A 57671-nucleotide genomic window follows, 5' to 3' on the forward strand; every position below is an offset into this window, starting at 1 on the left:
AAGGGGGAATGACGTCCATTATCATTGTACCGAAGCGGCATGCCCCCTTTGGCGGCCTTTCTTGGTTCTTCTCTGGCCGCGCAAAGAAGAACTTCCACTTTGCCAAGTGGTTCTTGGTAAACATAAGAATACCGCTGCGCTGCAGCGAAACAACAACCCTTTAGAAGAACCGTATAAACAAAGCCAAGACACCGCCATGCGGCATATCAGGACAAACTGAAAGGCCGCCCGGCAAACGCCGGGCGGCCTTTTTACAAATGCTTGTTACATGCCCAAGATCATCAGTTTCAGCCGCAGAAGGTCCAAGACGTTGATACGGCCGTTCTGGTCCATATCCGCGCTCAGAGCCTGTATCGGGGTGAACTCCGTTTTGCCCAGGATCTGATTTTTCAGCAGGAGCAGATCGATGACACCCAGATTCTCACTGACGCCGAGATCTCCGAGGACCGACAGCGCATATTCCTTGACGGCTTTTCCGCCGTAAAGGATCTGCGCCTTCATGCCGCTGCGGACATCGGAAACGGCATCCACTGCATTGCCCGCTTCATCCACGATGCGAATGGCGGCGGTTTCGTCGTCACAGAAGAGTCCGGCGAGAGTATCTTCGATCGTGGTTCCAAAGCTGATGCCGGAGATGATGCGCTGTTCCTCATCGACGGTGTAGCGTTCGGAGGTGATCGAAAGCTCCGGCGCTTCGGCCGGTGTGCCGTAGATCTGGAATTCGTAGATCGAGGAACCCCACTTGGTCGCGGCCTTGATGCTCTGCATCCGCAGGTAGCGGCCTTTGGCCGAGATGGTCCAGGTGTGGTTCAGTCCATCGTAGCTCCGGCCGAGCACGTCGACATTCGTGAAATGCTCGTTGTCATCCGAAACCTGCAGGACATATTCGCTGGCATATGCGGTTTCCCAATGGATGACCGCGCTGTTGATGTCGTAGACTGCGCCGAGATCGACGGTCAGCCAGGCATCGTCGACATCGCCTTCCTGCCAGTGGCTGCACCAACGGGAGGACATATTGCCGTCCACGGCCCATTCGGGCAGCAGATCAAGGTAGGAGCTGGCATAAACCGGTCTGTTCAGCGCAAGGTTAATCTTTTCAGGACTGACCTTCAGGGTATATGGAATCACACTGGTGACCGGGTTGCCGCCGAATTCCGCCGCATCCATGACAACCAGCAGATTGTAGGTGCCGCGTGTGCCGGCTGCGGGCGTGCCGGAGATGGTCATGCCGGTGGTGTCGCTGGTAAGCGTAAGGCCTGCCGGGAGCGGATCGCTCATCGGCGAAAGCGCGAAGCTGTATTCGCTGCTGTAGCCGCCGGATGCGGTGAAGCGCTGGTTAAAGTTCTTCTGCTCCTCCGCGCCCAGCACGCTGTAGGCTGCGGGTTGCGGGGTGAGCTGTCCGGCGATGTAGAGCTGATAAGCCTTGGAGCAGGTGCTGCCCGCTTCATCCTCAGCCTTGACGACGATGCGGTAGACGCCTGAAACCGTCAGCGTCGGGGTGCCGGAGAGCGTGCCGTCTTCGCTGAGTGTCAGGCCGGCAGGCAGGACGTCGCTGTCCGCGTCGAGCGAATAGCTGACACGGCCCGCAGCGCCGCGGGCTGTGAACTTCGGCGCTTCATAGGTGGTGCCGACCTTGCCCTGCGGCAGGCTGCCGGTGGTGATCATGAAGGCGGTTTCATCCGGGCTGCCGACCTTGAGGGTCAGCGTTTTGACGTCGCTGTCGCCGATTCCATCGGTCAGGGTGACGCGAATGTCGTAGATGCCCTCGGCGGATTTCGGCACGGAGCCTTCGATAAACTTGCCGCCGCTCAGGACGCCGCTTCGAATGGCCGTTCCATCGAAGACAAAGCCTTCCGGCAGGGCGTCCACGGTCCAGCTGTACGGCTGCACACCGCCCGCGGCGGCCAGGGACTGGCTGTAGAAGCTGCCGATGGATGCATCCGTAAGCGATTCTGTTGTGATTGTCACGGCGTTTGCAATCGCGTCGAGCGTGAAATCGGCGCTGCCGGTCTTGGCGCCGTCCTTTGAGACGACGGAAACGGTGATCGGGAAGCTGCCGGAACCGATGTCGGTGCATGTTCCGCTGAGTGTGCCGTCTTCCGAAAGGGTGAGGCCCGCAGGCAGTTTGCTGGAGGTGGTGAACACGGCGTCCACTGTATTGCAGCCCGCGTCGACTGCGGTGAGCTTCTGTTCATAGGGCTGGTTGAGCTTGACAATCGCCAGCTTCTGCGGCTGGATGCTCAGCTCGCCCTTGACGGTCAGCGTCAGCTGCTTTGCGGCCGACGCGCCGGTATTGTCGATGACTTCAAATTTCAGGCTGTAGCTGCCCTCGGTGCCGGATGCCGGCTTGCCCGAAAGGGTTCCGTTCGGCAGCAGGGTGATGCCTTCCGGCAGCTGCGACGGCGAATCGCCGGCCAGCCTGAAGGAATACGAGGTGCCCTTGCCGCCCGATGCGATCAGCGGATTGCGTTTGCTCTCGGCGTAGTCATAGCCGATCCGCGCTTCGGGCAGGGTGGTGGACAGGATTGAAAGGTTATCGGCGAATCTGTGCTTTCCAGGCATGGAGGAGAGCACGCTCTGATTCAGCGTATGAAGGAAGTCGTAGGCGCTGCGCTGCATCTGCGCACGGGTCAAATCGCCGTTTGCAAGGCTTTCGCGGTACTGGTCGCTGATGCGGTGGCGTCCGTGGTAGCCCGGCATGTTCATGTCGTTGCCGGCGGCCAGTGCCTGGCCCTCGTGCGCGATGACGTCGAAATCGCCCCAGTCGGTCACGACGAAGCCGTCAAAGCCCCATTCGCCGCGCAGGATGTCGGTCAGAAGCTCCGAGCTGGATGCGCAGTACTGTCCGTTGACCTTGTTGAAGGCGGACATCACGTTCATGACCTTGCCGGTCTTGACCGCCATTTCAAACGGCTTCAGCGTGATTTCGCGCAGTGCGCGCTCGGAGGAGATCACGTTGATCGCATCCCGGCTGGTGCCGTTCTTTTCAGTCGTATCATTGATGACGCCGCGCCGATAGTACTCCTGGTCATTGCCGGCAAAGTGCTTCAGGCAGACCGTCACGCCGCTCTCTGCGACGCCTTCGGCCACGACCGAAGCGGTGATGCCCGACAGAATCGGGTCCTCGGAGTAGTATTCGTTGTTGCGTCCGTTGAGCGGGTTGCGGTGCAGGTTGATGCTCGGCGCAAGCCAGATATCGACGTTGATGTCGACCATCGCCTTGCCCATCTCAACCGCATATTCCCGGATCAGGTCCTTGTTCCAGATGCAGGCGACGCTGGCGGCCCTCGGCCATCCGATGTTCTTGTCGCGCACGCCGGAGATGGCGTTGTAGCCGATACCTGCGGAGCCGTCCGCATAGGTCAGGGACGGAATCGAGAAGCGCTGGATGTTGCGCGAGAGCCCCGCGCCGGAGATGCCGCCGTTCTTGGTGCCGTAGTTGTTCGGGATCGCGGTGTCGTCCGTGTAGCAGGAGGTGCCGTCGGTACGGCCCGCGCTGCCTGCCAGCAGCGTGATCAGCTCGTCGTCGGTCATCTGGGAGACGAAGTCCTCCAGCGAGATGTCGCCGGACTGAACCTCGGAGAATTTATGAACCGGTTCGTCAGCCGGGAGCTGCCGGAAGCTGCGTTCGGTGACGGCCGGCGCTGCCAGGCTGACCTCGACGTTCTGAGCCGTCACGATGAACGCGTTTTCGGAAGCGTTCTTCATCTCTTCGGCTTCGCCGGCATAGGTGATCGGGGCGGCGTCCTTGTTGCTGAGCGCTTCCTTTTCGAACAGCGCCTTCGCGTCGTCGGACAGGGTGAGCCGGTTGGTCAGCTGTTCGACCAGAATGGTGTCTTCAATCTCGAACGCGCCCGCGATGTGGGTGTCGCGCGACGAGGAACCGACACGCAGATAGTAGGTGCCCGGCTCCAGAATGTATGCCGCGCGCTCCTCATCGTAGGAGGCCAGGTCCTTGAGCGGGATGTCGATGCTCATGCGCTGGCTTTCGCCGGCGGAGAGCACATCGGATTTCTGGTAGTCCACAAGCTTCTGGTAAGGCTGTTCGAGCTTGCCGTTCGGGATGCTCGCATAGACCTCCATGACCTCTTTGCCCGGCACGACGGAGGCGTCCTGGGTCACGTTCTCGAGCGTCGCGCTGACCGTGATGCTTTTGTCCTGCGCGTTCAGCGCAACGGACAGGTCGTTGAAGTTGAAATCGGAATAGGACAGGCCGCTTCCGAACGGGTACAGGACATCCTTGCCGAAGGTGTCGAAGTAGCGGTAGCCCTCATAGATGTTTTCAAGATAGGTAGACACCGGGTCGTCGTCGCCGAACGCGGCATTGTTTTTGCTGCCGGTAAGGCCCATGTCCGCATAGGTCACATAGCCGAAGGTGTCGGCGGTCGGATGCTCCTCATAGGTTTCGGTGATGGTGTCGGCCAGCTTACCGCTCGGGTTCTGCAGGCCGAATACAAGATCCGCCATCGCGTAGCCGTTCTGCGAACCGCTTGCGTAGGAGATCAGCACCGAGTCAATGCCGTATTCCCGCACCCAGGACATGTCGATCGGGCCGTTGACGCTGAGGATGGCGACCACCTTGTCAAATTTATCGGTGACCTGCTGGAGCAGCACCTTTTCGGACGGGTCGAGATACCAGTCGCCCGGCTGCTTGATGCGGTCCATCTCCTCCGCGCCGGTTGTGCGGGTGATGTAGACGATGGCGACGTCGCTTTCCTGGGCGGCTCTCGCGACAATGCCGTCGTCGAGGATTTTTCCGCCGTCCAGCTTGACGTCCGGGGTGTTGACGCCGGCGGACTGCGACCAGCTTGTGCCGGAGTAGACCGGGCTGCCCCATTCGCCGGGGTAATCCGTGCCCGTATTCCAGCCGTGGTCGATGTCGGTTTTGGAATGCACGCGTTCCTGATAGTAGTCTAAAAGCTCCTGGCAGGGACGGATGTCCAGTTCGGTCAGGCCGTCGATAAAGGTGGAGGTGTACGAGCCGTTGACCGCGCCGGAACCGCCGCCGCCCGTGGTCGGGGCAAGCTGTCCGCGGCCGAATACCGCGACCCTGGTATCGGTGGAAAGCGGCAGGACGCCGTCGTTCTGCGCGAGCACGATGCTTTCGGTCTCCATCTGCCTTGCGAGCGCCTGTTCCTTCGAGACGACCTCGCCCGGAATCTCAGGCAGGCTCGCGTCCTTGCCGACGACGATGTAGTCGATGTTGGCCGCCTCGCTCGGCACGATTTTGATCTCCGCGCCGGCTGGGATGTCGATGCGGCCCGCCGCAAAGGTGGCCTTGTTCATCGTCCATGCGCCGGTGCTGGTGAAAGGAAGCTGGCGGGCCTTGCGGGAACCGTTGAGGTAGATGTCGAAGGTGCCGCTGTTGTAGGACGAATAGCGGATGGAAATCGACAGCTTGTCCTCGCCGCTGGTGTTCTGCAGGACCAGGCCCTTGCGTTCGCCGGAATCAAAGTGGTCGTAGTAAGCGCCGCCGCTGGCGTTCGGGTCGTCGGTAGCGGGCTTCTGGTCGAGCTTCTCCCCATACCGGTTGACGAGATAGCCGGACTCCGCTTCGATCTGGAAGAAGTCTCCTTCAAAGGCGATCGGCGGCAGATCGGTCTCATCGCCGAGCACAATGTAGTCGATGTTGGCGGGATCGCTCGGCACAATTCTGATGTCCGCGCCGGCCGGAATATCGATACAGCCGGAGACCGTGGTGCCCTTGTCCATGTACCAGCCCTTGGTGTTGGTGAAGCCGAGCTTGTAAGCCTGCTTGGCCCCGTTCAGATAGATGTCAAAGGTACCATTGTAGCCGCTGGTGGCATACTTGATGGCAATGGAGGTCTTTTTTGTGTCGGTGACATTTTCCAGGACAAGCCCTCTGCGCTGTCCGACGTCAAAATTTCCGTAATAAGCGCCGCCGCTGGCATTTTTATCGTCTGTAGAAGGCTTCCGATCCAGACGGTTGCCGTCCCGGTCAACCATGTAGCCGGTTTCCGCTTCAATCTTGACGGAGCCGTCTATGGCGCTGGCGGAGAGGCCAGCCGGAATGGTGGTGACCAGCATGGCAACGGCGCAAATCGTACTCACAAGTTTTTTCCATTTGTTCATAGTGTGATCCTTTCTCTTTTAAAACAGTATTCTCTTTTCTGAATCGCTTTGTTCTCCTTTCCGGCAGCCATTCTGGTTTTATAGGCGATATGCTGTGTACAACAGAACAGCTTGCCAAATTGTCAATACAATGAAAAGATAAATTGTCTATTTTATAATACCATTTCGGAATTACAGAATCAATATGTCTGAAACGAGAAAAATGGAATCGTTTTTTGTGCACAGTTGCCAGAAGCTGTTGTGGAGTTTCATGCGGCATCATATCGGGTTCTGTGTATATAACCGGTATCAGCCCGGAAATGGCGGGCGGATGGCTGATATTGACGTTAGAAGACAAAGAACCAATGGGATATGTTTTAAATCAGGCTGAGAGGTGTTTTGTAAAAATCTCTCATGATGTCTTAAAAAGAATGGTTCACATGGTGATGTCTCCTGTAAATATTCTGAAGATTGTGGACGGACCGGCGGTCTACTGCATATCCGATCAAACGTACACGGAAGCTGCCGTAAACAGAAACAACCGGAGCGTTGTCTGGCGCCCCGGTTGTTTCTGTTTCATAATTATATCTGGAATGTCTGCGGTCCGTCGGCAAAGCTGAAGGTCTCAATCTCTTCAGCATCGATGTAGAAAATCCGGAACGCCGGGTTCTGCGCGCTGCCATAAATGCTTTTGATACCGGGATTCTCATCCAGCGCGCGGGCTTTGAGTTCCATATCGTCCACAAAGACCGCCTTCCCGTTTACGGACAGCACCGGAGAGAAGTCCGGCGCATAGGTACAGAACGAACAGCAGGGATTGTCCTGCAGCTGCCGGTAAACGGCTTTCTCACTGCTCGTGCAGAAATACACCTTGTTTCCGTCGCCAAACAGATATTGAAAGACGCGGGTTTTGGCCTTTGTGTTTTCCACTGTGGCCAGAACGCCGTTGGGATATTTTGCGAGGATCGACTGATAATCCAACATATTCATTTCTCCTTTCGGGACAGCGTGCGCTGTTTTATGGATGGCATCTTCTATCCTCATCATAGAGCATCACAGTCCATTTGTAAAGCGTGTCTGCTGAAACAGATGTCCTGACAGGACAATTGTTTTTAAAAAGACGGCGCCGCTCCGTCTTATGTTTCGAAAAGCGGCGTTTATTGTTTAACCGCAGCCGGTTTTCAGGCGGAGATCTGCGGCTTTCCCGAAACGACCTCCCATGCAGATTTGATAAGGATTGATGACAATACAATAGCTGACATTCTTTCAGAATTGAGGAAGAATGTCAACACAATAGCCGCCGTCCTTTCTGTACGGAGAAAGGATGGCGGCCAAGCGGAAGCCTCGCTAATGTTCCCGGACCTTTTGCGGCCGCGTCTCATCGGCGAAAAACATGTTGGGATACACCTTTTCCATAAAGTCGTCGGAATACTGCCGGTCTAAAAAAGAACTGACGGGATTGGTGGCCGGAACACCGTGATGGCGCTGGGTCATGCGTCCGACAGCCAGCGCGGAAACGGTTATATTCACCACCATGAAGACAACCAGAACCCAGGTTGCAGGAACGCCGACGCGTGCCGGGATGCGTTCGATCAGGCGGGACAGCCGCGGATAGCACCATTTGATCCACCAGACGCCGAGGACGCCCCACAGGATGGAAACCGACAGGTGGGTACGGCCGTTGATGTTGAACGGCACCTCGCTGTATTCCCACGAGACCGTTCCGAACACATATTCCTGTACAACGCTGCACAGATATTCGAACGCGCCGCCTACAACGGCGCTTGCAAGGAAGATCCAGTACCAGCGTTTATCCATAAAACGGTGAAGCACCAAGGTCAGAGCGACCGCTCCAAAGCCGTAAACCGGGTTGAACGGGCCCCATACCAGGGCGGTGCGGTTTTCAATTTGATAGGTTTTGAGAAACTGCCAGAAAATTTCGATGTATACGCCCAGAATACAGCCGATCAGAAAGATCCAGAACAGCTTGTAAAAGCTGAGTCCGGATGCAAACGGCCGATGCGGGCAGGATGTCTTTTCAGATTTTAAATGCAAGAGTTCTATTTCCTTTCTCTTCTTGTAAGAATGTCAAAAGCAAGGGAAAAGCGGCTGTGTGATGCCTGCTTTTATCTTTCAGCCGGGAACATCCAGTCCAGCGCGCGCTGGATATAGGTGTCCCAGAATTCCCAGTTGTGCATGCCGGGGCCTTCTTCATAGGTATAGGGGATGCCCAGATCGTTGAGGCATGAAAGCATCCGCTGGTTCATGGGATAACACAGCCGGTCCAATGTTCCGCAGGCAAAATAGGCTCGGGGAAGCTTCTGAGCGGATTGTTTGGCCTGTCCGGCGATGGTCGTCAGATCATCCGGACCGCCGCGCGCCGCTTCTGGATCACCGAAGACGCTTTCAAACATCCTTTGTTCCGCGCCGCTTGCGATATAATCCGCGATGCCGCCGATATCCAGTGCGCCGGACAGGGATGCGAACGCCGCATATAAATCCGGGCGTTTGAAGGCGGCCTTGCAGGCGCCGTATCCGCCCATGGACAGCCCGGCGATACAGGTGTCCTCCCGTTTCTGGGAGAGCGGGAACACCGAGCCGACGAATGCCGGAAGCTCCTCGGTCAGATAGGTGAAGTAATCGGGGCCGCAGCGCATATTGGTATAGTAGCTGTTCTGCACCGACGGAAACACCACGGCGACCTGTTTGGCCGCGGCATACCGTTCAATGTTGCTTTTGCGCACCCAGATGGTTTCATCCTCGTACATGCCGTGCAGCAGATAGAGCGTTTTGAGCGCGGGCTGTTTGGGATAAAGCGTTCCCCAGTCAAGGCTGACCGCATCCGAATGGTTGCCATATGGGAGCAGTACCTGGACATTGGTGCAGAAGCCGAGCGACGCGGCATAGAAGTTGCAGGTTATCAATGCCATCGAATCCCTTCCTTCTCTGTATAGAATGATGCCGGAATAAAAATTTCCCATTTCACATATGTACTATACTATCCGCAAACAGGAGGGAGTTCAACTTAATTTTGTAAACTTGGCGTGAAGGCCGATGCGGATACCCGTTTGCCAGGCCGAGCGCCTGCATAGAAAGATGCGGCATCCCAAGAGGAATCTTCCTTATTATAATAAAGTGCCTGCCATACGCCGCAGCCCGCAGACAGTATGCGGGAGCTTTGAGGTATTGACAGAAAAGAGAAGGCCACAGCAGCAGCTGTGGCCTTCTCCCATCTTTTATAAAATCCTATGAATCGGGTAACCGTAGTACGCAACGTATGATGCCGTTTGAAGATGGTCTTCGTGGGAGGTATCCACTGCGTTTAGAAGCCGATGTTTTCCCTGGAAATCATGCGCGGGCCGTACGCTGTTACGAGAACTTCTCCTCGACATTCTGCTTGGTCACGCCGGTGTTCTCCTCAACCGTGATCTGGGACGCCCATTCGGCAATCTGTTCCTCAAAGCGTTCGCGGGCCATCCTGGTCTGCAGGTCGTCCCTGCAGGAGTCAAAGGCGACCGTATCGCCGTTCAGGTCCAGACGTTCATAGGCGATGTTGAACAGGTTGCCGCTGTCGTCATAGGTATACAGCTTGCCGTATTCCTTGTCGAACAGCCCGTCCAGAAAAGCGGCAGGATAACCGCTCTGGCCGCGTGCCACCAGCGAAGCGTATGCATCCTGGGAACGGAACTTGACCGAGCCGGTTTCGCTGGTCTTTGAGGTGCTCGCTCCGGCCATGATCAGCTCGTCCTCCAAAAGAAGCTCGTCGATGATCGTATCGAAATCCGCGCCGCCTTTGAGCCTGCTCAGATATCCGTCAAAAGCCGCTTTATAGCCGGTGTCTTCCGTTTCCGGATTACCGGCGTCTTCCATCTCTGGATTACCGGCGTCCTCGCCGCTTTCCGCGCTGTCATAGGGGATCGCAATGAATTTGATCAGGGCGTAATGGCTTTGGTAGTATTCCCGCTGCTGATCGTCGGTGAGTTCTGCGACCAGTTCCGCCTTCATATCCGCGAAGATCTGGTCCCGTTTATAGTCATTCAGCGACGCAGCCCGGAAGGATTCCTCATCCACGCCCAGTGTCTCATAGTTGCGGGAATAGCCCGCCGCTTTCCAATACTGGCTGACGGTGGTTTCCACCAGCTCATCTCCGTCATCTCCGACCGAGAGACCGCGTTCATCAAATTTCTGTTCGATTGCCAGATGCTCTTTGCAGAGCTCGACCGCCTTGTCCTGTATCCAGGCGGAAGCATCCTTTTCCTCAAGCTGTGCCGTGAACAGCCCTTCCTTGCCGCCGTTCAGCTCGCAGGCCGCGTTGTAGGCCTGGACCAGATACCAATTGTAAAGGCCGCTGGAGATCGTCTGTCCGGATGCGGTCAGCGCCGTCGAGCCTGACCGGCAGGCGCCAAGCGGGAGAAGCGTCAGGATGCACAGCAGGACAGCCGCTGTTTGTTTAAGATGTTTCATCGGGTTCCTCCTTAGAAAATCTGGAAAGCAGAGTGGGGAGCGGCATCCGCCGTTCTTCAGAGCGTTTTGTCACAATCAACAAAATGCTTCGTTATCATCCTTTTCCTGATGACAATATTACCATATTTGTCGTGAAAACGCAAGCCGGATGGCGTAAACAGCATGGGAACAGCGCGAATAGCCGGCGGGTCTGTAAGGATAACAGAGGACGCTTTTCCGATTACAGGATTCACGCATGGTGTCCCGATCTTTCGGCTAGCCGTAAATTGCCGATAATTTACCAGATTACACATTTTTTCGCGGCGGTCGGCTGTTTTATTGAGGGCATTTAACGGACGTCTTTTGTAAATGCCCTGAAATTCATTGCGGTGCTGATGGATTCGGAGATATGACAGTCAGGGGCAAACAAATCGGATGGTCATTCATCTGATTCAAGAATCTTGAATCAGCGCAAAAAGGGGTTTTTTAGGGGATTACCAGCTTGAGAACGGGCGGCACTTTAAGTGCCGCCCGTTCTGCATAAAGATCGAAAAGAAGGGTATCGATCCGTTGACTGTGTGATTGCTGCCGTTCTATCCGCTTATCTGCAAACAGAATCGGAGCTTGGTGATCAGACTGCGGGGTTAACGGTCCGCTTTGCGTTTGGTTGCGAACAGGACCGCGCCGCCTGCGCTGACCAACAGGAACATGCCGAGTCCGGCTGCCGCGGAGCTGTTCAGCGGGGAACCGGTGCCCGGGTTCTTCTTACTGGAGGTGGAGCCTGATGCGTTGCCGGAGCTTGTGGAGGAGGTATCCTTATCCGGTCCGAAGCCGGCATACTTGAGGGTACGCTCGTCCTTGATCTGTCCGGACCAGTTCAGGCCGAACGCAAAGTCATAGACGTTACCGTTTTCATCCTTGTAGCAGTCCATATCCTGGCCGACGTCCTCATACTGCTTCTCAACGGTTTCCATGTCCTTCGGCTGCTGCATCGGCAGGAGACCGGAAGGCTCAGTTTTACCGGAGATGATGTCGAGCGCGGCCTGATCCTGGATGTCGTAGCCGACTAAGATCGCGTCGGACAGCGGCTCCACTTCGGAGAAGACCATCGGGTTGGTTGCTTTGACATAGGTGATGACCGGCTTGCCGCCCATCGCTTCCTTGGCATCCTGCAGCTTTTTGAGTTCATCAAGGTTTTCCTGAATTTCTACCGTTTTGCCCTTATAGGAGCGGTTTTCTTCCTTATCAAAGGAAAGCAGCGGGTAGGATGCAATGGATTTTTCACGGGCGGTGTCCGCCGTGTAGCTGCTGTACTGCAGCGTGACCGGGAAGTATCCGTTGCCGCCCTTTGCGAGGTCGGCGCTGTCATAGCCCTGTCCGCCCTGCGGCGCGTTCATCGCGACAATGGCAAAGTCCGCTTTGTCGGGATCTTCGGTTACATCGTAGTACTTGGAGACGAGCTTGTCTTCCATGCCGACGACATATGCGGTTTTCTTTTTGTCCTTGGACTGTTCGACGATCGCGCCGTCGGAATTCTTGATCATGACGACCGATTTGAGCTGTGCGTCATAGCCTTCGGTCATATAGTCGGAGTTGCCGACCTCCTTCTCCGATTCGTCCGGATCGAGGTATGGATTCTCAAAGAGCCCGGCGTTGAAGATGTTGGTCAGCAGTCTTCTTGCGGATTCCTGGAAACGGAAGTCCGCGTCTGTCTGTCCCATCTCTTCGACCATCATGTCGTAGGCGTCCATAACCGGAGCTTTATCGTTGTTTCCGCCGAACTGGTCGACGCCCGCCATCAGGATTTTGTAATGGCGCTCGGAAACGGTCAGGTTCTCGGTGCCCCAGCACTTGCCTTCAAAGAAGATGTCGCCCTGGGTTGCGTCCGCGGTGACCAGCCAGTCGGTGCAGACGACGCCGTCATAGTTGTATTCGCCGCGCAGCAGGTCGCCTATGATATATTTGCTGTAGCTGTTGCCGACGTTTTCGCCGTATTTGGTGTCCTGATTGTAGGAGATCGTGTAGTACGGCATCACCGCGGAGGCCATGCCGGTTCCGCCGTTCAGCTTAAACGCGCCTTCGGTGAAGGTTTTCAGATGTTCATCGAAGTTTTCTCCCGGATACACCGTGAACTTGCCGTAGCCGTAGTGTCCGTCGCGGCCGCCCTCTTCCGGTCCGCCGCTCGGCCAGTGCTTGATCATGGCGTTGACGCTCTTGCCGCCCCAGCCGGTATCTGAGCCTTCGGTTGTCTGGAAGCCGTCGACATAGGCCCTTGCCATGTCGGTCGCGAGCTTGGTGTTCTCTCCGAAGGTGCCGTTGAAGCGGTTCCATCTCGGCTCGGTTGCGAGGTCGATCTGCGGGGACAGCGCGGTCGCGATGCCCAGTGCGCGGTATTCCTTCGAAGCGATATCGCCGAACTTTTCGACAAGCTCCGGATCGAAGGTGGCCGCCATGCCGATCGAGGAAGGCCACAGGGAGATCTTGCCGCCCTGTCCCGCCACATATTCCACATCGTTCGCGCCGCTTGCGCCGTGGCGCGGGTCGGAGGAGTTGTTCGCCGGGATGCCGTAGCCCAGACCCTCAACAAAGGCTTGTACGTTGTTGCTCCACTTTGCCGCAACTTCCGGGCTTTCCACGCTGGTGATCAGCACATGGCGCAGGTTGTCGCGGTCTAAGAAGGTCTTCTGCATATCGGAAAGATCCCACGCGTTCGCGCCGCTGTCCGCATACGGAAGGCCGCCGGTATATACGCCTTCACCATTCTTTTCTCCGCCATAGGTGTCGCCGCCGTACATCGATCCGCCCGGGATCGTCTGATGCACGCTGTAGAGCATCAGTCCGGCGATCGTCTCAATGCCGGATCGGCCGTCCTTCACGAGCTGTGCGGCGAGGTCGGTTGCCCGGGTCTTGGTGTCCAGCCGCCAGTCCTCATAGACGTCCAGCTCGCCGTTCTGGTTCAGATCCTTGAACGCGTAACCGTCCTGTTCAAGGATCTGGACACCGGAATCGGGGGAGTAGCCGAGCGTTTTGCCGCCCTGGTTCTCCACAAGCATATAGCCTTTACCGGAGTCCTTGATGGTGTACTTCGGCGTATCGTCCGCAATCGCCGAAAGTCCCATGCTGGATGCGACGAAGGTCACGGCCAAAGCAAGCGCTAAGCCTTTTTTCGTATTCTGTTTCAAATGAAATACCTCCTTCTCTTTTGAGGATGCTTCTGTTTCATGGATGATCCCTGTAAACCCTCTTTTCTCCCTCACTTTAACACGAAGCTTCTGGGAATTCAAGCGTCATGGCGCAACTGGCAATTACATGGCGCGAATAGCGAAATGAAACAAAATCATTTCGTATAAAACGCGCTTTTTCATGAATTTTTGATAAGAAATGTTCTGCGGCCTGTAAAATAGCGGGATGATTCATCTTGACTTTATGTGCAATATCTCCTATACTTATAATAAAGTAAAAAATTTGAAGGAGGTTCCCGGATGCCGGTATTCAAAGTAGCGGTCTGCGGCGGCGAGAAGCTGACACTCGAGTCGATTGCCCAAAAAACACAGGCGCAGTTTCAGCAGCACGAGTGCGAAACGGTCATCGACCGGTATGATAATCCGCTCAGGCTGCGCGAGAAAATCTTCTCAGGCTACAGCTACGACGCGCTGTTTCTGGATATCGACATGCCGCGGCTGAACGGGCTGCAGCTTGCAAAGGACCTGCGCAGGCTCGACAAACAGGTGTTCCTGCTGCTTGTTTCCGGCAGGGAGGAATATGTCTTCGAATCCCTGCAGGCGAAGCCGTTCCGGTTCATCCGCAAGGCAAGCTTCGACGCCGATCTCAATGAGGCGGTCGAGCAGCTTGCCGGGGAGATGCTTGAGAGCCGGGAGGACAGCCACATCACCGTACAGAGCGGCACAGTCAGCCTGCGGCTGAACGCGAGCCGGATCATCTATGTCGAGTCGCTCGACAAATATCTGAACATGGTGGCACAGAGCAGGAATTTTTCCATCCGCTATAAACTCTCTGATATGGAAAAGCTGCTCATGCCCTATGGATTCATCCGTATTCACAAGAGCTATCTGGTGAACTACCGGTTTATCTTCAGCATCGAATCCCGAAATGTGGTGCTGGATTCCGGGCAGAAGCTGCCGCTGAGCAGGTATCGGGAAAGGGAGGTTCAGCAGAAATTCCAGGAGCTGACCGAATAGATCCGTCCCGTCTTGGCGGTTCCTGCCAATACATATGGTGCCGATGGCATAAAGCCGGGCTTGAGAATGGTGCGGTGCCCGGCTCATCCTGAGAGAGAAGAGCCGGAGCTGACCTCAAACGGTTGTGCGGCATGGCGATGGGATATGTGCTTTAAGATGGAGGACGGGTATTTTAAGGCTGGCATTCTGCTGAAAGACAAGTGACGTATATGATAAGATATTAAAAAACCTTGCAAACGACATCCATTGAACATGACAGGAGTGAGAGCAGACAACACAACAAGAATTGAGGGATGAAAGATGATTATGACCCTGCCAACAGAAGACGAGATGGCTTTTCATCAGAGGATGGAGCCGGAGGAATTCAAGCTGCAGAGCTGGCCGAAACGGATCTACCAGCTTACCGACCTGCCGGAAATCTATCTGCCGTATCTGCAGGACTGGCTTCAGAAAGGGATGCCGGTCAAACACCTGACCTACATCCCGCGGGAGGAAGCGCTCAGCGGTCAGCCGGAGTATGTGCTGTGCTGGCTTCAGGATGAGGTGATGCTGCTGAAGACCGATTTCATTGGCCGCAAGGTCAAGCAGGTAATTTTGTCGCCGGACAGGATTATCCGCGTCGACTATTCGGTATCGCTGCTCAACTGCCAGGTGACGCTGACCTACAAAGAGGGGGATGAGGTGCTGCAGGAGCAGTTCCAGTACAACAAGGTCAAGGAGGAGCACATTGTGCCGATCCTGAACATCCTGCTGAAAAACCAGCCGTTTTATGAGATGAACGTCTACACGAATGAAAACAGCACCTGCCAGTATCTGAGCGCATACAGCTATGCGATGTTCAATTCCAGCAAGCTGGCATACCGGCTGGATTCCAACATGGAGTGCTACTACTGGGACAAAAAGCAGATGAAATACATCCATCAGACCAGCGCGAAGCGCAAAGCAGTGCCGGAATACTTCATCGGTGCAATGGATAAGGGAATCGCCTTGATCTTTTCAGGCGTTTACGACGTCAAGACCATCTATCTGCTTTGGAAGAACATCCGGGATATTGAGATTGAACGGGAGAAATCCGCGCAGATTCGCATTGAAACCGTACAGGGGGATCATTACACCATCCCGGTGAACGCATCGCGCTATACGCTGGCCGAAGCGTTTGTACAGCGCATCCGGAACAAGCTGCAGAGACAGCAGCTTGTGTGAATATAAAAGAGGAAGTCCTCCTTCTGATAGCTTGAACAGCCCCAGTAAAAACGGTCATTGACGAAATCCCCCTGATGTGGAAAGGTCACTACATCAGGGGGATTGTTAAGGAAAAGAGGAGATACACGCATACAAAAATTGATGCGATGATGGCAATGGACAAAAAGCCGCAAAGAAATCGAGATTCTCTTTAATCTGGAAAATCACTGGTTGACAAGTTTCACTTGGCGGGAGGTGGTTGCTGTGCCGCTGCGGCACAGCGTCGATGCGGAAACCAGCGTCATCTCCGGCATCAGCTTTGGAACCACGGCGGAAGATACTTTGGACGGACTCCTTTGTGACAACGCAGCCGCCCCATCCGCGTGGTGGATGAAACGGGCGACGCGGCGGATGCCGCATCCCATGTTCGCAGCGGCATGAAGGCACAGATCCTCTACGGCGGGAACATCGTCAAGGAATACGCGCCGTCCGTCCTCGGCGATCTCGGCGTCAACGAGAATCCGGGCGTCGTCGATCTGCTTCTGATGAAAAATCAGATTCTGGGCAAAACGGGATTCACCCCGATGCAGGCTCTGAGCGCGGATATTACCAGAACGGCCGTATCAATGTCTTGGACCTCCTGCGGTTGAAGCTGACAATCCTGGGTATGCAGCATTTCAAGCTGAAACCGCCCGGCCAAACGGCCGGGCGGTTTGTTGTTGGAAAATCGTCCAGATTATCCGGATTTTTACGCAGACCCTCCGGCAAAATTTTCAAATTGTTCACGAAACATTATTATTACCGTGTCTATTTTTTGTAATCGTGTGCTATATTGTTAACAGAATATGTACTCAGGTTTTTGTGTGCACCGTTTCTTATATATTTATTTAACAGAAGGGAGGAACCGTTTTCCATTTTGCCAAACCATTCATACCATTAGAAAAAGGAGAAAAAAATGAGGAAGAATTTGAAACGCACCGTATCTATCCTGCTTTCGGCAGCTATGGCGTTTTCCCTTGCCACACCCGCTTTTGCGGAAAAAGAAATCGTTGCCGGCGGATATGAGATCGACATGGCGGACCTGCCGAAGATCCATCTCCCGGCGCATCCCGAATGGGAGGACCTTTACAACGCAACCTGGAACATCCACAAGAACAACATCCGGAAGATGCCCGCTTGCACCAATCCGGAGGCCCCCTACTATGTGGACGAGAACTTCACGTCCAAGATCTTCGTCTGGGACACCATGTTCATGATGATGTTCGACAAGTACGGCATCAACCAATTCCCAACCCTTCCGTCCATCGACAACTTCTACTACAACCAGGAGGACGGCGGACCGGGCGACGGCTACATCTGCCGCGAGATCATCGAGGACACCGGCGAGCACTACTGGTCCCATTACGACGACATCAACGGAACCAACCCGCCGCTGTTTGCCTGGGCGGAATGGGAGCAGTTCCTGGTGCACGGCGACAAGGAGCGCTTCAACAAGGACATCAACGGCAAGACCATCTATGAACGCCTTGTCTCCCACTACAACTTTATCGAACGGGAGAAGAAGCATCCAAACGGCCTGTACGGTAAAACGAACGGCTATGGAAACGGTTTGGACGACACCCCGAATCAGGACGGCGGATGGCTGATCATGGATTCCAATGTCGGCGGCAAGCAGACCTACAACGACCTGAGTATCCAGCAGGCGCAGGTCGCCCACTATCTGTCCCTGATCGCAAACGAGCTGGGCAAGACCGAGGACGCGGCTTTCTTTGAGAGCGAGCATCAGCGCATCTCCGGTCTCATCAACGAGCTTCTCTGGAATGAAGAGGATTCGTTCTACTACAACCTGGACGAGCAGGGCGTCAACCAGACCTGCATCGCGACGCCGACCGGTCTCTGGGCGCTGGCAGGACGGGTTGCGCCCCCTGAGCGCGCCGAGGCGATGGTCCGCAAAAACGCGCTGAACTCCGAACGGATGTTCCGTCCCAGCGGACTTTCGACCGTCACCTACGACTGGGGTTCCTTCACCCCGGCCGGCGGATACTGGAACGGCTCCGTTTGGGCGCCGACCGCCTACCAGTACATCAAGGGCCTGCACGAGTACGGCATGGACGACATCGCGTTTGAAGAGGCTGTCCGCCACGTCACCGCGGTGAACGACGTCTTTCAGAAGACCGGAACGCTGTGGGAGAACTACGCGCCGGACTATCCTTCCAACGGCAACACCAGCCGCCCGAACTTTGTCGGCTGGACCGGCGCGCTGTCCGTCGGCCTGCTCATCGAGAACATCGTGGGCGTCCGCATGAAGGCTTCGGAGGATGTCATCGACTGGAACATCCACCTCGACGAGGAGCACGGCGTCTCCGATCTGTGGATGGGCGGCGGCAGCGAGCGTGAACCGAATCGCGTATCCCTGCTGGCCAAGGACCGTCCAAGCGCAAAAGCCCCGGTAGAAATCACGGTAGAATGTGTCCGTCCCTTCACCCTGAACGTCACCAACGGAGACGTCAAGGAAACCCTCCGGGTGGAAGCCGGCACGCACAGCTATACCATCGGCGGCGAGGAAGGAAACGAACCGTATCTGGACTCCGCGGTACACATCTTCCGTTCCAATGACCTGTCCCTTGCAAAAGACACGGTCAGCGCAAACGCCGTGGACTTTGTCACCTTTACGAATCAGTATGACGAGACCATCACCGACGGCTTGCAGAACCGTACCGGAAACGGCACAATCTACAACGTGAACACCATCGGCCACCGCAACGCAAGGACCCAGGGCAGCCCGATCATGGAATCGCTCGGCTACACCGGCGCACAGGAGGTTGTCAAGACCGCCCACGACGGCCCGGAAGGCTTCACGATCATGGCCCCGGCGGACAACCGCATGCGCACCTTGAAGCTGATCGTCGGCGTGCGGGACACGGACGCCACCGTGAACACCGCCCTTTCCGACGCCTCCCAGCCGCGCTCGATCAAAAAGCTGAGCAGCGGCGGCGGTGAACAGATCTACACCGTCACCATCCCCTATCAGGCCGCATCGGACAACAGATATCTGCTGGCGAAGTTCACCGCCGACACCACCTCTGGCGAAATCAGCCTGAAGGGCATCATCCTGGAAGACGGCGGCGAGCAGATCATGAAGGCGCCGGAAAGCTTCACCGTCACGCCCGGCGACGGACAGGCTGTCGTAAACGCGCAGAATCCTGAAGGATACGATTACTCCTCCTACCGCGTATACGTTGGCGAAAGTAAATTCGACATGCAGTGTTATGAAACCGAAACGCTCCCGTTCACCATCCCGAATCTGGAGAACTTCAAATCGTACTACGTTTCCATTTCCGGCATGCAGAACGGCACAGAGAGCACGATGAGCGAACATCTGCAGGTGATTCCGGAGCCGGCAGGCTATGACGACAACGCCCGCGCACAGAAGGATCTCGAGCTAGCGCTGGACGACATCCTCAACGGCAACACCGGCTTCGACGCCATCACCGGCCCGATGAGCTTCAGCCTGACCGGCGAAGTCTACGGCAGCAGCATTACCGTCAGCGCTTCCACCGACAGCCAGAGCTACGGCATCATGAACGACGGCGGCGTTGTCCGCCCGGTCGCGCCGATGGGGAACAAGGCAGCCGTCTTGACCATCCGTTCCTCTTACGATACCGGCGAAGCGACTCTGGAACAGGATGCCGTGGTCACCGCCATCGATCCCGCGCAGGACGCCTATGTACAGGGCAGCGCTTACGGCGCGCCGTACTTCACGGTGGACCTGAGCGGCCTTGGCAGCAAGGACTGGATGCAGTTCCAATCCCCGTATGACTACGAATACGCCAGAAAGAACAGCGGCAGCAGCTTCTCGAACTTCCGCCGTTTCCACAGCGCTTCGGAAGAAATGTCGTGGGAGGCCCCGTTGTCTTACACCTGGTCCGACGCGGGCGACATCGCACCGGCCAGCTCGACCGCCATCATCGCCAAGGGCCTGAACAGCGGCTTCGACTTCCAGGTGCCGTACAGCGAGAACACGCAGGTCCTCAAGCTCATCGGCGGCGTGCAGAACGCAAGAGGCCAGCTGGACTTCATCGTAAACGGCAAGGTCGTCACTCCATGTCCCTGGAGGATCAGGGCGGCAGATCCTGGAGAACCTTTGATCTCAAGTATCAGCTTGCCAGCCCCGACGACGTGGCGACCGTCCGGTACATCACCACCGATTCGTACGGCGACGGCAGCCTGCTGCTGAGCGCGGTCATGCTCAGCGAAACCGATTATAACATCTTCCAGAATGTTTCCGCCATCAAGCCCACCCGCTTTGAAGCGGAGAACTTCACCCGCATGAGCTCCGCTCCCGCCCCTGAGGCGTGCGGCGAGGGCGGCTACAACATCGGCACCCTGAACGCAGGGGAGTGGCTGACCTATCAGGTCAACATTCCGGAAAGCGGCGTCTATGACCTCGTCCTGCGCTATGCGGCGGCAGGCGAAGTGGATGCCTCCATCGACGTCCTGGTCGATGACCAGAAGGCCGGCGCCGTGGAAAACATGACCCTGTTCACCGGCGGATGGCAGACCTGGGACAACAGTCCGGCCGTCAAGCTGAATCTTCCGGCGGGACGCCATACGCTGAAGCTGCAATACAATGCCGGCGGCAGCAACCTGAACTGGTTTGAGCTGCATCCGACCGGTCTCAGCGAAGTCGGCATTACAGAGGTCACCGATCCGGCCGGCCAGATTGCAGTTCTCGGCACACCGTTCGAGTCGCTGAATCTGCCGGAAACGGTCGGCGTGAAGCTCGAAACCGGCGACACGATCAGCGTACCGGTCACCTGGCAGCCGGGCAATTACAACGGCGACGTTCGCGGTGTGTACCGCCTGGACGGCATTCTGCAGCCCTCCAAGCCCATCGTCAATGAGCTTGAACTGACGGCATCCCTGCAGATGACCGTTTCGAAGCTTGTCCCAGTCGCCGCAGAGGGCGTTTCCAAGGTCAAAGCGGCCGAGTGGACCACCGCCAACGGCGCTTCCATCGAAAACTGTCTGGATGAGGACGGCGGACAAAACGTCTTCGGCCTGCAGGCGGGCAGCTGGATGACCTACCACATCGACGCCGCACAGGCCGGCTACTACGACTTCACAGCGCGTGTCGCCGGCGCGGACCAGGGAATTTCCTTTGACATCCTGCTGGATGGAGAAGCTGCCGGCAGCTTCCGCCAGGACAGCGCCACCGGCGGCGCGCAGAGCTGGGAAACCGCCGCGCCGGTCAGCGTCAAGGTCCCGGCGGGACTGCATGAGCTGAAAATCCTCGTCACAGACGGCGGCATGAACATCAACTGGTTCGGCTTTGAGATGACCCAGGCCATCCACAACATCGCCGCGGTGGAGCCGGTACAGCTGGGCTATGTGGGATACGGCACACCGTTCGATCAACTGCTGCTTCCGGAAAGTGCTTCGGTCCAGCTGGACAACGGCGATACCGCCGAGGTTCCGGTCATCTGGAACGAAGCGGAGTATGACAGCTTTGCATATGGCGGCCAGACCATCTCCGGACAGTTTGTCCTCGGCGATGCCTTCACCAATCCCAACGGACTGACCGTTTCGGCCAGTATGGAAGTCATCAGCGCGCACAACATCGATCCGCTGCAGTTCACAAGGATGGAGGCGGAAAACTGGTCTTACACCAGCGACTGGGTCCAGACCGAGGACTGCACCGACGAAGGCGGCGGCCTGAACACCAGCTGGACCAACGCAGGCGAGTGGATCACCTACCACATCAATGTCAGCGAAGCGGGCAACTATCTGCTGAACGCCCGTGTCGCTGCGCAAAACCCGGGCAACGCCATGGATATCTCTGTCGACGGCGTTCCGATGGGCACCATCACGCATGCGGACGGCACCGGCACCTGGCAGACCTGGGACACCACGGGCGCTATCGAAATCTACCTGCCCGCCGGTGTCCATGAGCTGCGGCTGGATATCACCGAAGGCGGCATGAACATCAACTGGCTGGGCTTTGAACGGGTGCTTCCGAATCTCAGCATCCAGTCCGACCGCTACCCGGTCGATGAGGAAAACAGCATCGTTTCGGGCATCTCCGCCGGCACAGCCGCTGCGGACATCCTTTCCTCCCTGCGCTGTGCAGAGGAAGGCGCCGTCCTGCAGATCGCGGATGCCGACGGAAATCAGCTGTCTGGCGATGCCGTGGTGAAAACCGGCATGAAGGTGCAGGTTCTCTTTGAAGGCAAGGTCGGCAAAGAGTACGGCTTGTCGGTCCTCGGCGACCTGGGCGTCTCTGAACAGCCGGGCGTTAAGGATCTGCTCATGATAAAGAGCCACATTCTTGGACGCGAATCCCTGTCCCAGTTGCAGACCGCAAGCGCGGATCTCAACGCGGACGGCCGCATCAACATCTTTGACCTGGTCGAACTGAAATTCATGATTTTAAGAGGATAACCGCATCATCTAAAAAGGACGCCGATTCGGCGTCCTTTTTTCTGTTCCGGCCTCACTTTCCGACTTCAAACCGGGTTTTACAGGCATAGCTATCTGAAGATCGCTCACTTTCTTTTTCTATTTCGATCTTAACCGGCGGCATGCGCCTGATGATTCCTTCTCTTTTTTATTCCAGTATCAACTGGCAGCGGCAACGGATTCCCGGCCGTTACCGCTTTGAAGCACCCCCGCATATGGGCCGAATCTTTCCCTGCACCCCGGATGCCCATCCTGTTGCAGGCGATCTGTGTGCAAATTTACAGAACTTCGATGCAGGCCACACCGTTATCTTACAGGGACGATACCGGAACGCCGTTTCCAGGCCGCGGTGAAGCTTCTATAATAGATGTTGGAAAGTCCACCCAACACAACACACAGATATCGAGAAAAGAGGTTTCGTATGAGATTTAAAAAAGTGATCTGCACCGCGCTGTCGGCCGCACAGGTCCTGGCCATGCTCGGCGCCGGCTCCATTGCCTTCGCAGAGGATACCGGCAGAAGCCTGAGCGCCAAAATGACCGACAGCATGCCCGTCATTGACGGCGATCTGAGCGACAGCATCTGGAATATGGACACCAGAATGGAACAGACCGCCGAGGGCACACCCGCACACCGCGCCAATTTCGGCGTCACATGGGATTACAGCTATCTGTATCTCGCCGTGGATATCCAAAACGACGGTGAACTCATCCCCGGGAAGTCCTGGCAGAACGGCGACATCGTCAGCCTGTTTCTGGACAGCACGATGCACAAAAGCGCGCCCTATCAGGACGGCGACTGGCAGATCGGCTTCGGCTTCAACCCGGACGACAGCTATCAGCCGGCTATCCTGTTTGGCGGCGGCGTGACCGCCTCCGAGGAGCAGAGGGAGCTGGTTAAAAGGAACATCCTGTCCTGCGCCAAACAGACCGAAACCGGCTGGGCGCTGGAAGCCGCTGTTTCCTGGGATGCGCTCGGCATCGACCCGTTCCTGACAGAAGAGATCGGCTTCAACGTCAGCGCGGACAACAAGCTGGGCAGCCACGCCGTCAACACGCTGGACGCGCTGATCTGGTGCAAGGACGGCGCCGAAAGCTTCTGGAACGACACGACCGGCTTCGGCGTGCTGAAGCTCTCCGATGAGACGGTACACAACACCGACAGCAGAGTGATCTACGAGGAGAACTTCGACAGCTATGAGAACGACACACTGCCCGCCGACGTTTCGGCAAACGGCGACGGCTGGAGCGTGCAGGACGGCAGGCTCGTCGGCGATTTCAGCAATACCGCCTCGATCGAGCAGCGTCTGGCGCTTCCGGCGCTCGGCAGGAACTTCGCCTATTCGGCGGACATCACGTTTGAAGATGCCGTCAACACCGGCCGCTGGACCTCGATCACCTATCGCGCGCCGTCGGACAACGGGCTCGGATACTACCACTTCACGAACCGTCTGAACGGCGCGGGTGAGATTTCGATGAAATCCACCGACAACCAGTGGCCGACCGCCTTTGTGAACACCAACGGCACCGCCGAAGCGAAGATGCTCGAAAAGGGCAAGAGCTACCATCTGAACGCGGCGGCGTTTGCGCAGAACTTCCATCACGTCCGTACCGGCACCGCCGCCGAAGAGGGCTTCGACCATGCGGTCACCGCCTATGACAGGCTGGGAACCTCCCGGCCCGCCACGATGCTTTCCGATTTACAGCAGGCCGGCCGTTTCGGCGTACAGGTCGACCGCGCCAAAGTCGCCTTTGACAACATCCGGATTGAGAAGCTCGAAGCGACAAGCCTCACCGTGACCGGCGTTCCGGATTCCGCCGCCTCCCTGGACAACCTGCCGGACTTCTCGATCACCGCCGACTTCTCGGACGGCAGCACCGGCCATCCCATCGACATCCGGGACGCGAAGCTCTACTCCAGCGACAGCGGCGTGCTGCACATCACGCAGGATGGAGAGGTACGCGCCCTGCGGCCTGGAACCGCCACATTCACGGTGATCGTCGAGAACAAGCTCTGGCAGAAGGAAATCACTGTGACCGATTCCGGCAGGGAACCGGCCATCACCTCGATCTCCCTGCAAAACAGGGAACAGTACCAGTCGGTTCTTGCCGGAACCGGCATCCCGATCAGCGAAATCCATTTTTCCGCGGTCAACGAGGCCTTTGAAGCGCTGGTCATCCAGGGCGACAAGGAGGGCATGATCTTCACCTCATCCGACGAATCGGTCGTATCGGTCAAGGACGGCAGGATCACCGCCGTGGGCAAAGGCACCGCGACCGTGACCGCCGCGATCGGCGGCGCTTTGGACAGCGTCGAGGTCTGGGTCCGGGCCGATGAAAACGACAACCTGTATCTTGACGAGGATTTCGAAGACGGCATGCCGGAAAACTGGAGCAAAATCGGGACCTCCGGCTCCTATGAGATTGTCAGCGACGGCAGCGGCAACCATGCCCTGCAGTTAAGCCCGTACACCCGCGTGCTGATCCCGATGCCCGAAGGCGCCGGCGACTACATCATCGAAGGCGACATAACCTTCATCAGCTGGGCCAACACCGCCAGATGGGCGTCGATCATGTACCGCATTCAGAACGACAACTTCCCGTATTATCAGTTCGCCATCCGGCAGGACACCACAGCCCAGAACGGCGCGGAATTTGCGGTCCGCACCCCCAATGACGGCTGGGATGTCCGCGACAAAGCCAGCTTTGACGGCAGAATGGACGCCGGCGTAACCCGCCGGATCAAAATTGTCGTCACCGGCGACCGTGTCAAGCAGTATCTGGACGGCAAAGAGCTGATCTTCACAAACGCGGCCTATGATTATACTTCCGGCGACATCGGCCTGCAGGCGGACAATGCGACCGTGCGCTACGACAATTTGAAGGTCACGCTGAACCCCGAGCCGCTGCCTGAGGTTCCGGTTCCGGAAAACAACTACGCATCGGCCAAGACGCTCAACGAAAATCTGGTCGCGTCCCCGACCGTCGTCTGTCAGGGCGTACAGAGCTTGGACGATTTGACCGCAAGGATCACCGATTCCGTGACCACCAGCGTGATGAATGAAGTCAAGCTAGAAGATGGTATTCTGAATGTCTACAGCGGTGAAACCAGGCTTGCCTCCCTGGACGACTATATGGATGCGCTCTATTCGAAGATCATCCTGATCTTCCGCGTGGAAGACACTGCCGCCGCAGACGCGCTGGCCGCGTATATCAACAGCGGCGGGATTGAGGATCTGCAGGTTGTCAGCTCCGACGCGGATGTTCTGAAGTCCTTTCGCGATCAGGCGGCCGCCGTGCGCGGCAGCCTGCTGATGGAACAGGACAGCCTGACCAAAGAGGAAGCCTACGGCGCGGTTCGCGCCGCCAACACGGCCAAGGCCAAAACCATCATGATCAAATCCTCGGCTGCGGATAAGGAAATCGTGGAAGCCATGCAGAGACGGCTGATGAGCGTCTGGGTTGTCAGCGACGACACGACCGTCGGCAACCATGCCGCCGTCACCAGCGGTGCGAACGGCATTGTCACTTCCGACCCGCAGAAGCTGGCGGAGGACGCCGAGATCTACGACGAACGCACCATTACCCGCCGTTCGTTCATCGTCGGCCACCGCGGCACACCGGGCAACGCGCCGGAAAACACGATGATCAGCATGCGCAAGGCGGTCGGCGAATACGGCGCGCAGATGTTTGAGAACGACGTCTACCTGACCAAGGACGGCGAGGTCATCGTCCTGCACGACAACACCTTCGCGCGGACCACCGACATCCTGACCAACACCAGGCTGGACGACAGCATCTTTACAAACGGCGTGACCCGCGCGAACTGCCGTCCCAAAGACCTGACGCTCGCGCAGATCAAGCTGCTGGATGCCGGATCTTATTACGGCGAACAGTTTGCCGGTGAACAGGTCCCGACCCTCCGCGAGCAGCTTGCATACATGGCAGATGAGAATCAGGACGTCGTGATGTTCCTGGAGCTTAAGGACGCTTCCGAAGGCATTGAGAAGGCCTGCGCCGACCTCATCAAGGAATACGGCATGGAAGACCGCGTCGCGTTCATCACCTTCAACCAGAAGAGCATCCCGCTGATTCAGGCTCAGCTTCCGGGAAATTCGGTCGGCAACCTGACCGGACAGGGTGCGGTGAACACACAGAACCCGAAGGTCACTATCAGAAAGATCCTGAACGACATCCTGCCGAAGAACACCACCTACAACGGCTCCTACGGCGAATCCAACAACGCGGAATTCCTGAAGGAGGCCTATGCGCGCGGCCTCACCTTCTGGCCCTGGACCTACCGCGACACCGCAAACTTTGCCTGGGCAATCGACAACGGCCTGAACGGGCTCACGACCGACTATGCGAACTGGGCAAAGGACTACGTCTTCGGCATCACCGGCCAGCAGGAGGAATATCTGATCGCACCGAAAGTCTCCATGGAGCTCACCGCCATTGGATACACAAATAAAGGCGAACAGAAGACCTTCACACCTGAAATCGTCGTGATCGACGGCGCCGAAAACATCTCGGTTAAGGGAAACACCGTCACCGGCGTGCAGAACGGCGAAGCGGCCATTCTGCTGCGCGCCAAGGTCGCCATGGGCGAAGCGCGGTATGAGGAGTATTCCCAGCCTCTCACCATCACGGTCGGCACAGCAGCGCTTTCCTCCGACACGCTCATCGTGGACAACGAACAGTCGATTGTCTCCGGCATCGCTTACGGCAGCACAGCGGAGGATGTCCTCTCGCAGCTCTCCTGTGAAAGCGGTATGACCCTGCGCGTGACGGACAGCGATGGAATCATTTTGGATGGAAGTGCGGCAGTCTCCACCGGCATGCAATTCCAGCTTGTCCGGAACAGTTCGGTGCTGCGCAACTACAGCGCGGCAGTGTCCGGCGATCTGGGACTGGGCGGCAGACCGGGCGTCTCGGCGCTGCTCGCCGTCAAGAGCCACATCCTTGGAAGAGATCCGCTCACGCCGGTTCAGACCGCCAGCGCAGACCTCAACCGGGACGGACGCATCAACATCTTTGATCTGGTTGAGCTCAAGCTGATGATTTTGAAAGGCCAGCTCTGAGAATTCTTTCTTTTACCATAAATGCCTCACAACAAAGCAGGCCCCGCATTCAGCGGGGCCTGCTTGTTTATATATAGAAGACATCCGCCCTGCAGCTATCCGAATCCATCAGAACATGCAGAGAATCCCGGCACACATCCTGTATCCGGCCTGTCATGTGATGCCTCTATCTGCGTTACATGGATACCATCAGGAATGAAAGGTAGCTGACCAGCGTCAGGAGGGCCGGCAGCGCGTACATGGCGAACCGCGCGCGCTTCGGCAGGCTTTTTCCCTGCCGCTGCTTGCAGAACAGCACCACGCCGACCAGCAGTGTCGAGATCACGCCGAATACCAGCATACTGACCGTCTGCGCCGAACCGACATACAGATTCTCTCCTCTTGACAGCAGGTCACACACCGACAGGATCGTGAAATTGAACATGTTGCTGCCCACCACATTGCCGATCATCGCATTGTAGTTGCCCTTCCGGACCAGCGCAATGCTCGAGGTCAGCTCCGGCAGAGAGGTCGCGATGCCGAGAAACAGCGCGCCGGCAAGCGACGCCTCCAGGCTCAGCATTGCGGCGATCCGATCGGTCAGCACCGTGATCAGGATGCTCGCGCCGACCAGACCGATTGCCGTCAGCGAAAACCGCCAGATGATCTGCTTCACCGTCAGCGGGCTTTCACTTGCTTCCGTCTCTCCGGATTCCTCCGCGGACAGGTAGCGCAGGGAGATGATGTACACCACCAAAATCAGCACCGATATGACGTTGATGTTGACGACCGGGATATTGCCGAAGCCTGTGAAGATGGCAAACCCGCAGCCGATGAACGCGGCGGCGGTGCAGATCAGCGTGGCAAGATGGGACTTTGCCACCCGGCTTCTGGAAAACCGCCGGAGGGTACAGACCACCAAACCGCCGAAGATGCACAGGTTGAAGATGTTGCTGCCGAGCACATTGCCGATGACCAGTCCCGGATTCTGCACCACGGTGACCGATGAGATGCTCGTGACCAGCTCCGGCAGCGAGGTGACCGCCGCGAGGATCACGCCGCCGATGAACGCGCCGGAGATCCTGGTCTTCTTGTCAAGCAGGTCCACATAATCGGCGCATTTGATTGAACAGATCACCACAGCCGCCGCGACCAGGAGATACGCCGCGAAAATCCATACTTCCATTTCAAAAATCCTTTCCGTTGTCTAAAATGTTGTTGGAGGGATGCCGAACAGAGCTGCGGGCAAATAAAAAGACCTGTACACGGAACGTAACAGTCCGTGTACAGGTCTTGTTTTTTAAAATTTATGCCAGGGCGTCTGCCCGGGTCTGTTGACATAAGCTACTGAAAGCATGCTTCCAGCAAACTACTCCCCTATACAATAATTTTAGTATAGCACATTTTTCGATGATGTCAAGACCAAAAAGATGAAATTTGGAAACGGCATCCTGTTTCCTGCGCAAATTTCATCCTATTTCACAGGATGGGCAAACAAATCGATATTTTTGTGCTATAATGAAGAAAATCATCTGAAGGGAAGGACGGGATATGTCCCATTATCTGAAAAAAGGCATCCTTGCGGTGCTTCTTCTATACGCAGCCTATCTGCTGATCGCAGGCGTGTTCAGCTATCTCTGGCCGACGCCGGTCAAGGAGGAGGACCGCGAACGCTTCAACGCCGCCGACCTCCTTGGGGATGGAACCGAGGGCGTGGACCGCGCCGCATTGGTGGAGGATGAGCACGACGCTTTTTCCCGGCGCATAGAACTGATCCGCTCGGCAAAGCGGGAACTGGATGTCTGCTGTCACTGCGCCAAGGCCGGTGAAACGGTCGACTGTCTGTTCGCGGAGCTTCTCAAGGCGGCCGGCCGCGGCGTCAAGGTCCGCATCCTGATGGACGGCACGGTCAGCGGCATGACGGGCAGCCGCCGGAACATCCCGCTCGCCATGCAGGCGCATGAAAATATCGAATTCCGGTATTATAACCCCATCAACCTGCTGGAGCCGTGGAAGTGGAATGTCCTGCTGCACGACAAATTCCTGATTGCCGACGACCGGTTGCTGCTGCTCGGCGGCCGCAATATCGGCGACGAGTACTTCGATCCGCCGCAGTATGACGGCAAGGTCACCCATGACCGGGATGTTCTGGTGATAAACACGGCCGCCGGAACCGATCGAACGGGTGACAGCGTCATCCATCAGGCAAAGGCCTATATGGACCGGCTCTGGAACGAACCAGACGCCAAGCCGGTTGCCATGTCCAGGACAAAATATGAGGCCGCCCAGTCCGAACAGCAGCGGCTGCTGGATGTTGCCGAACGCTGGGAAAACACCTGGCCCGGCTACTACCTGCCCAAGCAGGACTGTATGCAGATTTCTGTGCCGACCGGCAAAATCACATTGCTGACCGGCCCGGTTCATACCTTTAAGAAAGAACCCATCGTGGCCTATCAGCTCTTCGAGCTGCTGAAAATCGGCGACGATGTGCTGATACAGACTCCCTACGCCACCGCGAACCCGCAGACACTGCGCGCTCTGCGCAGCATTGCACAGCACGCGTCCTCCGCGCGCCTGCTGACAAACTCGATGGCATCCTCGCCGAACTATCCGGCCTTTTCCGCCTATATCAGCAACCGCAGCCGGTTTGTAGAAACCGGTGTGCGGATCAGCGAGTATCAAAGCGCCGATTCGATTCACGGCAAATCCTTTTTGATGGACGGCCACATCGCCGCGGTCGGCTCCTTAAACCTGGACGACCGCAGCCTGTACATCGATACCGAGACGATGCTCGTCATCGACAGCGAGCCGTTCTACCGGCAGCTGCGAAGCGAGTTGGACCAGCTGCTGGCACAGAGCGCGCCGGTCGGCCAGGATAACCGGTATTTATCGCAGAACAGTGTGGAAATCCTGCCGGTATCGGTCTCCAAAAAGATCATCATGGGGCTTGTTTCGATCTTTTCAAATCTTTTCCGCTTTCTTATATAATTGTTACCCTCCCCATCACATTTTCGGCTTTTATCGGGTATTGCCCAGCACCCTTTCGCCTCACTCCAATCAGCTGCCGGCTGCAAGCCATCCGCTCAATCGAATGACCTTCCGTGCCCGCATTCCACCGAACCCTATGACTGTTTTGCGCACAGCAATCATTTCCGTTTCGTCCGAACAGCTTTTAAAGACACCTATCTGAGACATACAAAAAGGAGGATTCCATGACAAGAGAAGAACTGGCCGCTTACTGCCTGCAGTATGAGGATGCCGCTCCATTTGCGCCGTTTGATGAGGATAAGCTGATCATCCGGCACAAAAGCAATGGGAAATGGTTCGCACTTATTATGACGCTTGACGGCCGGCTGTGCATCAATTTGAAGTGTGATCCCATCGAGGCGGACATGCTGCGCCGCGCTTATCGCGGTGTGACACCCGGCTGGCATATGAACAAAACGCATTGGAACACCGTTGCCGTCGATACAGATGTCCCACAACAGGAGCTTCTCCGGATGATCGGCGAAAGCTTCCGCCTGACCGCCCCGCGGGCTTCGAAACGATAAAACCATCTGTTAAAAAATAATACAGTCTATAGAAAAAGGAAACCGTTTGGTTTCTTTTTTTATGGATAGTTATGAAAATTTTTTTTCACTTCTATAAATCAAGCATAAACCTTTGCGCAACGTCTCGTATTTTCCACAAAGATCGTTGACATTTGATATGGATTGGGTTAGAATATGGCTTGCAACATAATTTTATAGTTTACACATAAATCCATGTAGATTGGCTGAAATCTTTGCTGGTTCTTGAACGCGAAATGACGATGCCTGTATTGTTTTTCGCCGATGGAAACGATTGCAAAACGAATTGGCCGATTTTTGCAGCTTCCCCTGTCCGGGAAGTGTCAAACACCGCAAAGAGTTGTAAAAGAGGAAAGAACAGAAAAAGGAATGAAGGAGTTTAACATGAAGAGATTCAAAAGACTGGTCTGTGCCGTGCTGTCCTGCGCGATGATCGCAACCATGGTTCCGGCGTCGTTTGTCAGCGCCGAGGAACTGCCGGGACTGTCCGACGTCTCGCGTCAGGCGGCGGCGGAAGGCGCTGTCCTGCTCAAGAATGAAAACGATACCCTCCCGGTGGGCCCGGATGAGGAAATCTCGGTCTTCGGCCGTGTGCAGATCGACTATTTCCGAACCGGATACGGCTCCGGGGGCTACGTGCACCCATCTAAAACCGTCAATTTCCTGGAGGGCTTCCGGCAGAACCCGAACATCAAGGTCAACGAGGAGCTCGCCGGCATTTATGAGGACTGGTGTAAAAAGAATCCCGCCAGCGAGGGCTCCGGCTGGGGCAACTGGCCGTACTACCATGCCGAAATGCCGCTGACCGATGAGATCGTCGACGCTGCGGCAAAGGTTTCCGGCACCGCCGTCGTCGTAATCGGACGCGCGGCCGGCGAGGACCGCGAATGCAAGCTGCAGGAGGGCAGCTACTACCTGACAAAAACCGAGAAGGAGATGCTCGCTAAGGTCACCGCGAAATTTGACAAGGTGGCCGTCCTGCTCAACATCGGCAACATCATCGACATGAGCTGGACCAGGGATTACGACATCGACGCCATCCTGCTTTCCTGGCAAGGCGGCATGGAGGGCGGAAAGGCCGCCGCAGACGTCATCAGCGGCGACGTGACCCCATCCGGCAAGCTGGCCGCCACGATCGCCAACACCTACAACGATTATCCGAGCGCCAAGAATTTCGGCGGCGCCAATTACAACAACTATGCCGAGGATATCTTCGTCGGCTACCGCTACTTTGAAACCTTCGCGCCCGAGGATGTGATGTACGGATTCGGCTACGGCCTGTCCTACACCGACTTCAGCATTACGACCAACAGCGTCACCGCTGGGGAAAACGCCATCAGCGTCGATGTGACCGTCGAGAACACCGGCAGCGTCAAGGGCAAGGAGGTCGTGCAGGTTTACTACGGCGCGCCGCAGGGCAAGCTCGGCAAGGCCGCGAAATCGCTGGCCGCCTATGCGAAAACCGGCGTCCTGTATCCGGGAGAAACCCAGGATATGACGCTGACCTTTCAGATCGACTCGATGACCTCCTATGATGATGCTGGCAAAACCGGCCGCAAGTCCGCCTATGTGCTGGAAGCCGGCAACTACCCAATCTATGTCGGTGATTCGGTTCGCGGTGCAAGTGAACAGGGTGTTTACACACTTGATACCCTGAAGGTGGTCGAACAGCTTGAAGAGGCGCTTGCTCCTGTTGAGAGCTTTGACAGGATGACCGCCTTCGAACAGGAGGACGGCACCATCGGCCGGCAGTCCGAAGCGGTTCCGCTGAGGGTCTCGGACCTCTATCAGCGCATCGAGGACAACCTGCCCGATGAAATCGCGTTCACCGGCGATCTCGGCTACACGCTGGCCGATGTTCAGAACGGCTCCGTCTCCATCGAACAGTTCGTCGCACAGCTTGAGGTCGCCGACCTCGCCCGGCTCTGCCGCGGTGCGGGCGGCATGCAGTCCTCGCTTGGACGCCCGGGCAACGCCGGCGTATTCGGCGGTGTGGAATCCAATCTGCGCGACATGGGCATCTCCCCGATCAGCTGCTGCGACGGCCCGTCCGGCATCCGCATGCGCGATTCCGACGCGGCTTCGCTGGTTCCGATCGGTTCGGCGCTCGCCAGCACCTGGAATGACGAGCTGGTCGAAAGGGTGTACAACCTGCTCGGACAGGAACTGAACCTCAATGAGGTCGACGTGCTGCTGGCTCCGGGCATGAACATCCAGCGCGATGTGCTGGCCGGCCGCAACTTCGAATACTTCTCCGAAGACCCGCTGATCACCGGCATGATGGGCGCGGCGGTCACCCGCGGCGTACAGTCCACCGGCGCGGCGGTCTGCGCGAAGCACTTCGCCGCCAACAACCAGGAGACCAACCGCAAAAAGCATGACTCCCGCGTCTCGGAGCGCGCGCTGCGCGAGATCTACCTGAAGGGCTTTGAAATCTGCGTCAAGACGGCGAACCCATACACGATCATGTCCGCCTACAATAAAATCAACGGCGTCTTCTGCTGCTACAATTATGATCTGATGACCACCATCCTGCGTGAGGAATGGGGATGGGACGGCGTCGTCATGACCGACTGGAGCATGCAGCCGGGAACCGACCCGAACAATGCGAATATCACCGACAACGCTTACCGCGTACAGGCGCAGGTTGACCTGTACATGCCCGGCAACTACTCGAACGACTCGATTGAAAACTCGATCAGCAAGGGCGGCCTGACGACCGGCGAGGTTCAGCGGTCGGTCGTCAATATCCTGAACTATGTGCTGAAATCCCCGAAATTCGCACGCGACAACGGCCTCGAACCCCCGGTATATGTCCCGGGCGAGAACTATTTTTCCGTGCGGAAGGATGCTTCCGGCGATCCGCGGCTGACTCAGCTGACCATTGACGGCAAGAAGATCAGCACCTTCAACCCGCTTATCGTGGACTACAACGTCTTCACCAGGGACTTTACACAGCTTCCGGTTGTGGCTGCCGGCGCGGCGGACGGCGTATCCCTGCGCATCGAGCAGGCCACTGCCGAAAATCCGGTCGCTTCGGTCTACACCAGCGAAGGACGCGAAGAGCTTATCTACCGCGTGCGGTTCTCAGACGATGCGTTTATGCCGCCGGTGGTCGAGAATCCAACCTATGCGTACCTCAGAAACATCTATGTCGACGGCCAGCCGCTGGCAGGCTTCTATTCGAGCATCTATGAATATGAGACCATCAGCAGCAACGTCGCAAATCCGGTTATCACGGTCGACGCGCCGGATGGCGTAGATGCGGCCGTCAGCTACGACCCCGATACCCAGAAAGCACTGATCCGCGCTCAGTCCAACCATCAGGCGGTCGAATACACCGTGCAGTTCACCGCCGGACCGCAGAGCGACGACTTCGACGGCGACGCGCTGCAGGATTTCTGGACGGTGAACGACCGCAACGGCAACCTCAGCGTCCAGAACGGCGCGCTGAACATCATCACCGAGTACGGCGACATCTATGGCCCGAATGACCACTTGAAAAACTGGATTTCCCAGCCTGCGGGCGGCAACTGGGATGCGGTCACCAAGCTGAGCTTTGACAAGCTCCCCTCGGATAAATACCATCAGCTGGGCCTGATGATCATGCAGGATAAGGACAACTACATCCATTTCCGCTTTGAAAATGCCGGAAACCTGCGTATGCGCCTGAATCAGGAGACCAACGGCACCAGCAAAAATTTGAAGGACAACACCTCGTATCCGTCCAAAATCTCGGATACGTTGTATATGAAGGTCACCAAGCGCGGCACGACCTACAACTTTTATATGAGTGTGGACGGCGTCAACTATACCGACATGGGCACACCGGTCACCGCCAACTATGTAAGTCCGAAGTTTGTGCTGGCGTCGATGAACGGCACCGGTGAGATCAGCCCGATCCATGTCCAGTACGATTATGTACACTTTGAAATGGAACAGGCTGAGGAACATGAGCCGGTTGTGATCTCCGCTTCCCAGCCAAGCCGTATCAAGGCCGCTGAGGATTACACGTCCATCTCCTCCGGACTGATCACCGAAAACTGCACCGACGAAGGCGGCGGGCTGAACGTCGGCTCCGCGGCGGTCGGCAGATATCTGCTTTACAACATCGATGTCGAGAAGGACGGCTATTACGAGGTCAGCCCGCGTATCGCCAGCAACCGGGACTCGCTGTACCAGATGCAGTTCGGCATTGAGGTGGACGGACAGCCGGCCGCATCGTTTATGCAGCTCGGCGGTACCGGCGGATGGCAGAACTGGATCACGATGGACCCGCAGAAGGTTTATCTGACCGCAGGAAGCCACAAGCTCAAATTCTACTACAACTGCGACGGCCTGAACATCAACTGGCTGCAGTTCGATTACATGGCGGCGCACGCCGTCACGGCCGCCCCGGTGGAAGGCACCGAGGTCGTGTTCTCCCAGACCGAAGCGGTTCGCGGCGATACCGTCACGTTCAGCATCCATGTCACCGACGAGAGCATGGCGCTTGATTCCGTCAAAGCCATGTCCGGCGAAGACGAGGTAAACATCCGCAAACGCGGCGATGGCAGCTACACCTTTGAGATGCCGGATGGTCCGGTCGTCGTGAGCATACAGCTCAAGACGCTGGAAAGCGACCTTATTTCCGACAGTCTGGCCATCGACCGTGAGAACGGTTATCTTGCTGATCTCACCGCCGGCATGACCGCCGATGAAATTCTGTCGCAGCTTAGCGGAACCAACGGCGGAACCGTTGCGGTTGCCGACCAGGACGGCAATGCTGTCACCGGGGACCGGAAGATCGGCACCGGCTTCACGGTCAGCCTGACGATGGGCGAAACCGTGCTGGACAGTCTGACCGCTGTTGTCATGGGGGATGTCACCGGCGAAGGCCAACAGGGTGTACAGGATCTGTTGGGCATTAAAGCCCATATCCTTGGCGCGGATGTGCTGGAAGGCGCATATCTGCGTGCTGCCGATATGGATCATAACGGCAGAATCAATGTGCTTGATCTGCTTCGGCTGAAGCTTGATATTTTGAACGGCTGATAATTTTTCAATCACCATATAAAAGGCGCATGGCCGAACGAGTTTTGTTCGGCCATGCGCTTTTGCTCTTTTAATGATTTGTGTGCTGGATGGATTGTCAATAGAAGTACAAAGAAGCGTTATGAAAAACTTCATAAGGAGTTTTCCAGCCTAAACACTTCCTGGGCCGAAGATTGATCAGCGCTGCGATCCGCCGAATGTCTTCTTCGTTCATGATTAACATGCATATATTCTCTCTCTTCTCTGCTAAGATGATGATAACAACACATTGGGATTTCCTCCTTTGGTATGTTTCGTCACTTACCAGTATACAGGATCTTTCTCCCTTTGTGTTGTTTCTTTCTTCTTTTGCTCTTATTATGATAATCCACCCGCGCAAAAGAGTAACTGCCACCTTGCCAAGGCATCTTGGCAAAACAAAAGAGAACCCACCGCGTGCCGGCGCAGAGGGACTCCTGCGCTGAAAGCCGCATCGGTTCTATGATCACACAGTCCGAACGGAATGCCGCCGTCGAAAGGCAGAGACGCAAAACACTCCCTGTCCCAACAGCCATCGGGACAGGGAGTGTTTCATCGTTCTATTGTATCGTGACACCCTGATAATAGTGGTTCAGTATTTGTCTGTAGCTCCAGCCATCCTGGATGGCGTAAAGATTCGCGCCCCATTGGCTCATGCCTGCGCCGTGCCCATAGCCCCAGGTTGTGATATAAAACTGTCCGTTTTGATAACGGATGAGAAACTTTGCACTGCGCAGATCAATCGAATCCCCTTTGAAGATGTCTTCGCGGAAGAACCGTCCGGTGATATCGGTCGTTTTTTTCAGCAGATTGTTATAATAGGTGGTTTTGCCGCAGATCGACATGCGGCCGATATAGCCGCCTTCTGTATAGTCAAGCACCTTGATCCATCCCGACGGGTCGCCGGACAGTGTGATGCCGGTCCTGTTCTGGATGCGCTTTTTGACCTCATCGGCGCTGTACACCTTCGTGACCTCAAAATCCCGCGCCAGATAGTCATATTCGCTCTCGACGCTTTGAAGCTGTTTGGTCTCGTAGCCCCAAACATCCACCGCGGCGTTGGTACTGCCGCCGCTGCAGGCAAAATACGGCGTGTAGACATACTGCCCGCCGATATACATAGCCTGTCCGAGCACGGAGCGGACAGCGGCCTGCACAGCCGGGCCGGGCGTGCGCATCGGCACGTAGGGATATGAGCCGGTCGCGTTGCTGTATTTGATATAGGTGTAGGCCGCCACGGCCTGCGCTTTCAAGGCTTCGGGATGAAACGAATCGTCCATCTCCGCGCCGACGACCTGACAGAGTACCGTATAGGCATCCTGATCCGCGCTGCTGCCGTTGACCTTCACCGTATAGGAAGAAGCGCGCGGCTGGCCCAGGGAGGAGGACAGCGGCAGATTCAGGGAAGAGGGAAGGGAAGCCGTGCCGGTATGCGTCATGACCGGCGCGTCCGCAGCTGCGGACGCTGTTTGGACGGACATGTTCGCAACAGGAACGGTATCGGATGCGGTATTTGGTGCGAAGCTCCAAGACAGAAGCCGCGCCGCCAGCAGGCTCTGCATCAGCGCGGTGTGCTGTGCGGCCGCCGCTGGGGATTCCACATCCGTCTGAGGGGCGGTATCGGCTGTATTTCGAACGCTGATCCCGCTGACAGCGGGGTTCTTTGTCCCGGAAACATTCACAGCCGGCCGTACAGCGCGGGCAGCGGATGTTGACAGCGGTGCGACGGCAGTGTGTGTGGCGGGCAGCGCGGCGGTCTGCGTCCCGTCCCCGCCTTCATCGCCGGACGCCTGTGACTCGCTCGGTTCGGTCGGCTCGCTCGGCGTCTCGGGAGCCGGCGGTTCAGGCTCTTCGCTCGGTTCTTCAGGGGATTCCTCGGGCGGCGCGGCCGATTCCTCCGGCTCGGAGTATTCGGGCCGCGAGTATTCCGGCTCCTCATACTGCGGACGGCTGGTTTCTTCGGGCCTGGAGCTGGTCTCAGGCTCGGATGCCTCGGAGGTCATCCCGCCGATGCTGGTGGTTTTAAAGTCCGGTTTGGTGCCGCCGTAGGTGCGGTACCAGATGTCCGGCATGAGCGGCGCGTAGTTGGCCTCGGACTTGGTGGTGTCCACCGATTCGCTCTCACCGGGCCGCACCCGGCGCGCCATAACGACCAGACGCGCATCATAGAAATCGTAGACGCAGGTGGACAGTGTGATGAAGGTATCCCCCTTCTGGACGTCCACGCCGGTGCTGACCAGCGAGCGGTTCCGCGCCTGGTCGACGAAGTCCGTGAAATGCTCATCGTCGAGGTCGATGTAATTCTGATAATCGAACTGCAGGTCGGAGGTCTCGTTCGGATCGCTGATGAAGATCGAAAAGATCTTATAGGTGCCTGGCTGATAAACCGATTCGAAGCTGACGGTCGGATGATCCTTATAGAACGACGCTTCGCGGTACTTCTCGAGGTCGCCGAACATCTGTTTGTCCTGCATATTGTGGCCGTAGATGACCATATTGGTACTCGGCTTCTTTACGTCGACGCGGCTGTCGATGAAGATGGTGCCGTATTTGCTCTCTTTTTTATCAAAATCGTGCTTGAGATAGTAATCATTGTTGTCGGTCTGCACGACCGGATAGCTGATGCCGGTGCCGTCAATGGATATCCAGCCCTTGATGTCGCGGTTGCGCAGGTATAAGGCGCGGAACTGCGGCTGATAGTCGTCCGGGTAGTCGTCGACGTCCACGGCGTTGCCGTAGAGGTTTGAGAGGTCGTTGTTCAGCGAGCGGTTGGATTCGCCGCCCAGGAAGTAGCTGAGCAGGAAGCCGCCCGCGACCAGCAGGACGATCAGCGCGATCAGGAAGATGATCTTGCGCACCTTCTCGCCGGTGGTATCGCCGCGGCAGGGGAACAGGTATTCCCGGATGCGCCGCAGGACGGATTTTTTCCTGGGAGGTTCCTCTTGAGTCCCGTTCTGAGATTCGATCGGCAGTTCATCCGCTTTGAACGGGTCCTCGGCGGGCCTGCGCGGTTCGGGTTTCTTCGCCGGCTGGGGGACGGGCGCGGCAGACGGCTCCTCTTCCACTGGATCGGGCTGTTCGAGGAATTGTAAGCATCCGAGCTCTCCGCACAGGATGCGCGCCGAACGAACCATGCCCCGCACGATGCCCGCGCTGCCCTCCAGATAGAGCCGCAGCAGGTTCAGCAGATGCAGCGGCACAGTCTGGGAAGCGTCCGCGCCTTCTGGAATTGTCACCTTCTGCAGATAGATATTTTTGTCCTCCGCAAGCGCGATGTAACAGAAATCCTGTCCCGGCCGCGGATAGGTGGACGCGGCGGCAAGCGCGGCGTTTTGTTTGCTGCGCGCCTGAATGGCCGCGTAGGCGGCGGTCTGCGCGCTGTTCATCGCATAGCTGTCCAGCACCTCGGCGGGCACCGAAAGCGTCCCATCAAGCACGCCGTTCTGTGCGATATCCAGCGCGCCCGCGTTGAGTTTTTCGGGCAGTAGCGATGACATATAAGTACCCATAAGCGCGGCGGTCGACGCACAGGCGGCGGTCAGGGAGAGCTCCTTGTTTTTCAGGAGCATCGCGACGTGCTGTGTCAGCGGGCGGTCGTCGCGGCCGTAGACCGCTTCGCCCAGCGATTCGCAGACGGTGCTGAGCACCGAGTTGCACAGCACCGTGGCCTTCAGCTGCGTTTCGCTGCGCGCTGTGACCCGGATGGTGTGCCCGTACCGGCCCGCATAGACGCTGACCGAGGGATTGACCGAAAGCAGGATATCCCCCAGCTTGCGTTTCAGCACAGCCGGATCCATATCGATGACCTTCAGCGTCTGGGAGACGGCCGGAAGGCGGCTCAGCTCGATCAGGTAATCGTAGACGTAGTCATATAAAAATGAAAAATAGCTTTCAAAGTCGGAGGGGAGCAGCACGACGCACCGGCCGTCCTTCTGTACGGCGCCGGCCCACGCGCTGTCAAACTCCCGGCGGAACACCCTGACGCCGTCGGGAAGGGCGGTATCCGTATGCTTCGACTGTTCCTCGAGCCGGCCGGATATCTTCTGCTCTCCGGAAACCGAAAATTTCTCGAAAATCCAGTCCCTGAGCGCTTTGTTTTCCTCGTCGGCCGCGCCGGCGGCAAAAACGACCTCGCTGCGGGAGAGCGCTTCCTCGAGTGCGGAGACTGCGGCGCCTGCGTCAGGCGCGGCGGTTGTGAATTTGACGTCGATGCCCAGCGCCAGCAGCTCCTTGGCGAAGCTTTTCGCACGTTCGTCCTGTACGTCTTTAAACAGCACCGGGGTTTTGATGCCGATGATCTCAGCGTTCATATATGTAAAACACCACCTTTTCAGGGATTAATAGATCGGTTTTTCGGGATCGATCGTGATCATCTCGAGGTTTTCGAGCGCTTTCTCGATCAGTGGTTCGAAGTCAAACTTCCGTTCGGCCTCCTCGATGATCTCGAGCTTCGGACGGGTCCGCGGATGCTTCGGCGTGAAGACCGTACAGCAGTCCTCGTACGGCTCGATGGAGGTTTCAAAGGTGTCGATTTTGCGGGAGACCGCGACGATTTCCCCCTTGTCCATGCCGATGAGCGGACGGAAGACCGGAAGGTCGCAGACCGCGTCGGTGCACTGGATAGCCGGCATCGTCTGGGACGCGACCTGCGCGAGGCTTTCACCGGTGATCAGCGCGCCGCAGTTCTGCTTGTAGGAGATGCGTTGCGCGATGCGCATCATAAACCGGCGCATGATGACCGTGAACAGTTCCTCGGGGCAGTGGTCCTTGATGGCCTCCTGCATCTCGGTGAACGGCACCACAAACAGGATCGTCCGTCCGGCATAGAGGCTGACCTTCTGCAGCAGCTTCATGACCTTGAGCTTTGCGCGCATGCTGGTGTACGGCGGGCTTTCAAAGTGGATGCCGACCACCTCCAGGCCGCGCTTGGCCATCATGTAGCCCGCGACCGGGCTGTCGATGCCGCCGGAGATGAGCAGCGAGGCGCGCCCGCTGGTCGAAACCGGCATGCCGCCCGCGCCGGGAAGCCTCTTTGCGTGCACGTAGGCCGCAAAGTCGCGGATTTCGGCGGTGACGATGACATCCGGATTGTGCACATCGACCTTCAGGTGCGGGAACGCCTGCAGCAGGTCGCCGCCAAGCTCCCGGCACAGCTCTGGAGAATTCATCGGAAAGCTCTTGTCCGAACGCTTCGCCTCCACCTTGAAGGTGCGCACATCCATGAGTGTATCCCGCAGATACGCCACGGCCTGCCTGCGGATGTCCGCATAGTCCTTTTGGACAACGCAGGCGCGCGACAGGCTTGCGATGCCGAATACCTTCTGCAGCCTGTCCAGCGCCTCGTCCATATCGACGCCGTCCTCCATCGGGGTGACGCAGATGGTCGACTGCGCATAAGAGAACTTAAATGCTCCCAGGCTCTGCAGCCGTCTGCGGCAGTTTTTGATCAAGACCTGTTCAAAGGTCGATTTGTTGAGTCCCTTTAAAGCGATCTCGCCGCTTTTTAACAGTATTATCTCCTTCATACGATCCCTTTCGTTCTTTGATATGGTGATCTCCCGCTCACCGCGGGATGTGTGGTTTATCAGGTTTCTGTCCGTGACGGCGTCCGCTTACCGGCGGATGGTTCGGATGCCCGCCTGCAGGGCAGCCGCAAAGTCCAGCACATCCTGCCTGGTGTTCTGCCGGCCGAAGCTGACGCGCAGCGCGCTGTCGGCAAGCTGAGGCGTGAGCCCCAGTGCGCGCAGCACATGGCTTGCTTCCCCTTTGGCGCAGGCGGAGCCGCTGGACACATAGATGCCCCTGGATTCCAGAAAGTGCAGCATGATCTCCGAGCGGATGCCGGGAACGGACAGGTTTACAATGTTTGGAATGCCGTCCGCCGGGGAATTTGTGTGTATGCCATCGATGCCGGAAAGCTCCTGCAGCAACAAATCGTGCAGCCCCTTCATATGCCGCATGCCGTCGCGCAGCTCCTGCTGGCTCAGCTGTGAAGCGAGACCGAACGCGCCGATCAGCGGCACGCTCTCGGTGCCCGGACGCAGCGATTTCTGCTGATGTCCGCCATAGAGCAGCGGCGTGAACCGCACGCCTTTTTTGACATACAGCGCGCCGGCCCCCTTGGGCGCATAGATCTTGTGCGCGCTGATGCTCATCAGATCCACGCCGAGCGATTCGGGCCTGCAGGGCAGCTTGCCGAATGCCTGTACGGCGTCGCAGTGGAGGATGACGCGGGGATTCCTCTGCCGGAGCAGCTTGGAAATCCGCGCGATATCCAGGATGGTTCCCAACTCGTTGTTCACAAGCATCATGCTGACAAAGTAGCATTCTTCCGGGATTTGTCCGGCAAGCTCTTCTGCCGGGAGGGTGGGGTTCAGGTACAGCACCCGCATGCCCTGCTGCTCGAGCCGTTTGAACGGTTCGAGTACCGACGCGTGTTCGAACAGCGTCGTCGCGATCACCGTACCGTTACGCCGGTAGGCGTCGGCCGCGCCGAAGACGGCGGTGTTGTTTGCCTCGGTTCCGCCGGAGGTGAAGAGCAGGCAGCTCTTATCACAGCCCAGCGCCGCGGCGACCTGTCCGCGGGCCGTCTCGACCGCCCGTTCGGCATCCAGTCCGCGCAGATGCAGCGACGAGGGGTTCCCGTAGTTCTCTTTGACGAGTTTATACAGATGATCGGCGACCTCTGTACGGACCGGTGTGGTCGCCGCGTTATCCAGATAGATTTCCTTCAAGAAGCATTCTTCCTTTATTCCGATTCATTCGCAGGCGGGAGTGCCTGATTTGAGACGCACAATCTTCGGCGGCAGGCGTCGGATACCATGTCGATTCAAACTTGTCCGGCCGGTTATTCGGGAATGCCGTCCGACCAGCTGAAAATGCCGAACAGGCCCAGATCTGCTCCTGCTGGAATTTATCCCTGTCCCTTTAGGTTCGGATCTGTCTCCGCTAGGGACTGTCCCATCCTTTAGGTTCGAATCTGCCCCGCCAGAGGTAGTCCACCCTTTGGATTCAAAGCTGGCCTCACTGGGGTAGTACCACCCTTTGGGTTCAAAGCTGTCCAGCCAGAGGTAGTCCACCCGTTGAGTTCAAAGCTGGTCTCACTGGAGTAATCCCGTCCCTTTAGGTTCGAATCTGTCCCGCCAGAGGTAGTCCACTCTTTGGGTTTAAAGCCGCCGCCAAGAGTAATCCCATCTCTTTAAATTCAGGTCCGCCCCTGACTGAGGTTGTTATGTCCCTATAGGTTCAGGTTCACCCTTGCCGAAAGTTATCCCGTCCACACACATCAAAAACAGTTTCGGGTCTGTCCTCCACACCCTCTTTGTCCCATGTTCGGGATGGGAGAGAACGGTTCCCGAATGCCGGCGGGCGGTTCCGGAAATTTGCCGAATATCTGCATAGCGCGGCCGGGTTTCGTCCAACCTGTAATCGAGACGCGCCATACCTGCGAGTACTTTATATTATATATGATTTCAGATGCAGAATCAAATAAAATGCAGGTTATTTCACATAAATGTTTAAATACTGGAAAAAATGATAACATTCCTATGGATAAACTGCCAAAACATCCGGTTTAAACCGGGGTAACAGGGCGATTCCGGCGCATCTGCCGGGATGGGACCATCAGAACAACCAGGAAGGGGATACCATATGAACACAAGAACGACAGCAAGAATCGTGAGCTTTATCATAGCGGGGTTCGTCGCGCTCGGCGGCGCAGCGATTCTCAACTACAACACCTCGATGCAGTATAAGCTCCAGGTGGAGAATTCCTATCAGCGCGCGGTGCGCGATCTATCCACCTATGTCTCGAACATCTCCAAGACGCTGCAGAAGGTGCGGTACGCCGGTACGGCCAACCAGCTGACCAACCTATCCACCCAGCTGTACCGGGAAGCCAGCGCGGCGAAAAGCTGCCTGTCTCAGCTGCCGGTCGCCGATCTGCACCTCGACAACACAAACAAGTTTTTATCCCAGGTGGGCGACTATGCCATGAGCACCTCGCGTCAGGCTTCCTCGACCCGCAAAATCTCCGACGAGGAGCGCAAAAATTTCCAGACGCTCTATGAGTTTTCGACCAAGCTGAACAGTCAGTTTGAAGTGCTTGAGCAGAACATCGACGACGGAACCATCCGGCTCGGCGAGGTGAAGGCCGTCATGAATTCTTTGGTCGGCGACCAGAATTCCGCAAGCGGCGTGACATCCGGGTTCAAGGATATGGAGGAGGGCTTCACGGGCTATCCGACGCTGATCTACGACGGTCCGTTCTCCGACCACATTCTGGAGCGGGAGCCGCTGATGACTAAAGACCAGAAGGAGATTGGACGCGAGGAAGCCCGCAAAAAGGCCGCGCTGAGCGCCGGCGTCGAGATCGGCTCGCTGCGCGACGGAACCGACGAAAATTCCAGGATGCCGTCCTACTGCTTTGAGGCCGACAGCCTGAATGTCAGCGTGACCAAGAACGGCGGTTTCACCTGCTACATGGTGAATTCCCGCGTCATCGAGGAAAAGAAGCTCGATGCCAAGGCCTGCATTGAGAAGGCCGAGGAATATCTGAAGCAGCGCGGCATCAAGGGGCTGCGCAAGACCTATTATGAGATTGCGAACGGCAAGTGCGTGATCAACTATGCGGCCGAGCAGGACGGCGTGCTGCTCTATCCCGACCTTGTCAAGGTCGGCGTGGCGGTCGATAACGGCCAGATCGTGTTCTTCGACGCGCGCGGCTACCTGACCAACCACAAGACCCGGGAGCTGAAGACACCGGTAGTTTCGGAAGCGGATGCGAAGAAGTCCCTTTCACCGAACCTGACGGTCCAGAGCGTACAGCGCACGGTGATCCCGACCACCGGCCTCAACGAGGTCGAAACCTATGAATTCCTGTGTACCGGAGACAACGACGAGCAGGTGCTTGTGTATGTGAATACGCAGAACGCGCAGGAGGAACAGATTCTCATCCTGATTGAGAGTGAGAACGGAACGCTGACCATCTGAACGGGCGGTCATTGACGGCAGAAGCCCGCCGCAGGCGGTATGCAGAGCCTGTATACAGTGAGAGACGATATACAGGCCGGATGCGTATGGATGCGGGGCATTTCTGCAAACAGGCCCAATCATAAAGGGGAACAGCAGCCAGGCAATTCGCCTGGCATGCTGTTCCTCCGCTTGTCAGAAAACAGGGGGGCTTATTATGGTCTGTCAAGGCGTATTTGGCATATCGGCCGCAGGGCCACTGCGGTACAGCGGCTTTGCTGTGTATCCGAGATGCATGGCTGTGTGTGGCGCCGCTGGGTCTCGATGGTCTCACCTTGCTTGCTGGATGACATTTGCGGCCGGTTGTTCTGCGTCAGACCCGCTGTGTTTGCCAAGGGACGTCTGGCAAAGCGGCGGCACCTTCTTTGCCGGCCGCAGAAGAGACCTAGAAAGGCCGTTCAAGCGGGCCGTCTGCGGTGGCGAAACCGGCCATGCCCTCTTTATTCCAATGAAGGAAGAACCCTGCTTGCTGAAACAAGGGAAGAACCGCGTGCGAATGTCCCCATACACCCCCTCTGGTTCCCATGAACATCCCCTCAGATATTTTGCTTCCACTTGGTCATCTGCGGGCGGCGTTGAATGGTTGGGTGGTTGGACAGGGTTAGCGGCGAATGCTTATCCGGTTACATACGGCTTTTGCAGGTTCCGGTAATCTGAAGATGCCATGTATCAATCAGCAAGCTCGGTAAAATATTGTCCCGAAATGTTCCGGACAAACAAAGGCGTGATGCCGTCAAGCATCGTTTTTTAGATAGACTGAGAAAAAAACCGCCGAGCAAATCGCTCAACGGTTTTTTCTTGTTTGCTTAACCGGTTGGGAAGATACGTCTCTCTGTGAGGATAGTCCCAGCATGTAGTCGGCGCTCACTTGATAGAATTTACACAGCGTGATAATGTGGCGGACGGGGATTTCATTGATACCCTTTTCATACCGGTAATAAACCTGCTGCGTAGTTCCCAGGACATTCGCCACAAACTCCTGTGTGAGATCGTTATCCTCCCTTAAGGCCCTGATAATTTCCACGTATGTTTTCATGATTTACACCACCGTGTCATATTATAGGGATATCCTTCCCCAGAAAGGCATTTTTACACCGAAATTGGCGTAGTTTCTGGAGTGCGGAAGAGAAAATGATGACACGGGGCATTTTCTAAGTCAAGCTTTGTCATATGGCTTGGGATCATTTGTCCGACCCAGGATATAATCGGTGGAGGTGTTATAAAAATCGGCGGCAAGAATCAGCTTTTCCGTGGGAATCATACGGATGCCGTATTCGTACCGTTGATATACATTACATCGAATTTTCAGCGCGGCGGCGACTTCCTTCTGCAGTAAATCATGATCTTCCCGCAGTTCCCGCAAGCGCTGGTCGCAGGTCTTTTGCATCGTTGGTTTCTCCTTTCCGTTTTAAATCCATCCTAGCACGCTCCTGAATGGGAGCTTTGACGAAAACCACCATATGGGAGTAAAACTCAAGCGGCGGTTCAGCTCTTTCTTATTGTACGTGCGGCGGGTGTACAGTATTGACTGTAACTCCCGGTCGGAGGTATAATCATAATTGCAAAGTGGATATCCAAACCATTCCTTCTAGCCAGTAACAGAACTGGATAACCATATTGCAAATACATATCCCGTTCTTGCGGTTTGACAAGTATAGCGATCGGTCCAATCAGAAACAATAAAATAAAAAAAGGAGAAACGACATGAGAGATTATTTTAAGGCATCCAGTGAACATTATACGCAGGATTTTTCCATTCTGCTGGAACAGTACATCGAACAGGAGATTACTGACCATTTTAACGCGCTGGAGCAGAAAAATCAGGTCTATAAAGAGAGCTGTGAAAAGAGAAATCAAATTCTGGACCATTTCTTCGACGGCGATCCGCACAAGCAGCTACAGCTGCTGCGGGAGCTGGACCGGGATATCCGCAGAACAGAAATCATGGAGGCGTTCCTGCTGGGATTTGACGCGGCGCAGCGCACCACGGTGTAAGCGCCGCCAATAATCCTCTCCCTGGATAGCCTGTACAGGCTGCAGAAAGTTTATACCGTATTTGGATGTGGTTGTTAGGAATAATGGAAAAAGCGCCATACAACAGAAGCTTCGCATATAGCTTTTGATTGTGTGGTGCTTTCTTTTTGTCCAATTTTAAGCCCGCAATATTGTAGAAGATTACCATACAAATATGTGCTTTGCATAAAATATGAATAATTTGCATAGCAATATGTACAAATATTAATATAAATTTTCGAAGCGCTAAAATGCGAGAAGAGGAAGAATGCAAGAGAAAAGGTGCAAAAAGACCGGAATGACAGCGGATTTTTCTGAACAGACGACTCTTAAAAGTCGCTTGTACAGCACCATGCGCGGATTCAAGAAGCGGTTTAATCAAAAAGTGGTAAACCTTTGATCTACCTGCACAAAGATTCTGGCGTTTCCTTATGAATTGTTCTGAAAATGTCCCGAATGTGTAAAATGTTAAAAAATTATATTGACTTCATGAATTTGAAGGCTTATAATTTGGATAGAAGTGGTAAGAGTGAGGTATCTCATCTGTCGGAAACGTTACCAAACAGGCCGGGCCGGAAACCGGCTGCGAATTCGGCGCGGGATCCCCTTTGGATGAGGAGAGGAGGCCTTTTTCAGTATAAGAGTCAACCCTGACCAAGCCAATAAGACGTTCAACCAAACCATCACGAACCTTGCAGATCAACAACCATCCAAAAATAAGAGAAAAGGAGACTGAAGATGAAACACAAAAAATTATGGAGCATCCTACTGTGTGCCGCTGTGACGGTGTCAACCTGTGCGCCGCTGACCTCGCTGGCAAGCTTTGATGCGGCGGACAGCGCGCAGGCGATGGACACGGCGCAGAGCGGACCCGTTTCGGAGATTGTCGGAGATGTCCGGGTACAGGTCCTGTCGCCAAGCCTCGTGAGACTCGAGCAGAAAGGCCCGGCCGGATTCGAGGACCGCGAAACCTTCCACATCATCAACCGAGCCGACTGGCCGGGCGACACGCTGACCCGCACCGAAGAGGGCGGCAGCGTGGTTTTGACAACCAGCAAGTATCAGATCATCCTTCCGAAAAACGCATCGGACCTGAGCAGGATCATCATTAAAAATTTTGATGGAAAACGCATTTGGCGCTACACCTCGCTGCCGTCGAATCAGATCGCGCTGCCGGACCGCAGCGAGCATGTGGACGCCTGGGCGATTGCGGACGCGCCGCGCATGGTTCCGGCCGAGTGGGACTTTTCGCCGCAGCCCGCGGACAACGAATACAGAACGGACACCAACGGCTGGGATCTTGAGAACGACGCGCCGGACCTGTATGTCTTCCTTCCGGAAGGCGACAACGACCTGCTGCGCGAGGAGTTCATCAGCCTGACCGGACAGAGCGGCATGCTTCCGCTTTCGGCGTTCGGCACCTGGGACAGCCGCTGGTATGCCTACACCGAGCAGACCGCGCTGAAGCAGATCGACGATTATCTGGATGTCTACAACTTCCCGCTGGACAATCTGGTGGTGGACACCGACTGGCGCGCGGGCGGCGCAACGGTCGGCGCCGGCTATGCCATTGCAGCGGATAAATTCCCGGATATGCCGCGGTTTTTGAGCGCGGCGCATGACCGCAACGTTCAGGTCATGTTCAACGACCATCCGGAACCGACCAAGGATGAAGAGGGCAAAAACAACATGGTCCTGGTCCCGGAAGAGGTGGAGTACCGCTACAGCAATCTGACGAACCTGATGGACATGGGATTGGACACCTGGTGGTATGACCGCAACTGGAGCGTCGCTTTGGTCCCGCCGTCCGGCATCTGCAAAGAGGTCATGGGCATGGCGGTCTTCAACAAGGCGGTCACCGACGCCTATCCGGACCGCAGGCCGTACATGATGTCCAACGTCGACGGCATCAACAACGGCTCCTATGCATATCCGTCAAACATTGCGGCGCACCGCTACGGCATCCACTGGACCGGCGACACCCCGGCCGGCGCGGAATCGCTGCATACAGAGATAGAAAACGCCGTGAAGGCCGGCGCCAACAGCCTGCTGCCTTACGTCTCGACCGACCTCGGCGGCTTCGGCGGCTCAACCAATCAGATTTCACCCGCGCTGTATGTCCGCTGGACACAGTTCTGCACCCTCTCCCCGATCTACAGGATGCACTGTGCGGACGGCTCCACCGGCCGTATGCCGTGGACCAGGGGCGAGGAGGCGCTCGATATCAGCCGCGATTACGCGAATCTGCGCTATCGCCTGCTGCCGGTTTTCTACCAGCTTTCGCACGAGAACTATGAAACCGGACTTCCACTGACCAGAAGGCTCGACTTCTCGCAGCCGGATTATGAGAACGCGTCCCGCGATGACCAGTACCTGCTGGGCGACGACATCCTCGTGGCCCCGGTCTGGGAGGACCCGACCGGCGGCAACGCCGTGCCGGCCGAATGGTTCACCACGCCGGACGGACAGCAGGGCGTCAAGGCGGATTATTACAAGGGCATCGACCAGAACGTCGACTTCGGCGCACTGTCCCCGACGCTCACCCGCACCGAAAAGAACATCAACTTTGACTGGGGCGGCGGTTCCCCGGATGCCGGCAAGCTTGGCAACGACAAATACGGCGCGGTCTTCACCGGAAAGATCACGATTGGGCCGGATTCCGACGTCAAGCTCGCGACCTACGTCGACGACGGCGTGCGCGTCTATATCGACGGCGAGCTGGATATCGAAAACTGGAAGCCGCAGTCTGCGGTTGTCACCGATGGCTGGAAGGTTCTGAAGGCCGGCGAGACCTATGACATCCGTCTGGAATACTTCGAGGATACCTCCAGCGCGGTCTGCCAGCTCAGATACAACCCGCTGACCAGCGAAGGCGCTGAAACGGTTGTGACCCGCGAGGTCTGGATTCCGGAAGGCGAGTGGATCAACACCTTCACCGGCAAGACCGAATATGGACCGAGGACCATCGAGGTTTCGGCCGACACCGACGAGATGCCGCTGTTTGTCAAGAAGGGCGCCATCCTGCCGCTGGCCGACGAGATGCTGAACACCAAGGAGAAGGACTGGAGCCATCTGACGCTCGACGTCTATCCTTCCACCCGCAGCGCGGACAGAACCGAGCTGTATGAGGACGACACCGAATCCAACGATTATACAGAGGGTAAATACCGGACCACCGAGCTTGAAACCTATTTTGACGCAGAGAACGCCAGCACCGTGATCAAGATCGGCGCGGCGAACGGCTCCTTCGACGGCGAACGCTGCTTTGACAGCCGCGACTGGACCATCCGCGTGCACCAGCCTGAAAACTGGGGCGCCTTGCAGAGCGTGAAGCTTGCGGACGGTACATCGCTCAGCTTTACGGCCATCGAACAGGATGCGAACGCGATGCCGTTTGCGGGTGAGGGCGGCTCCCCGGACGGCATCGTCTATGAGATCAAGCTGTCCGGCGCGGTCGACACCGAGCAGGTGCTGAAGCTGGGCTTTGCCGATCCGGCTGACCCGGCTATTCCGGATCTCGAATACGACGAGAAGATCGAACAGGTCGAGGAGCCGGTCGAACCGGCGATCAAGCGCACCATCGCCATCACCGAAGAGATGCCGGCGAACGCCGACCTGACCGAGGCCGGCACGATCGACTGGCTGCATTCCGGCAGCGTGACCGCTGGTTTAGAGGACCGCAAGGCGGGCGTGGAGCCGATGATCTCCTTACAGGTCAACGGCAGCCCGTCGAGACTCAATGACTTTGCGACGAAATTCGCCTGGAGCGACGGCACGGCCAACGCCGCGATGGACCCGACCGCGTCCGGCTCGTATGTCTGGAGCGGAAGCTTTGATATTACGGCGAAATCCGGCCCGGACAAACGGACGCTGACGCTGTATTTCGGCGGCTGGCAGTCCTCCGGACAGCTGGAAATCTATGATGAGAAGGAAGACTTCATCACCGATGTGTACCAGTTCGAGAATATGGACGCCTCCTATTACCGCAAGGTCACCATCGATATGCAGTCGGAGGATACCAGCACGCTGAAGATCAAATGGCGTCAGACCGGCGGGACCGGCAACGTCACCTTCTGCGCGGCGACGCTCGGCGAATACGCGTTCATTCCGGATCCGCCGGAACCCGAGAAGATCGAGGTGACCGACACAATGCCGGGCAGCTACAATCTGACCGACAACGGCACGATCGACTGGCTGCATGTCGGCGCCGCCAATGCACAGAGCTTTAACCGCAAGGCTGGCGTCGAAACCCCGCAGCTCGACCTTACGATGTCCGCCCCGCAGATCCTGCGTCTGGGCGACTACAAGACCGCCTTCAACTTCAGCGACGGAACGCCGACCGCGGCGGTCAGCGGAAACCGCGGCGGCATCTACCTGCAGGGCAGCGGCGAACGCTACTTTGAGCTGACCGCCCAGGCTTCGGCCGAGGAACGGGAGCTGACCTTCTTCATCGGCGGCTGGAAGAGCACCGGCGTGCTTGAAATCTTCGAGGGCGGCGCCGAGGAGCCTGTCTACACCGATACGTTCAGCAATCCCGACGAATCCTTCTACCGTAAAGTGACAGTCCGCTATGAATCCGAAGACGGCACGCCGCTGCGCGTCCGGTATTCGACGACGGCGGGCGGAAACATCACCTTCACCGGTGCGGCGCTGAGCACCGTGAAGAGCACCGAGCTGAAACCGGGCGATGTGAGCGGAGACAATGTCGTGAATATCCGCGACCTGATTCAGATTAAGACCTACATCCTGGGCAGTACGCAGCTGACCGACCGGCAGAGAAGGGCGGCCGACATCAATGGAGACGGACGGGTCAACATTTTCGACCTGCTGCAGATCAAGCTGATGATTCTGAACGGAGAATGGTAATCACTGCCCTTTGGGCGGGAGTATCCGGATGTTGATCCGGTTTCCCGCGTCTACAGCATAGAACGCCTTTCAGCTGAAAAACCGGATGGGAGCGAACGTCTCCCATCCGGTTTGCTCCGTTTCTTGTACAAAGCATATGTCTGAAATTGTTTGATATACTATGTATAAACAATGCATTAAGTTTACTATAGTTTTAATATTGCACAAAAATTGATTTAATAAAAACAATAATTCGAAAAGTGTTGAAATATATGATTTAATTCGATAAAATATAGTTGTCATTTTGCATAGGGAAGCGGTGGGTAATTACAACAGAAGAAAACGATACCATATCGTTCGACCCGTCTGCCGTGTGTTTCCGCACACACCGGAGACAATTTTTCGTTGGGAAAGAGAAAACGTTTCCTGCTGCCAGACACCACCGCCTGCAACCCGGCAACAGAGAGAGCCGACAGAATACGGCATCATTTCATTTTGCAGATCGAAAGGAGAGAGGACAATGAACAGAAAAAAATTGTCAGCATCATCCTGGCGGCGTCTATGCTGTCCACGCTGGCTATGCCCGCCATCACACAGGCGCAGACGCCTGCGCCTGCCTCTGCCGTTCAGCAGATGACCGGACCGGTTTCGGCGGTTGTCGGAAATCTGCGCGTACAGGTGCTCAGCCCCACACTGATCCGTCTGGAGGTCAAGGGCAGTGCTGGATTTGAGGACCGCAGCACCTTTCACGTTGTGAACCGGACAGACTGGCCGGGCGATGCGGTCGAGCAGAGCGAGACCGACAGCCAGGTTGTGCTGACCACCAGCCGGTACCGGATTCTGATTCCAAAGGATGCCGACACCCTCAAGGGGGTCAAGGTCACGACCCATGACGGAAAGGGAATTTGGAAATATACGAGACTGCCGGGCAACAGCGTAAAGCTTCCGGATTTGAACGAGTATGTGCGCACCTGGGAGATCGCGGACACGCCGCGCATGGTCCCGGCCGAATGGGGCTTCTCCCCGATGCCGGAGGATCAGAGCGCGCATGCCGAAACCAACGGATGGGACACCTCAAACGACGCGCCGGACATGTATGTCTTTCTGCCGGACGGCGACAACACGCTGCTGCGCCGGGAATTCATCGAGCTGACCGGCCGCACCGAGATGATTCCGCTCTCGGCGTTCGGAGTCTGGGACAGCCGCTGGTATGCCTACAGCGAGGAGACGGCGCTGAAGCAGATCGATGACTACCACAGCCGCAATTTCCCGCTCGACAACCTGGTTGTCGACACCGACTGGCGCGCGGGCGGCGCGACGGCGGGCGCGGGCTACGATATCAATGAAACGCTGTTTCCGGATATGCAGCGCTTTTTAAGCCGCGCGCATGAAAAGAATGTCAGCGTGATGTTCAACGACCATCCGGAGCCGACCAAAGACGAAGGCGGCGCAAACAACAACGTGCTGGCGCCGCAGGAGGTGCGGTACCGCTTTGACAACCTGACCAGGCTGCTGAACATGGGACTGGACACCTGGTGGTACGACCGCAACTGGTCGGTTACGGTGCAGGCGCCGCAGGGCTACAGCAATGAGGTCATGGGAATGGCGGTCTATGCCAATGCGGTCAGGTCGGTCTATCCGGACCGCCGTCTGCTCATGATGTCGAACGTCGACGACATCAACGACGGCATCTTCCAGCATGACGGCAACATCGCGGCGCACCGTTACAGTATCCAGTGGACCGGTGACACCCAGCCCGGCATGGAATCGATGAAGCGAGAGGTCGGCAACGCGGTGCATCAGGGCGCGAACTATGCGCTGCCGTATGTCAGCACCGACCTGGGCGCCTATTACGGCGTGATGGACAACCAGTCCAAGGCCGAGTACATCCGCTGGATCCAGTTTGGCGCGCTTTCCCCGATCTACCGTGTGCACGGCAAGAACGACGGCCATATGCCGTGGCTCAAGGACCAGGAGACGCTCGACATCTGCCGCGACTACGCCAATCTGCGCTACCGCCTGCTGCCGGTCTTCTACAGCCTGTCCCATGAGAACTATCAGACCGGGCTGCCGCTGGTCAGAAGGCTGGACTTCAACTATCCGCAGTATGAAAGCGCAGCCCGCGAGGACCAGTATACGCTCGGAAACGACATCCTCGTGGCGCCGATCACCGAGGATACCGGCGAAATGGGGCTGCCCGTCTCCAAAGAGATGTTCACGACGCCGGACGGCGAGCAGGGCATCCGGGCCGAGTACTACAACAACAAGGAGCTTTCCGGCGAACCGGTCCTGACCCGGACCGAGGACAACATCCACTTTGCCTGGCAGAAGGGAAGCCCGGACCCGGCGGTCAACGCAGACGCATTCAGCGCGGCCTTCACCGGCTTTCTGACCGTCGGCGATTACGACATCAAGTTGCAGGGCTTTGTGGACGACGGCATACGGGTCTACATCGACGATGAAAAGATCATGGACGACTGGAAACCGCAGTCCGGGCATGTCGTGCCGTCCGACAAGGTGCTGGAAGCCGGCAAAACCTATAAAATCCGGGTGGAGTACCTGGAGGACAAGAACACCGCGACCTGCCAGCTCAACTATGTCCCATCGGTCATCCGGACCGTCATGACCCGCGAGGTCTGGATTCCGGAAGGCGAATGGATCAACACCTTCACCGGCGAAACGGTTTACGGCCCGCAGACCATCGAGGTCTCCTGCGATACCGACGAGCTGCCGGTCTTTGTGAGAAAGGGCGCGATTCTGCCGCTGGCCGATGAGATGCTGACCACCAAAGAGAAGGACTGGAGCCATCTGACGCTGGATGTCTACCCATCCACCCGGCAGCAGGGGACATCCACCCTGTATGAGGACGACACCGAGAGCACGGCCTATGAAAACGGGGCATACCGCACCACCACGCTTTCCACAAGCTTTGACGCCGAGAACAGGCAGTCGGTGGTTTCAATCGGCGCGGCGGATGGAAGCTTCAGCGGCGAGCGGGCGTTCAGCCGGCGAGACTGGACCATCCGGGTGCACCAGCCGGAGAATTGGGGTGAGCTGCGGGCGGTCACCTGCGGCGGCGAAGAGCTTGCGTTCCAGAAGATCGAAGCGGACGCAGACGCCATGCCGTTCGAAAATGCCGGCGGTGCGCGGGACGCGGCGGTCTATATGATCACCTTCAGCGGCGATGTATCCGAAGCAAAGGAGCTGCGCCTGACCTTCGACAACCCGGCCGATGCGCAGATCCCGGATGGAGACTACGATCAGAAGGTGCCGCTGAAGGACAAAGGATACATCGATGACGGCGAGTTCTATGAAAGCCCGGTCAGCCGTACGGTCACCGTATCGGAGGTTCCTGCGGCGCTGAACCTGACGGATGAGGGCCGGCTTGACTGGCTGCATGCCGGCTACGGCGGTGTCGGCGGATTCGTGCAGAAGGCGGGCGTCGAGGAGCATCTGCTGACCTTCTATAAAAACCTGACCGACATCCGCCCGCTGAAGGACTACAGGACGAAGTTTTCCTGGCGTGACGGCGACGCGGTGGAGACGGCCCGGGATACCCAGACCGGCCTGTATACCCGCAACCAGGGAGATTCCTTTGAACTGGAGATCCGCTCCGACGCGCGGTCCCGGGACGCGGTGCTGTACGTCGGCGGCTGGCGTTCGGCCGGCACACTTGAAATCTATGATGAGACCGAGAAGGAACCGGTCGATGTTTACCGCTTCGAGGATATGGGCGGGTCCTATTACAAAAAAGTCACCATCCGGCTGGACAGCGAGAAAAAATCCAGGCTGACGGTGAAATACACGCTGACCGAAAAGGAACGCAGCTCCAGCAACATCACGTTTACGGCCGCGACGATCCAGAATACGCCGGTGGTGGGCGACGCAGACGGCGACGGAAAATTGGGCGTCACCGACCTTATTCTGCTCAAGCAGCATATCCTGGGCCGGATACAGCTGGACGGTAAGACCTGCACGAGCTGCGACGCAAACGGCGACGGACGGATCAATATTTTCGATCTGGTTCTGTGGAAGCTTGCGATCCTGAAAGACTGATAGCACCATTCTCTTTCTATATTCTTTTCCAAAGAGGGCCGCGGCAGGTTTCTGCCGCGGCCCTCTTCAATATGTCAGATAAACCGTAATCGGATGCTGTGCGCTGAGCTTGACAGCCTTTCTGCCAATCTGCCTTGGCAAGGAGGATTCTACACCCGGACAGCATGCGGCAAAGGCCTTATAGGCCCATACAACCCGGGCACGCTGCGGCGATAGGGAACCCGCCTTCAGCAGGAAACAGAAACGCGGCACGGCCGGCGCATCGGGAAGCATTCCCGCCGCAGGCGAGAGATCAGATGCAATTGGGGCCGGACTGCTGTATATTGGTGAAGATGGAACGATACGCCTCAAAAAGGCTGGTGAAATGGAACAAATTGAAGAATATTTTTTAGTCAAAGTGATGAATTTATCGTTTGTATGAATCTATTATGTATATGGATTGACATATACAGCGGCCGGTCGTATAATAAAATTGAATATTCACGGCCGTGAAACATTTTGTGGAAAATTAGCCTGAAGTCTATGAATAAAATGCAAAGTGCAGTCCGCCGCCGGATGTGGGAACCGTTTTCCTGTATGAGATTACAGTATGTGGAAGCGAAACGATATGCGGGACGGCGCGGGCGTGAATGATGAAAGGCATTGAAAAGAGAAAGGTAGTGCAGTATGAAAAAGAAACTGTTGGCAGTCCTGCTGACCCTGTCGATGGCGGCTTCGGCCTTTGCTCCGGCCGCCGGCGCGCTCCAATCGGACGCCGGATACATCCCGAAGCTCGGCAGGGACTCTATCGAAGACATTTTGAAGGTTATGACGGTGGAAGAGAAGGCGTCGCTGCTGAGCGGCACCTACCGCGAAGCCGAGGACATCCCGGATGAGGATGGGGAATCGGGCGCGCTGACCCACACCGTGGACACCACGGCGGGTTATACGCAGGGCATTTCGAAGTACGGCATCCCGTCGGTGCTGCTGCCGGACGGACCGGCAGGCGTGCGTATCTCGAATACGACCGACCCGGATGGAAACAAAACCTATGCGACGGCCTGGCCGATTGCGACGCTGCTGGCGTCCTCCTGGGACACGCAGCTGGTCAGCGACGTCGGACGCGCCTTCGGCTCCGAGGTCCGGGACTTCGGCACCGACCTGCTTCTGGCGCCGGCGCTGAACATCCAGCGCAACCCGCTGAACGGACGAAACTTTGAATATTACTCCGAAGACCCGCTGGTTTCCGGCAAGATGGCCGCGGCCATGACCGCAGGCATTCAGGAGAACGGCGTCGGCACGACCATTAAGCACTTTGCGGTCAACAGCCAGGAAACCGACCGCAAGGATGTCGACTCGATCCTGAGCGAACGCGCGCTGCGCGAAATCTATCTGCGCGGCTTTGAGATCGCGGCAAAAGAGGGCAAGCCCTGGGCGGTCATGTCCTCCTACAACAAGATCAACGGCACCTACACCGCGAACGAGCCGGAGCTTCTGACCGATGTGCTGCGCGGAGAATGGGGCTACGACGGTCTTGTCATGACCGACTGGAACCAGAAGGGCACCATGGTCGACGCCATCCATGCCCAGAACGACATCGTGATGCCGAAGGGCGACTACAAGAGCATTGTCACGGCCTACAACGCGGGCGAGCTTTCCATGGAGGAGATCGACCGCAGCGTGGCCAATATTCTGGCAATGGTGGAGAAGACC

27 protein-coding genes and 1 pseudogene (1 of these 28 running past the window's edge) are annotated in these 57671 nt (G+C 56.8%); 14 read left to right on the forward strand and 14 right to left on the reverse strand.

Translation table 11 applies throughout. The features are described 5' to 3' along the window. Positions 1-264: 264 nt before the first annotated feature. From BN348_RS01260 to BN348_RS01285, 6 genes are all read right to left on the reverse strand, one after another. On the reverse strand, positions 265-6093 hold the full coding sequence (locus BN348_RS01260) for a putative Ig domain-containing protein (protein ID WP_040195707.1): 5829 nt from the start codon (positions 6091-6093) through the stop codon (positions 265-267). Between the two features lie 561 nt (positions 6094-6654). Beyond that, positions 6655-7056, reverse strand: coding sequence for a pyridoxamine 5'-phosphate oxidase family protein (locus BN348_RS01265; protein WP_040195708.1), 402 nt, complete (start codon positions 7054-7056; stop codon positions 6655-6657). Positions 7057-7419: 363 nt separating this feature from the next. Then, on the reverse strand, positions 7420-8127 hold the full coding sequence (locus tag BN348_RS01270; protein WP_040195709.1) for a putative ABC transporter permease: 708 nt from the start codon (positions 8125-8127) through the stop codon (positions 7420-7422). 71 nt (positions 8128-8198) lie between these two features. Further along, positions 8199-9002, reverse strand: coding sequence for an alpha/beta hydrolase (locus tag BN348_RS01275; protein ID WP_040195710.1), 804 nt, complete (start codon positions 9000-9002; stop codon positions 8199-8201). A gap of 439 nt (positions 9003-9441) precedes the next feature. After that, positions 9442-10536, reverse strand: a complete 1095-nt coding sequence (locus tag BN348_RS01280; protein WP_040195711.1) for a hypothetical protein — start codon at positions 10534-10536, stop codon at positions 9442-9444. A 623-nt stretch (positions 10537-11159) separates the two neighbouring features. After that, positions 11160-13697 (reverse strand): glycoside hydrolase family 3 protein, encoded by a 2538-nt coding sequence (locus BN348_RS01285; RefSeq protein ID WP_242844283.1) that lies wholly within the window; start codon positions 13695-13697, stop codon positions 11160-11162. 300 nt (positions 13698-13997) lie between these two features. Between BN348_RS01285 and BN348_RS01290 the strand changes: the two genes are divergently transcribed. Then, the gene (locus BN348_RS01290) at positions 13998-14714 is read left to right on the forward strand and encodes a LytR/AlgR family response regulator transcription factor (protein WP_040195713.1); all 717 of its coding nucleotides are present in this window, start codon (positions 13998-14000) and stop codon (positions 14712-14714) included. A gap of 306 nt (positions 14715-15020) precedes the next feature. Then, positions 15021-15917, forward strand: a complete 897-nt coding sequence (locus BN348_RS01300; RefSeq protein WP_156136366.1) for a hypothetical protein — start codon at positions 15021-15023, stop codon at positions 15915-15917. Between the two features lie 203 nt (positions 15918-16120). On the opposite strand, the gene BN348_RS13760 is transcribed toward BN348_RS01300, so the two are convergent. Continuing rightward, positions 16121-16261, reverse strand: coding sequence for a hypothetical protein (locus BN348_RS13760; RefSeq protein WP_156136367.1), 141 nt, complete (start codon positions 16259-16261; stop codon positions 16121-16123). Between the two features lie 18 nt (positions 16262-16279). Between BN348_RS13760 and BN348_RS01305 the strand changes: the two genes are divergently transcribed. The 4 genes from BN348_RS01305 (at position 16280) to BN348_RS01315 (ending at position 27435) form a co-directional block, all read left to right on the forward strand. Further along, the gene (locus BN348_RS01305) at positions 16280-16546 is read left to right on the forward strand and encodes a hypothetical protein (protein ID WP_156136368.1); all 267 of its coding nucleotides are present in this window, start codon (positions 16280-16282) and stop codon (positions 16544-16546) included. Positions 16547-16851: 305 nt separating this feature from the next. Then, on the forward strand, positions 16852-20133 hold the full coding sequence (locus BN348_RS14170; protein ID WP_040195717.1) for an MGH1-like glycoside hydrolase domain-containing protein: 3282 nt from the start codon (positions 16852-16854) through the stop codon (positions 20131-20133). An 8-nt stretch (positions 20134-20141) separates the two neighbouring features. After that, positions 20142-22337: a carbohydrate-binding protein gene (locus BN348_RS13445; RefSeq protein WP_278247733.1), complete on the forward strand. Its 2196-nt coding sequence runs from the start codon at positions 20142-20144 to the stop codon at positions 22335-22337. 439 nt (positions 22338-22776) lie between these two features. After that, positions 22777-27435: a glycerophosphodiester phosphodiesterase family protein gene (locus BN348_RS01315; protein ID WP_040195718.1), complete on the forward strand. Its 4659-nt coding sequence runs from the start codon at positions 22777-22779 to the stop codon at positions 27433-27435. A 175-nt stretch (positions 27436-27610) separates the two neighbouring features. Here the strand turns inward: BN348_RS01315 and BN348_RS01320 are convergent, their stop codons facing one another. After that, entirely contained in the window at positions 27611-28600 is a 990-nt protein-coding gene (locus tag BN348_RS01320; protein WP_040195719.1) for a sodium:calcium antiporter, read from the reverse strand. Between the two features lie 365 nt (positions 28601-28965). Here BN348_RS01320 and BN348_RS01325 point away from each other — a divergent pair, with 365 nt between their 5' ends. The 3 genes from BN348_RS01325 (at position 28966) to BN348_RS13450 (ending at position 36017) form a co-directional block, all read left to right on the forward strand. Further along, positions 28966-30402: a phospholipase D-like domain-containing protein gene (locus BN348_RS01325; RefSeq protein WP_040195721.1), complete on the forward strand. Its 1437-nt coding sequence runs from the start codon at positions 28966-28968 to the stop codon at positions 30400-30402. A 224-nt stretch (positions 30403-30626) separates the two neighbouring features. After that, positions 30627-30965, forward strand: a complete 339-nt coding sequence (locus BN348_RS01330) for an MmcQ/YjbR family DNA-binding protein (RefSeq protein ID WP_040195722.1) — start codon at positions 30627-30629, stop codon at positions 30963-30965. Positions 30966-31367: 402 nt separating this feature from the next. Beyond that, the gene (locus tag BN348_RS13450) at positions 31368-36017 is read left to right on the forward strand and encodes a glycoside hydrolase family 3 C-terminal domain-containing protein (RefSeq protein WP_197068251.1); all 4650 of its coding nucleotides are present in this window, start codon (positions 31368-31370) and stop codon (positions 36015-36017) included. A 97-nt stretch (positions 36018-36114) separates the two neighbouring features. On the opposite strand, the pseudogene BN348_RS14175 reads toward BN348_RS13450, so the two are convergent. The 4 genes and pseudogenes from BN348_RS14175 to BN348_RS01355 all read right to left on the reverse strand — a co-directional run. Then, positions 36115-36222: pseudogene (locus BN348_RS14175) on the reverse strand (IS30 family transposase); the annotation flags it as partial. 373 nt (positions 36223-36595) lie between these two features. Further along, entirely contained in the window at positions 36596-40345 is a 3750-nt protein-coding gene (srtB, locus tag BN348_RS01345) for a class B sortase (protein WP_040195725.1), read from the reverse strand. Positions 40346-40372: 27 nt separating this feature from the next. Then, the gene (gene thiI, locus BN348_RS01350; RefSeq protein ID WP_040195726.1) at positions 40373-41560 is read right to left on the reverse strand and encodes a tRNA uracil 4-sulfurtransferase ThiI; all 1188 of its coding nucleotides are present in this window, start codon (positions 41558-41560) and stop codon (positions 40373-40375) included. An 87-nt stretch (positions 41561-41647) separates the two neighbouring features. After that, positions 41648-42769, reverse strand: coding sequence for a cysteine desulfurase family protein (locus BN348_RS01355; RefSeq protein ID WP_040195727.1), 1122 nt, complete (start codon positions 42767-42769; stop codon positions 41648-41650). 916 nt (positions 42770-43685) lie between these two features. Between BN348_RS01355 and ypeB the strand changes: the two genes are divergently transcribed. Beyond that, a complete protein-coding gene (ypeB, locus tag BN348_RS01360) occupies positions 43686-45026 on the forward strand; it encodes a germination protein YpeB (protein ID WP_052446606.1) in 1341 nt (446 codons plus the stop codon). 823 nt (positions 45027-45849) lie between these two features. Here ypeB and BN348_RS01365 read toward each other — a convergent pair. After that, positions 45850-46101, reverse strand: coding sequence for a helix-turn-helix domain-containing protein (locus BN348_RS01365; RefSeq protein ID WP_040195729.1), 252 nt, complete (start codon positions 46099-46101; stop codon positions 45850-45852). Between the two features lie 120 nt (positions 46102-46221). Continuing rightward, positions 46222-46452, reverse strand: coding sequence for a helix-turn-helix domain-containing protein (locus BN348_RS01370; protein WP_040195731.1), 231 nt, complete (start codon positions 46450-46452; stop codon positions 46222-46224). Positions 46453-46769: 317 nt separating this feature from the next. On the opposite strand from BN348_RS01370, the gene BN348_RS01375 reads away from it, so the two are divergent. The 4 genes from BN348_RS01375 to BN348_RS12815 form a co-directional block, all read left to right on the forward strand. Then, on the forward strand, positions 46770-47060 hold the full coding sequence (locus BN348_RS01375; protein WP_040195732.1) for a hypothetical protein: 291 nt from the start codon (positions 46770-46772) through the stop codon (positions 47058-47060). Positions 47061-47816: 756 nt separating this feature from the next. After that, on the forward strand, positions 47817-51944 hold the full coding sequence (locus tag BN348_RS01380) for a TIM-barrel domain-containing protein (protein ID WP_040195733.1): 4128 nt from the start codon (positions 47817-47819) through the stop codon (positions 51942-51944). A 384-nt stretch (positions 51945-52328) separates the two neighbouring features. After that, positions 52329-55979, forward strand: coding sequence for a TIM-barrel domain-containing protein (locus BN348_RS01385; RefSeq protein WP_040195734.1), 3651 nt, complete (start codon positions 52329-52331; stop codon positions 55977-55979). A gap of 666 nt (positions 55980-56645) precedes the next feature. Continuing rightward, positions 56646-57671 carry the start of a carbohydrate-binding protein gene (locus tag BN348_RS12815; protein WP_052446607.1) on the forward strand. 4386 nt of this gene lie beyond the right edge of the window, so only the first 1026 of its 5412 coding nucleotides appear in the window; its start codon is at positions 56646-56648; its stop codon lies off the right edge, out of view.

The organism is Candidatus Soleaferrea massiliensis AP7 (genome assembly GCF_000820765.1).
In the GTDB taxonomy this organism is placed as follows: Bacteria; Bacillota; Clostridia; order Oscillospirales; family Ruminococcaceae; genus Soleaferrea; species Soleaferrea massiliensis.

Excerpts from the sequence above, each read along its gene's own strand:
- BN348_RS01380 (WP_040195733.1), top strand. The coding sequence starts at position 47,817 with ATGAAACACAAAAAATTATGGAGCATCCTACTGTGTGCCGCTGTGACG.
- BN348_RS01375 (WP_040195732.1), top strand. The coding sequence starts at position 46,770 with ATGAGAGATTATTTTAAGGCATCCAGTGAACATTATACGCAGGATTTT.
- BN348_RS01315 (WP_040195718.1), top strand. The coding sequence starts at position 22,777 with ATGAGATTTAAAAAAGTGATCTGCACCGCGCTGTCGGCCGCACAGGTC.
- BN348_RS14170 (WP_040195717.1), top strand. The coding sequence starts at position 16,852 with ATGAGGAAGAATTTGAAACGCACCGTATCTATCCTGCTTTCGGCAGCT.
- BN348_RS01290 (WP_040195713.1), top strand. The coding sequence starts at position 13,998 with ATGCCGGTATTCAAAGTAGCGGTCTGCGGCGGCGAGAAGCTGACACTC.
- thiI (WP_040195726.1), bottom strand. The coding sequence starts at position 41,560 with ATGAAGGAGATAATACTGTTAAAAAGCGGCGAGATCGCTTTAAAGGGA.
- BN348_RS01265 (WP_040195708.1), bottom strand. The coding sequence starts at position 7,056 with ATGTTGGATTATCAGTCGATCCTCGCAAAATATCCCAACGGCGTTCTG.
- BN348_RS01330 (WP_040195722.1), top strand. The coding sequence starts at position 30,627 with ATGACAAGAGAAGAACTGGCCGCTTACTGCCTGCAGTATGAGGATGCC.
- BN348_RS01320 (WP_040195719.1), bottom strand. The coding sequence starts at position 28,600 with ATGGAAGTATGGATTTTCGCGGCGTATCTCCTGGTCGCGGCGGCTGTG.
- BN348_RS01300 (WP_156136366.1), top strand. The coding sequence starts at position 15,021 with ATGACCCTGCCAACAGAAGACGAGATGGCTTTTCATCAGAGGATGGAG.
- srtB (WP_040195725.1), bottom strand. The coding sequence starts at position 40,345 with ATGAACGCTGAGATCATCGGCATCAAAACCCCGGTGCTGTTTAAAGAC.
- BN348_RS01370 (WP_040195731.1), bottom strand. The coding sequence starts at position 46,452 with ATGCAAAAGACCTGCGACCAGCGCTTGCGGGAACTGCGGGAAGATCAT.
- BN348_RS13445 (WP_278247733.1), top strand. The coding sequence starts at position 20,142 with ATGCTCAGCGAAACCGATTATAACATCTTCCAGAATGTTTCCGCCATC.
- BN348_RS01365 (WP_040195729.1), bottom strand. The coding sequence starts at position 46,101 with ATGAAAACATACGTGGAAATTATCAGGGCCTTAAGGGAGGATAACGAT.
- BN348_RS01280 (WP_040195711.1), bottom strand. The coding sequence starts at position 10,536 with ATGAAACATCTTAAACAAACAGCGGCTGTCCTGCTGTGCATCCTGACG.
- BN348_RS13450 (WP_197068251.1), top strand. The coding sequence starts at position 31,368 with ATGAAGAGATTCAAAAGACTGGTCTGTGCCGTGCTGTCCTGCGCGATG.
- BN348_RS01325 (WP_040195721.1), top strand. The coding sequence starts at position 28,966 with ATGTCCCATTATCTGAAAAAAGGCATCCTTGCGGTGCTTCTTCTATAC.
- ypeB (WP_052446606.1), top strand. The coding sequence starts at position 43,686 with ATGAACACAAGAACGACAGCAAGAATCGTGAGCTTTATCATAGCGGGG.
- BN348_RS01275 (WP_040195710.1), bottom strand. The coding sequence starts at position 9,002 with ATGGCATTGATAACCTGCAACTTCTATGCCGCGTCGCTCGGCTTCTGC.
- BN348_RS01260 (WP_040195707.1), bottom strand. The coding sequence starts at position 6,093 with ATGAACAAATGGAAAAAACTTGTGAGTACGATTTGCGCCGTTGCCATG.